22 protein-coding genes (1 of these 22 running past the window's edge) are annotated in these 57,671 nt (G+C 45.9%); 3 read left to right on the forward strand and 19 right to left on the reverse strand.

Annotated elements, in window-relative coordinates:
* Positions 1-1,461 precede the first annotated feature (1,461 nt).
* Positions 1,462-2,352, forward strand: a complete 891-nt coding sequence (locus AAC147_RS17140; RefSeq protein ID WP_052189351.1) for a lipase family protein — start codon at positions 1,462-1,464, stop codon at positions 2,350-2,352.
* A gap of 853 nt (positions 2,353-3,205) precedes the next feature.
* On the opposite strand, the gene AAC147_RS17145 is transcribed toward AAC147_RS17140, so the two are convergent.
* From AAC147_RS17145 to yfcD, 14 genes are all read right to left on the reverse strand, one after another.
* A complete protein-coding gene (locus AAC147_RS17145) occupies positions 3,206-4,303 on the reverse strand; it encodes an ABC transporter permease (RefSeq protein ID WP_047678433.1) in 1,098 nt (365 codons plus the stop codon).
* A complete protein-coding gene (locus AAC147_RS17150; RefSeq protein ID WP_047678436.1) occupies positions 4,296-5,243 on the reverse strand; it encodes an ABC transporter ATP-binding protein in 948 nt (315 codons plus the stop codon). Before AAC147_RS17150 ends, AAC147_RS17145 begins: the two co-directional genes overlap by 8 nt.
* 10 nt (positions 5,244-5,253) lie before the next feature.
* Positions 5,254-6,840, reverse strand: a complete 1,587-nt coding sequence (locus AAC147_RS17155; protein WP_052189352.1) for a condensation domain-containing protein — start codon at positions 6,838-6,840, stop codon at positions 5,254-5,256.
* Positions 6,837-11,870 carry a type I polyketide synthase gene (locus tag AAC147_RS17160; RefSeq protein WP_072032474.1) on the reverse strand — a complete coding sequence of 1,678 codons (5,034 nt, stop codon included), beginning with the start codon at positions 11,868-11,870 and terminating at the stop codon, positions 6,837-6,839. The genes AAC147_RS17155 and AAC147_RS17160 overlap by 4 nt, the downstream gene beginning before the upstream one ends.
* 29 nt (positions 11,871-11,899) lie before the next feature.
* On the reverse strand, positions 11,900-18,847 hold the full coding sequence (locus tag AAC147_RS17165) for a non-ribosomal peptide synthetase (protein WP_072032475.1): 6,948 nt from the start codon (positions 18,845-18,847) through the stop codon (positions 11,900-11,902).
* Positions 18,848-18,860: 13 nt separating this feature from the next.
* The gene (locus AAC147_RS17170; RefSeq protein ID WP_072032476.1) at positions 18,861-32,006 is read right to left on the reverse strand and encodes a non-ribosomal peptide synthetase; all 13,146 of its coding nucleotides are present in this window, start codon (positions 32,004-32,006) and stop codon (positions 18,861-18,863) included.
* A 156-nt stretch (positions 32,007-32,162) separates the two neighbouring features.
* Positions 32,163-32,960: an amidohydrolase gene (locus tag AAC147_RS17175; protein WP_047678439.1), complete on the reverse strand. Its 798-nt coding sequence runs from the start codon at positions 32,958-32,960 to the stop codon at positions 32,163-32,165.
* A gap of 52 nt (positions 32,961-33,012) precedes the next feature.
* A complete protein-coding gene (locus AAC147_RS17180; RefSeq protein ID WP_047678442.1) occupies positions 33,013-34,245 on the reverse strand; it encodes an SDR family oxidoreductase in 1,233 nt (410 codons plus the stop codon).
* Positions 34,246-34,377: 132 nt separating this feature from the next.
* Entirely contained in the window at positions 34,378-35,145 is a 768-nt protein-coding gene (locus AAC147_RS17185) for an SDR family NAD(P)-dependent oxidoreductase (RefSeq protein ID WP_047678446.1), read from the reverse strand.
* Complete coding sequence (locus tag AAC147_RS17190; protein ID WP_047678448.1) at positions 35,142-38,195, reverse strand: PfaD family polyunsaturated fatty acid/polyketide biosynthesis protein; 3,054 nt, start codon at positions 38,193-38,195, stop codon at positions 35,142-35,144. The genes AAC147_RS17185 and AAC147_RS17190 overlap by 4 nt, the downstream gene beginning before the upstream one ends.
* Positions 38,192-42,664 carry a polyketide synthase family protein gene (locus AAC147_RS17195; protein ID WP_047678451.1) on the reverse strand — a complete coding sequence of 1,491 codons (4,473 nt, stop codon included), beginning with the start codon at positions 42,662-42,664 and terminating at the stop codon, positions 38,192-38,194. Before AAC147_RS17195 ends, AAC147_RS17190 begins: the two co-directional genes overlap by 4 nt.
* A 203-nt stretch (positions 42,665-42,867) precedes the next feature.
* On the reverse strand, positions 42,868-48,924 hold the full coding sequence (locus AAC147_RS17200; RefSeq protein WP_081988926.1) for a type I polyketide synthase: 6,057 nt from the start codon (positions 48,922-48,924) through the stop codon (positions 42,868-42,870).
* Between the two features lie 191 nt (positions 48,925-49,115).
* Positions 49,116-50,126, reverse strand: coding sequence for a DUF6347 domain-containing protein (locus AAC147_RS17205; RefSeq protein ID WP_047678454.1), 1,011 nt, complete (start codon positions 50,124-50,126; stop codon positions 49,116-49,118).
* A gap of 464 nt (positions 50,127-50,590) precedes the next feature.
* Positions 50,591-51,112 carry an NUDIX hydrolase YfcD gene (gene yfcD / locus AAC147_RS17210; protein ID WP_047678456.1) on the reverse strand — a complete coding sequence of 174 codons (522 nt, stop codon included), beginning with the start codon at positions 51,110-51,112 and terminating at the stop codon, positions 50,591-50,593.
* Positions 51,113-51,324: 212 nt separating this feature from the next.
* On the opposite strand from yfcD, the gene AAC147_RS17215 reads away from it, so the two are divergent.
* Both AAC147_RS17215 and AAC147_RS17220 read left to right on the forward strand, forming a co-directional pair.
* Positions 51,325-51,939: a glutathione binding-like protein gene (locus tag AAC147_RS17215; protein ID WP_047678459.1), complete on the forward strand. Its 615-nt coding sequence runs from the start codon at positions 51,325-51,327 to the stop codon at positions 51,937-51,939.
* A 197-nt stretch (positions 51,940-52,136) separates the two neighbouring features.
* A complete protein-coding gene (locus tag AAC147_RS17220; RefSeq protein ID WP_047678466.1) occupies positions 52,137-53,051 on the forward strand; it encodes a TIGR01777 family oxidoreductase in 915 nt (304 codons plus the stop codon).
* Here the strand turns inward: AAC147_RS17220 and AAC147_RS17225 are convergent.
* From AAC147_RS17225 to folC, 5 genes are all read right to left on the reverse strand, one after another.
* Complete coding sequence (locus AAC147_RS17225; protein WP_047678469.1) at positions 53,048-53,632, reverse strand: UbiX family flavin prenyltransferase; 585 nt, start codon at positions 53,630-53,632, stop codon at positions 53,048-53,050. The genes AAC147_RS17220 and AAC147_RS17225 overlap by 4 nt on opposite strands.
* Positions 53,633-53,680: 48 nt before the next feature.
* Positions 53,681-55,198 (reverse strand): amidophosphoribosyltransferase, encoded by a 1,518-nt coding sequence (purF, locus tag AAC147_RS17230; protein WP_047678471.1) that lies wholly within the window; start codon positions 55,196-55,198, stop codon positions 53,681-53,683.
* A gap of 32 nt (positions 55,199-55,230) precedes the next feature.
* Entirely contained in the window at positions 55,231-55,719 is a 489-nt protein-coding gene (cvpA, locus tag AAC147_RS17235) for a colicin V production protein (protein WP_047678476.1), read from the reverse strand.
* Between the two features lie 191 nt (positions 55,720-55,910).
* Entirely contained in the window at positions 55,911-56,606 is a 696-nt protein-coding gene (dedD, locus tag AAC147_RS17240) for a cell division protein DedD (protein ID WP_047678479.1), read from the reverse strand.
* Positions 56,596-57,671 carry the 3' portion of a bifunctional tetrahydrofolate synthase/dihydrofolate synthase gene (folC, locus tag AAC147_RS17245; RefSeq protein ID WP_047678482.1) on the reverse strand. The gene runs 223 nt beyond the window's last position, so the window shows 1,076 of its 1,299 coding nt (coding positions 224-1,299); the start codon falls outside the window, past its right edge; its stop codon occupies positions 56,596-56,598. The genes dedD and folC overlap by 11 nt, the downstream gene beginning before the upstream one ends.

The raw sequence follows: 57,671 nt of genomic DNA on the forward strand, positions 1-57,671 counted from the left end.
GAATTAACCGATATGCGCAAACGCAACATATCAATATGTTGATGCAATACATTCCACACTTTTTGCAAAAGGGCTATATCAATCTGTTTTTCTATAAAAGTATACCAACCGAGATTGTGTATTGGACTATTTTCATAAAGTGCCTGTTCGTAAAACACATCCTCCTGAGAAGGATGAAGGCTATATACATTCGAATTCAACGCACTTTCAGGTATTCTCATAATAAATTATACGAATGCATTCCGTTCGCAAGTCACTTTCACTCTATGACACAAACGAGTAGATTGCAGCTCTATACCCAACCTAAATCAATTCATGCTTTGGTATTCATGTAATCCACTATTCGAAACCTAACGCTTTTTCACCTGTTCCGGCCTATATTATTACTTAATCTAGTAAGTCTCGTTATTATCTATCGTTGCATCACTACAGAGATTCTCGCAATCTTTCAGCATTCTCCTTTATACAAAAATAGTTGATATTTACCAGTGTTAATGGTTAATGTTCTCCATTACTGATATGAGTTACTTTATATTTCAGTTACTCTGAATAACTATTTATACCCTTCATCTCTTATTTTAATTATAACCATGATTTATTACTCACTATTAAATCAGCACAGTTATTTATCTGTATAATTTTGATTGTCATTTAGATTCAAGTCTACATTATTTTTTATTTAACACAGGGTGTTTTTTAATTATTACGGAGAGAGAAATAAAACAAATTATATAGTTCATAAATTACATACTAACATTTGATTTATTATTCAGAAGGTATAACAGTCAGGTGAATACTGAGAGAAGGTATAATTTTCAATTAAGGAATAACTAAGATATCCATTTTAAATAAGGGAATATTTAGTGAATGTTTATTTATTCTTGAGGTAAAAAAAATTAATTTTGGAGAAAAAACTTATACTCCATGGTTTTCAAGGTACGTCATAACGGCAAGGGAGCAAATCCCCGGAAGTGATCGATTACAAAGGTGCAATGCTGAATTGGTAGTTCAGTTCCAGTAACACAGCATTGTTAATCAGTTCAAAAATTGAATGTAGTGCTGACATATCCGCCTCTTTATAATCATTTATCTTAATGTATTTATTATCTTCCAGGCTGACAAATCATTAACATAATCTTATAACTATTTAGTACATTAATATGTTTAAAATAATAGACAACCATCCTAATTTCATTATATTTAAAAAATAAAATATAAAAAAAACATCAAGTTAATTAATTATATATTAATATGGGAAATTGATTTTTCAATCCCACCTGTCAATTCAACAACTATGTTAATTAATTAGGATTAACTTGTTGGCTTTCGTTAAGATAACTAAAAAAAGCCAACAAAGAAAATACAAAATATTCACCAAAATTCCAGGCAAGTTCTACAAATCTAAATATACTTTAGTTAGCCATTTAGTTTTTTATAAAACCGATATGAAGGAGATATACTATGTATTCTGTAAATGCCGCTGATAAATTCGCATCGTTAGTTCTATATGCAGCAAGTATGTATGAACAATATCCAAATGACCCGAAACCTCCCCCAGATCCACGCATAGAAAGAGATGGGTGGAAATTGACAGGTTATATTTTGGGTAACAACTTTCATTTCAAAAAAAATGCCAAAACAAATAAAAATGAATTAATGATTACCGCAACTAAAGTTATTAATGGATATATTGCTGAGAGAATAACTAACCCCGGAGAATATTTTATTGCCCTCCGAGGAACTAAAACCCTGACAGAATTTATAGAAGAGTTACATATAAATTATATATATCCTTGGTCTGATACACCGGATCAAGCTGTTTTTGATGGCTTTTATAAACTATATAAATCTCTGAAACTTATTATTCCTTACGATACGGAGATTGGTTACACCCAATTCAAACTAGCAGACGCCATCGCACAATTTATCGGGACATATGGTCAATATACGATATCAGGTCACAGTCTTGGTGCTGCAATGGCAACTTACCTTATAAGAGATATCTATGATAAAGCACCTAATGGCAGGACATGCTTATTTGCCAGTCCAAAAACAGGGAATCGAGAATTTGTTACATATATTGATCAGCATTTTAGAGATAATGTCGTTATTAATTATGTAAATGATATAGTTCCTCGTCTTCCCTATTTTCTCGGTGAACAACTACCACATGTTAAGGAGCTTATTTCGATGGACAAAGTGACAATCCATGATTCAATCATTTGCAACCATGCCTTACTCAGTTATATTGCTTTATTAAATAGATTTCAATTTTTTAATGTCCTTGATAAATATGGTACTCCAGAAGAGAATGAAACATGGAATGATTGTCTGCAAGTTATATTCGGTTAAATAAATCATCACAGATTATTATTCATAACCCGATATATGGACACCGACTTAATTCTGGTTGTCCATATATCGGGTTAATTATCACTTTGCTGAGACTCAGGTTCTAAGGTATTTGTTTCTAATCATGGGATACTGTCACGCAGTGTAGAACACTGCCAACATGAGGAGCAGATAATAAATTATCTACCGTGCCTGATGGCTGAAATACTAACTTCATCCCTTTATCCCCTTCACAAATATCCGCTCACCAATGAAATATCCCTTTGATACATCCCATCAGCAACGAATACAGAAAATAAAAATGATTATCATTATCTAATGATATTAATAATGATTATTCCTTGCAATATCATCAAATTTATTTTATTAATCGTAACCACTGGCTAACAGAATTAATGGAGTATTATCAGGAGTAACGTGGCAGGAGGCCTTCACTATTCAGCTTAGTCATAATGATGTCGTCTTAATTATCAATTTGATTTTTAAAAAATTATCTTAAAACATCTATATTGCTATATTGAGAGATGAAATCCATGGTACTGCCTATCAAGAATAAGACATTGAAAACCACAAAAGAACAAATATAAAGAACAGGAAGTGGTATTGGTTATCACATTGCCAGCCGATTTAGTCAGGCTGGAACGGAAGGGAAGAAATTGCCGATGTAATTCTTTTTCTTGCCTCAGGTTTCGCCAGTCATATTACCTTGCAGGATATTGATAACCGTAGAAACCGCCATGAAAGCAACCACCAACAGCAATACCTTTGGACATCTCACTGACCGTACAACGTACAAGCGGCTGCCAAAGCAGCCACTTATTTTTAAGTATACCTACAACTTAATACCATCCAATTAATACCAACGAAAAATCCGCATTCCTAATATAAAGGCGATAATCCCAATCACAACTAACGCCATTGAAGCGGGCACAACTTGTAATAGATCCCCACCTTCAATAAATACCTTGCGCATATTATCTGCCAGAATGGTTAACGGCAGGTATTCAACGATACTCACCATCCATTGTGGAAAGTGTTTGTAACTGAAAAAGATCCCTGATACCAAAACCTGTACCAGAATCGAAACTTCCAGCAATCCATTCGCCGTCTGGGCTTTGCGGGCACGGGATGCTACCAAAACCGCTACACCAGAGAAACAGATGTTTCCCGTGAACAACAAAAGCAAAAAGGCGTAAAACGATCCCTGTATTTCTATGCCGAAGTAAATTTCGGCAAACAGGTAAATAATCAATATTTCAACGAAGTTGATGATCAGACAAGCCAGAATGTGTGCCATCAGAAAGGTGGATTTACGCATTGGTGTGATGCACATTTGACGTGTTACCCGTGCAATGCGTTTCTCTGCCAGTGCCCAACCGACTGCGATCAGACAGGTTTCCATAATTGCCATCGCCAACAATCCCGGCACCAGGAAATCCAGATAACGTAACCCCGGTGTTTCCAATATGAAGAGGTTTTCGTCTGCCTGTTTTCCCTCCTGTTGATTGAGCAGGTAGTAAGTCAACAGTGCATTACTGTCCTGTGGATCAAGGTAGTGAACCCGCTTACCTTCTGCATTCTGTTCAATAAACATCTGGATATCACCACGTTTCAACCCCAGAACCACAGCATCGTGATCAGGATAATATTTAATGCGATATTTCACCTTCACCAATTTATCACGTTTGATTCCATCCTGATTGATAATGCCGGAGATCATGTGCTCATGTGCTGCAAGCTGCTCTCCCCATTGTTTGATCTTCTGCTGTTCTACAATTTCTGTAGGCAGGACGATACCGATATCCCTTTCCGGGATATCCTGAGATGAGAATGAAACGCCTAATAACCAAACCAGCAACAGCGGAAAACCAAATGACCAGAACAGTATTTCCGGTTCACGGAGATATTGCCGGAATTGCGTTTTCATCAGATTGATCAGTGCGCTATTCATGGAATCTTCTCCCTGCCAGAATCATGAACAAATCATCCAATGTTTTTCTCCTGACCATAAACTCATTAATATCTGCATTGACTTTTTTAGCAAACTCAAAAAGATAGGCTACAAAACTGGCAGAATCGTTAATCATCATACGAACCTTGTGTTTTTTCTCATCGTACTCATAGCTCAGTACCTGGCTGTGTTGACTCAATCCCTGTAAACGTTCAGGAGATGAGGTGCTCAGTTCAATCAGGTCGCCATTACAGTGCTTTTTCAACAATTCATCCATACTGCCCTGAGCAATGATTTCCCCTTTGTTCATGATACAAATACGGTCACATAAGTATTCAGCCTCTTCCATGTAATGGGTTGTCAGAAGCATTGTTGACTGTTTTTCCCGGTTAAGTTTGCGCAGAATATCCCAGGTATCATGGCGGAAACGTGGATCAAGCCCGGTTGTAGGCTCATCCAGTATCAGGATTTCCGGCTCATTCATAATGGCAACACCCAGTGCCAGTCGCTGACGCTGTCCCCCCGATAACCCCTCCACATAGGTTTTGTGTTTTTCCGTCAACTCAACCAACTCCATAACATCCTGTACCCGTTTACGTGAACAGCCATAGAAGCTACCGAACAGGGTCAGAACTTCTTCCACTTTCAGTTTATTGATAAACAATGTTTCCTGTAAGACACCACTGAGACGCTGACGCAGGTAATGCGCGTCATGCTGCCATGTTTTTCCCAATACCCGTACAGAGCCTGAGTCCGGTTTTTTCAGGCCTTCCAGTATTTCAACCAGTGTCGTTTTTCCCGCACCATTCGGACCAAGCAGGCCAATAAACTCCCCACGATACACATCCAGAGAAATACCTTTCAGTGCCTGATAATCTTTGAAGTGTTTTTTGACTTGGTTAAACTCAATCACTTTCTCTTCTTGATTCTGAATACCCATTCTCTGTATCTCATATGGTGATAAATTGGGAAAGGGAGGATAGTTTCGCTTTCAGTAACCCGGTAAAACGTGTGATCCCATTTTGATTGAAACAGCAGCAATTGATTTGCATGATTGGTTTCCCATCTTCAGAGAGTGTGACGTAAATATTGATGGAATCATTTTCCCATCCGGTGGATATTGATTGACTGGATAAGGTTTGTTGTTCCCGATGTTCACTTTTCCAATAGCCACTCAGATGCAATCCACCCGGTTTGTTATCAGCTACCGTAGATTTGAATGCATCCTGCAATATATTGATGTTAATCGTTGGTTGCGAAATTTCCACACTGTGTTTGTTTCGGCGGATGATGGACTGCGGCGGTCTCGGCTCCATAAACAGAAAATCAGCCAAAAAGCTTGGGTAAAGTTGAGCACGCCGGAATATTTTGCTGTAGAGCCAGCTACCTGTTCGGATTGCCAGAGAATACAGCCGGGGACTGTTGTGCCAACGCTGCTTAGCCATAACACCAACAGGCAGGCTCCACGGGCATTCTATATGATCATAAGCACACAAAATATTTTCCCTGACTTGTTCCAGCAAGGCGACGGTTGCCGCCCCCTGTTCTGTTGCTTTAGCGATGATCCTGTCCATGTTGATAGGCACCGGCATGACACGCAACATGGGTGCCATCAGCGTCTCACTTCCGGGCTGTTCCCGGCCTTCCAGCACCGAATTGAGAGAGAAACGTGACTGCCCTGTCATTTCATGGACAACCTCAGCAACCAATGTCAGAAAGGCCATCTGTAACGTTGCCTTGTGCTGTTTCGCCAGAATATTCAACAATGCGTAACTATCATCGGGAAACGGCAGGTAGAACTCGTGATCGATAAAGTTCTCCTGATTGAGGTCACGGGCGGGGAAACGCGCATAGGAATATCCCATCAAATGACGCCGCCAGAAAGCCAGATCCTGTAGCCCCTGACGCTGATGGATTTCCCGCTCATAGCGTACCCATTCATCAATCTGCATCTGATTTGCCATGCTTTTATCTGTACGTAACGGATTTTTCTTCCCCTGACACCCTTGTGCATAAAACCGCCATAGTTGTTGTTCAAACAGGTGCATGGCGCCTCCATCTGCCACAATGTGAGGAAAACATAAAAACAGCAGATGTTTTGATTCCTCCAGCCGGAAAAGCTGTGCCCGTAGATGAGGGGGGGATTTCAGGTCAAATGGTGTATTCAGGAATTGCCGGGCATTTTTGATAATGAACTGTTCCTGCTCATCGACATCATACCCTGACAGATCCTGTAGAGGTAAGTCGAACTCCCGGACATGGCAAGTCCGCTGCATCGGTGCATAGTCCAGAATTTCCGTACGCAGGGAGATATGCGACTGAATCAGGTTATTGATGGCTTGCTCCAGCAAGTTTGTTCGCAAGTCCCCTTCAATCAAAATACCTACCTGATTGTTGGCGGTATCCCCAAGTGCAGTGGAGACAAACCAGAAGCAGAGCTGAGCATACCCCAACGGGAACCAATTCCCCTTCCCTTTATTTTTTCCAGAATGATGCGCAGTCAGAGCTGTCTCACGCTTCTGAGTATAGGCGGTCATTTCCTTCCCTCCGGGTTATCTGCCAGATTTTCCGTTTTCTGCCGGCTGCGCAGATTGACCTGTTCAGCTAATTGCTCAATGGTGGAGTGTTCATAAATAAAACCTACGGGAAACGTTACTTGCAGCCGTTGTTTAATTTTTGCGATGATCTGCACAGCCATGAGCGAATGACCATTGAGTTCAAAGAAATCATCAAATACGCCTAATGGACCAATACCCATTTTTTCCTGCCAGATATCAGCAATAATCTCTTCTGTTTGATTACGGGGCGGTTGATAATCGACACTCAATACCGGGCGGGGATACAATTTCTGTTCATTTGTTTTCTGGGTAACGCTCTTCTGAGTAGAAGACTTCTGTGTGGAAGCCGCGTCACTTTGCCATGAGCTTGTCTTCACCACATTTGGATCTTGCCCTGCCGCAGTATTCTCTTCTGAGCCGTGGTCAATATCCGGCAACGGTAAGCCACGGGTAGAAATGGCGTAAACACTATCACCATGTGCCAATAGTGACTCCAGTAATTGGCAACCCTCTTCCGGCAGGATACCGTGTTTAATGCTTTCCTGTTCCTCATCATCCTGATACCACTGGCGCAAGCTATCTACCGCCATTCCGACTTCACGCCATGAATCCCAACCAATGGCAAGGTAACGGGTATGATTTTTCTTGCCTGAGTTTTCCTTGCTTAAACAGCGTTGATGGCGTGACAAGGCATAAGCATCTTCAAAGGCATTCGCGGCACAATAAGCGACTTGTCCCATTGATCCCACGGTAGAGGCCAACGATGAGCACAGGACGAAGAAGTCCAACGGTTGACGTTTAAACCAGTTATCCAATACTTGTGTTCCCACTACTTTTGATTGGAAAACCTGAAGCGAATCTTCGAGTCGGCGGTTTTGAATCAGTCCACCGTCTGCGATACCGGCACAGTGGAAAATGCCGTGGATCTGTCCATGCTGGAGTACAACATCTGTTAGTGCTTTACCAACTCTGGCCGCATCCGCTAAATCGGCTGCAATGACAGAAACAGAAGCCCCCATCTGTTGTAACTGCTGCAATAAACGGATATGACGTGACCGTTTATTGTCGGCATCATGATTTTTCAGCCAATCTGACCACGCATTTTCGGGTGGCAATTCACTGCGGCTAATGAAAATTAAATGAGGCTGATAACGGCTCGCCAGATGAGTCGCTATCGTGGCGCCAATACCACCAAATCCCCCAGTGATCAGGTAATGGCCTCCCTGTCTGAATAATGGTGGCGACGCAACCGGCAGTGTGACAGTTTCAATCAACGGGACATAACGATGTCTGCCACGGAGTGCTACGATATTGTCTTGTTCGTTCTGCTGCTCTGTATTCTGCCCTTCCGGTTGTCTAAGGATCTCCGCCAGTAATGTTGACATTATCGCGTTGGAGTGAATGGGATTGAGTAAAGGCAGTGACCATCGGGTAGCGGGCAGTGCAATGTCAATACTCTTACACTGTACCTGCTCAAATTCTTTTGGGATCACACGACAAGGGCCAATGAGCAACGCTTTGGCAGGATCATTACAATCATGTTCGGTAATAACATGCAGCCGATTAGAGAGAATGTTTATTCTTAATGGGCTGGATGGGCTGGTTCTTAAAGCATCTGTTTTTAAGACATCTGTTTCTAAGATATCGGCTTGCAGTCCATCCTTTGTTTCCATTCCATCGGTTGAGAAGCTATCGGTTAAGAAGCTATCCGATGAAACGCTATCCACCGCAAATTGCCGGGCAATATGCAGTAAGGATTCATAATTTGTGAACGCTGTTTTCAATGCAATGGAGGGCGAACGGGTTATCGACCAGGCATGAATAATGTTATTCACCCGTACTTTCTGCTGCTTAAGCAAATCTGCCAGAGCCTGATAGTCTTCACTGTGCTGCGGATTAATCGTTACCTGACGGGAAGTGGTATCGGTATGGAAATGCTTGCCCTGTATCACCCGCCAGACTTCACCCCCCAATTGTGTCAGTGCCGTCGTTAACCGCTTTCCTATCCCGGCCCGATCCATAAAAATCAGGAAAACCTGACCGTTCAAACTGACATGATCCAGCACTGGTACGGTCATCTGTTTCCAGCGAACCTGATGGCTCCACTGTTCCAGTGGTAGTCGTCCATTAGCCGGTACAGATTGGCCGGCATGAAGAGGGTTACGATATGAATCATCATCAACCAATGTATCCAGACTGTAACGCTGATGCTGGAATACGTATCCGGGCAGAGGAAGGCGATGCCGCTTCTGTTGCCGATAAAACGCGGCCCAATCTACAGATATCCCCTGCTGCCACAACTGTCCCAATATATTCAATAAATACTGCCGATCCTGAATATCTTGTTTGATCCCACGTGTACTGCTGAGCACTCGTTGATATGCCGATATCCCCGTACTCTGTATTTTTGCCAGTCCGGCCAAAGTGCTGCCCGGCCCGACTTCTAATAAGACCGGTGTTTTTGGCGATGAAGATTTTTGAGACTGAACTTTTGCAGATGCCATTTGTTGGGACAACAAGCACGCAATACCTTGACTGAATGAGACCGGCTCACGTAACTGACGAACCCAATAATCGGGAGATGTTGCTTGTTCAGCCGTGATCCATGTTCCTGTTACACAAGAGATAAATGGCAATCTGGGCGCTGATAATGATACGCCATCAAATGCCTGCCTGAACGGCTCCAGACAACCATCCATCATGGCACTGTGGAAAGCATGGGAAGTATGCAGCGCCCTGACTTCAATGCTATTTTCAGTTTCTTCCGCAAGACGGCCTTCCAGCGCTAATATGGCGTCAGTTTCACCGGATACGACACAAAGCTCAGGGGCATTATAAGCGGACAGTGTTACGCCTTCACTGAGATAGCCTTGTAATGTTTTTGCATCAAGCCCCACCGCTAACATTTTACCGGCAGGCATCTGATTCATTAATCCTGCTCGCCTGACCACAATCTTCAATGCATCCTCTAAGGTAAATACGCCAGCAAGGCAAGCTGCCACATATTCACCTATACTGTGACCAATACACGCTGTCGGGCGGAGCCCCCATTCCATCAGTAACTGGCTCAACGCATATTCAACAACGAATAAGGCAGGTTGGGTATAGCGCGTTTGATACAGCGCCGATGTTTCATCACGCTCAGCGGAGTCGAAGATCAGTGTACGGATATCTCGTCCCAATAAGGGAAGCAAGATCACCGCGCATTTATCAACCGTTGTTTTAAATTGCGGCTCCTGCTCATAGTATCCCTTCATCATGCCGGAATACTGGGCCCCCTGTCCGCTGAACATAAAGACAACTGATGAAGAAACTGTACGTACTGTATCCTGTACCGCATTTTCCTGTGCTGTCTGGGATAAATAATTGTCCAGTGCCGCAACAGCGCTTTTGTGATCATGGCATACCAGACTATGTCGGTAATCCATTTCGTGACGACCGATATGCAAGGTGTATGCGATATCAGCCAATGGCAATTGAGGCGATTTTTCCAGCCACTGACGAAATTTCAGCATATTTGCCCGTAATGCTGCCGGCGTTTTAGCTGAGAAGCAGAGTAGCTGTTGCGAATGAGCAGGACCTGATGAGGGAACACAAGGAGCTTCTTGTAAAATCATGTGGGCATTGGTTCCTCCGATACCAAAGGAGCTGACCCCTGCGCGACGAACGCTCCGACTCTGCCATTCCTCCCCTTTTATCGGAATATAAAATCTTGAGCCAGTCAGATTAATTTCCGGATTCAAGCGGGTAAAGTTGACCGCAGGTGGCAGATAACGGTGTGTCAGCATCTGTGCAACTTTCATGACTCCCGTTACACCCGCAGCGGAATCTACATGCCCCAGATTGGCCTTTACCGAAGCAACGGCACAACGTATCTGGTCGGTTAATAGCTCGTTGGTCAATTGCTCCTGAGCCAGTTGCTCCTGGATCCTGACAGCCTGCTGATCATAAGCATTAAGCAGGGCTTTCATCTCCATAGGATCACCAAGATGAGTGGCTGTGCCATGTGCTTCTATATAACTGATACTCTCTGCCGGAACATCTGCCGCCAATAATGCGCGCCGAAGTACCGCAGTCTGGCCTGCTACTGAGGGTGCGGTAAAACCGATTTTCTCCGCCCCATCATTATTTACCGCAGAACCTTTGATAATCGCATAAATATGATCACCGCTGTCCAGTGCATCCTGTAACCGTTTCAGCACCAGAACACCGACACCATCGCCACCCAATGTACCGGATGCCTCAGCATCGAAAGTACGACAATGTCCATCATGGGATAGAATGCCACTACCATCAAAATGATAGCCGCTGTGGGATGGAAAACCGATATGAACACCGCCACCTAACGCAATGTCACATTCTCCCGCCAGCAAAGACTGACAGGCATAGTGCAAAGCTACCATTGAACTTGAACAGGCAGAGCCGATGGTAAAACTCGGCCCGCGCAAATTGAGCTTATAAGATACCCTGGTCGAAAGCAGGTCGTTATTATTACCGAATAACAACATATCCGACAAAAAGCGCCGCATTACCGTGGGGTAATTCAACAAATAGTGCAGTAAATAGCTGCTGCCGGAACTGCTGGCATAGACACCGATTACTCCGGGGAATTTCTCCGGTGTATAGCCGGCATTTTCCAAAGCCAGCCATGAGGTTTCCAGAAACAGACGCTGTTGTGGATCAATAGCCTGTGCTTCCCGTGGCGAATAACCAAAAAATTCCGCATCAAAATCTTCCGGATGGTCTAATACGGAAGCATTGCGAATAAAGTCGGCTCGCGAACGAGCCTCCATTGATATTCCTTCTGCATCCAGTTCAGCATCGCTCAGTGGTCTGATGGATTCAACGCCGGCAGCAATATTCTGCCAGAATTGTTCAATATCATTAGCACCGGGAAATTGCCCGGCCATACCAATAATGGCAATTTCAAAACCATGCAACATTGGTTCCATTGATTGTGTCATCTGAGAGTGATCCACCTGAACTTTATTAACTTCGGTGTTATTCATAATCCGCTATTCCTCTTCCCGTTTGCCCGCTATTCCTTTGCCTGTTGCTGTTTCTGCTGCATTTTTTTCTGCATTTCAGCCAGACGTTGACGGCCACCAGCGATATTGCTCTGACTCATCTCGTTATTTTTCTGCCCTGTGTTCATGGCTGATGACGATACGCTGTGATCATCCTGTCCACGCCTGCCGTTAATATACTGAGCAAGCTGGTGAATAGTGGAGTAATTCAGCAAATCGATAATGGACAGGCGGTTATAACCCAACGCATGCAGTTTCAGATGGACACGAGCCAGTAGCAGTGAATCTCCCCCCAGATCGAAAAAGTTTTCATCACAATCAGGGTATTCCATATCCAGTACTTCAGCCCAGACTTGCTGAATGGCCTGTACAGTCGGATCGGATGATAATTCCCATTGTGTGCTTTCTTCTTCGACAGTCTCCGTTGCAACAGCGTTTGCTTCTGTAGCCGTGGCATCTGTAGTAGCAATATCTGTAGTAGCAATATCTGTAGTAGCAATAGTTGTCGCGGCAATAGTTGTCGCGACAATAGTTGTAGTTGTCGCAGTAAACGGAATTCCCCCATTATTCAAAGCCTCATGATTCGAGACATCATGATGCGGCAGCCGCGCAATATCGATCTTGCCGTTGGCATTCAGTGGCAGAGAAGACAGTGCCCTGAAATAGGCCGGGATCATGTAGCGTGGTAATCTTTCCGCCAGATAACTGCGCAATTCCATCGTATTCAGTGTTTGTCCGGCACTCAGAACAACATAAGCAGCGATCCGTTTGCCCCGGTTTTCCTCAATCACACGAACAACAGCACGTTCAACATCAGGATGTTTACACAACACAGCTTCAATTTCCCCGGTCTCTACCCGATAGCCTCTGATTTTGTTCTGGTTATCAATGCGTCCCAGATATTCAATATCGCCATTAGGAAGATAACGCCCACGATCTCCGGTTTTATATAACCGCGCGGAAAGGGATTTATCGAATGGATTTTCAATAAACAGGTCTTGATAAAGGCTTTCCTGATTCAGATATGTCATTGCCAGACCATCACCACCAATGTACAACTCACCCGCGGTGCCGATAGGGACTGGTTGATGGAAGGTATCAAGAACATAGACCAGATTGCCTTCATTCGGTTTGCCGATTGGTACACTGTTACCTTCTGTACCACGGTAACAATGGCTGGTGGTGAAAGTCGTATTTTCTGTCGGACCGTAGCCGTTGATCAGAAGCAGTTCAGGGTAGCGTTCCTTAATACGGGCTGCATGCCATGATGACATTGCCTCCCCACCGGAAATAAGCTGTTTTACTGTTTGCAGTGTCTGTGGCCGCTCATCAACAATCAGATTAAACAACGAAGATGTCAGGAACAGACTTTCTACTCCCGACTCCTTAATGATTTTTTCCAACAGGAGTACAGAAATGGCACCCTGTGGGTAGATCACTATAGAGCCGCCATTCAGCAACGGCCCCCAGATTTCCCATGTTGAGGCATCAAAACTGACAGATGCCAATTGCAGACAACGACCAAAGGTCTGGAAGTCAATATAATTGACATCTTTGACCAGACGAATAATGCCTTTCTGCCCGATCAATACCCCTTTAGGTTTACCGGTAGAACCTGAGGTATACATGACATAGGCCGGTATATTGGCTTGGTTTTCCGCGTGATAGCTAAGATTGTCCGGCAGGTCCGTGACCGGCATCTGAGCCAGTGCGGACTGCTCTTCATCCAGCCACAAAATGGGAGGAAAATGAGATGCAATCGAAGGCAACAACCTGTCTGTTATCCGCCTGTCAATAATCAGCAGATCACATTGTGTATCTTCGATCTGCTCAATCAGACGGATATCCGGATCTTCGGTATTAAGTGGCAGGTAAACCGCACCGAGTTTTACCAGCGCCAGCACCGAAATAACTAACTCAATACTGCGTCCCAATAACAGAGCAACATACTGCCCCTGTTTTACCCCTTTTTGTGCCAGTAAATGAGCCAATTGGTTAGATTGCTGATGCAGTTCCAGATAACTGAGTTGCCGCTCTCCGTATTCAACTGCGCAGGCTGAAGGAGTACGGGCTGCCTGTTCAGCAAACAACGCTGCCAGTGTTTCTTGCCCTTGATAGCCCGGTGCTCCCTGATTGAAACTTTCAATCTTCCGTTGTTGGATTATCGGCAGGAAGTGGCTGTCACAGTGCAATGCCTGCGGTTCTGCCACCATAGCAGCAAATACAGCGGCATAGCATTCAGCCATGTTCGCCGCTAATCCACGGCTGATTTTATTTTCGTCATAATCAAGCTGGACAGAGATTTGATCACTCGCCAAGGCAGACGAGAGAGTCAGATGCTGAAAATGGACATCTAATGTAAAGTGAGTGCCCTCATAAACATCCTGAGTATGCAGCCTGTCCACAACTTCCAGTCCTACTTCCGGCACCATCTGGTCGTAAATGTGGAAATCAATGTAGTTAAACAGGACTTCATCCAACAACGGTTGCTGACCAAATTGACGCTGAATTTCTGCTAGCGGGTAACGACGATAAGGGATCGCTTCAATTTCGTTGGCAAAGACTTGTCGGATCAGTTCATGCCAGGAAACGGGGGTCAAAATCTGGCGGAACGGCAGGATATTAAGGAACAGTCCATACAGATGATCACCGCCCTGAGCTTCCGGGCGACCATTGGCAGTGATCCCGGTCAGGATGTCATGCTCTCCGCTGAAAATACTCATGACTTTGATATGTCCGGTCAGCAGGATACTTTTCAGTGGCACACCCAGTTGCTGCATCAGGTGGCGCAATCCCTGATAAACAGTACTGTCCAGTATCAGCGAAAAAGATTTCAATTTCGGACTGGTTGCAGATGCGGCGGTATCATTAATCCCGTCTGTATGCTGTTTACGGGGCAATTCAAGGATAGTGCAATCATCCAGTTTCTGCGCCCAATAATCTTTTTGTTTTTCATCAGCAATAGCGGCTTGTTCCAGTGCAATAAAATCACGGTATTCCAGCGATTTTTTATCCGGTGCCTGCCAGTTGGCTTGTCCTGTTAACGTGGCGTAGCGATTGAACACTTCCACGATCATGGTGTTATAACTCCAGCCATCAAAGACCGGGTGACATTCGGTCATCGTAAACTGGAATGAGTTATCCGTACGTAATTGAATGAAGAAACGCAACAGTGTCGGATTCAGCAGATCAAATGGATTGACCCTTTCCGCTTCCAGTAACGCTTTTGCCCGCTCATCCTGCTCTTTTTCTGACAAATGACGCAAGTCTTCAACAACAATGGGTAATTCAGCAAACTGATAAACTAACTGAAGAGGTTCGCTGTAATTTTCCATATCAAACGCAGTGCGCAGTACATCGTGAGCAGCCACGGTCTGGGCTGTCGCTTCCCTGAATGCCTGTTCATCAAATCGTCCATTCACACGCAGATGGGAAGTGCCGGTACAGTGATACACATTGGCATCAGGAGACATGTTCATGTGATAGAACATACCCGCCTGCATCCGGCTGAGCGGATAGGCATCAATGATTTTTTCCCGCTTTTCCTCTAAGCGCTGGCGATCTTTCTCTGAAATCTGACTGAACGGGGCAATGCTTTGTGCCGGCTGTTGATACGCTTTATTCGGTTCATTCGCCCCGCGTTCATCAATCAGGGCGGCCAGTTCTGCTATAGTCTGGTGCTGGAACAGATCCACCAGCGTCAAGGGCCAGCCACGATCCTGTGCTTTACCGGTTAATTGCACACCCCGCAGAGAGTCCCCCCCTAAGGCAAAAAAGTTATCATGAATACCAATCTGGGATACTGGCAATGTTTCCTGCCATAACATCAGCAGTGCTGCCTCGGTTTCACTGCGTGCTTCCTGATATTCACTGGCTAGCTGCGGCCGTACTTGCTGTGGTGCAGGGAGGGCCTTGCGATCAATCTTGCCATTATTGGTCAATGGCAGGGCATCAAGGAAAATAAAGGCCGATGGCAACATATAGTCCGGCAGTGTACGTTTTAACTCAGTTCTTATTGTTTCAACTGATAATGTTTCAACTGATAACGTTTCAGCGGATGATATAGGACTGGAGTGAGAAGCCGGTACGATATAAGCCACCAGATGAGAAGCCTGATTACCTTCATATTGGTGAGCCATCACGACAGCCTGTTCTATGGCGTCAATACGTTTCAGGGCAGTTTCAATTTCGCCCAGTTCAATACGGAATCCGCGGATCTTCACCTGATGGTCGGCACGTCCGAGGTATTCCAGAGAACCATCGCGCCGTAAACGGGCCAAATCCCCACTCCGGTATAACCGCTGTCCGGCCTCCGCCTGTGGGAAAATCTGCCGTTTATCGATAAAACGTTGGGCGGTGAGTTCAGGACGATTCAGATAGCCCCGTGCTACACCCGCTCCACCAATGTACATTTCTCCCACTGCGCCCAACAGGGACAATTTACCCTGTTTATCCAGCAGGAAAATTTCCAGATCATCCAGCGCCTCACCAATCGGGCTTTTGCCACCTTGCAAGGCATCAGCCTGCCTAATTCTGCGGTAAGTCACATGCACCGTAGTTTCGGTGATGCCGTACATGTTGATGATTTCAGGCTGTTCATCCCCGTGTTTTTTGAACCAGCCCAGTAAATTAGCCGGCTCCAGCGCTTCACCGCCCAAAATCACATAGCGCAGTGACAACGAAGGATCCATTTCGTTCTTTTGCGCTTCACTCCATTGATCATCTGCCGTAATAAAGAGCAGGAAAGCAGACGGTGTCTGATTCAACACCGTGACTTTTTCTTGTTGCACCCATTGATAGAAATGCTCCGGTGTCCGGCTGACCCAATAAGGCACAATACTCAAACGACCACCGTACAATAGCGCGCCCCATATTTCCCATACGGAAAAGTCGAAAGCACAGGAGTGGAAGAGTGTCCAGACATCATTTTCTGTAAATGTAAAATGGCGTTCACTGGCGCTGAACAACCGCATGACATTGGCATGGGGTATTTCCACCCCTTTCGGTACACCGGTGGAGCCTGAGGTATAAATGACATAAGCCAGTGCATCCGGCTGACAAGGTATATCAGGGTTAGCCAGAGACATGGTCTGAATAAAGGTTTTTTCTGTGTCGATGCAGAGATAATCCACTTTTTCGTGGTCAAACAGGGTTCGATATTGGGGGATACCAATCACCAACTGAACATTGGCATCTTCAACGTAGAAACGCACCCGTTCCGGCGCGTGGCTGCCATCAATCGGCAAATAGGCTAGTCCGGCTTTCAGTACAGCCAGAATAGCCACCAGCATCTCCTCATCACGCTCCAGGCAAAGCCCAACCCGCGGTGTAAGCACTGTGGTTGTTTCTATTTGTCGCCGGATTTGCAGAATGTAGTGTGCCAGTTGGTTGGCACGCTGATTAAGCTGGTTATAAGTCAGCATCCGTCCATGATCAGTACTCAGGGCAATCGCCTGCGGACGACGCAAGACCTGTTGTTCAAACGCCTGATGCAGGGTCTGTGTCACCGGATGCTGACTCAGTTGGCGCGGCCATTCATGCACAAGCCAATGTTTTTCAGCCTCATTGATACACTGGTAATCCGTCAGCGCGGTTTGGGCATTCTGGGCGATTTCCTGCAACAGGAAGTGGAAATTCGCCTCAAACTGTCTGATAGTCGCTTCACTAAACAAATCACTGCTGTATTCCAATGCTCCCCGCAATTGTTCTGCGCCATCGGCCAATGACACTTTTTCCATGGATAAGGTCAAATCGAATTTGGCGTGCTCCCCCAATAATGTGAATGGCGTCGCTTTCATTCCATCAAACTGCCATCCGGCAGAGTCAGAACCATCGAAAGCGAACATCACCTGAAATAACGGAGAGTAGCTCAGGTCGCGTTTGGGATTGATCGCTTCCACCAGTTGTTCAAAACTCACCTGTTGATGCGACAGGCCGTCAAGGACCGTATCAAAAACCTGCTGCTGCAATTCGGCAAACGTGGCATGGGGTTCCAGTTCAATACGGTAAGCCAATGTATTCACAAAGAAACCGACAACGCCTTCCAGTTCCAGTTGTCCACGTCCTGAGACCGGAGAACCCACAACCAGATCCGTCTGGCCGCTATAACGATAAAGTAACAGGTAAAACGCACTTAACAGGGTAGAGAATAGCGTCTTATTCTGTTGCTGCGCCTGTTGTGACAAGGCCTTAGTCAATTCAGGGGATAAAGTGAAGCAATGCGTTTTACCACGCAGACTCAAACGATTAGGGCGTGGGTAATCAAAAGGCAGAGCGATGGGTTCAACACCGGACAGTTTTTCTTTCCACCATGCCAGCGATGTCTCAAATTCAGTATTTTCATGCTGTTGGTGCTGCCATTCCGAGTAATCAATGTACTGAATAGGTAACGATGGCAATTCAGGAACATTGCCCTGCCGACGAGCGTTATAACACGCGGTCAGTTCACGACTGATAATACCGGCAGACCAGCCATCAGAAATAATATGGTGTAATACCATCACCAGATAATGGCGATCTTCTCCGTGTTCATCTCCACAACGATACAGGGTAAAACGCAGCAGAGGCGCCTGTTGTAAATTAAATGGCCGCTGGCTGTCCCGCTGTAAACGTTGTTTTTGCTGTTCTTCACTCAGCATAGACAAATCAACCGTCACCAGCGGTAAAGAAACCGATTCATGACAACGCTGATAAAGCGTGCCATCTTGATAAACAAAATCTGTACGGAAAGATTCGTGCCTGTCCACCATGTCGCTGATAGCCTGCTGAAGTGCCGGTATATCCAATTTTCCCTCAAGCACCAGCGCAGTGGTGATGTGATAAATAGCCGATTGTTGTTCGAGTTGTTCATGCAACCACAAACGTTTTTGCGCTAGGGATGCCTTAAATTGAAATGTATTTTCCTGCATAAAACCTCCGGCAAAATACCCTTCACTTTGCAAGTGTCGGGCATATTTCATTGTTATCGTTTCTTTATTTCCGTTCCCGTACGACACGTTTTATGGTGTTTTGAGGGCCTGTGTTATGAGAGCTCGTGTTGTGACGAACACTATCTCCCCCGGTCATACGAGACTCCAGTAAATGAGCAAGCTGTTTAATTGTCTGGCACTGCAAAAGTTCAGCCAGAGAGATCCTGACTGCCAATTGCTGTTCAATACGGGCAGCAATGCGTAAGGCGTGCAATGAGTGCCCTCCCAAAGCAAAGAAATTCTGGTCACATCCTATCTGTTGTTGTTGCAGTACCTCACTCCAGATATCCCTGAGACGGCTTTCCAGCGGTGTTTGCGGGATATGTAAAACGCGGCCCTCCTGTTTTTTCTGCTGTAATTCTTTCTGCTGCCACTCAGATAAATATTCCGGCAAACGCGCCAACAAAGCCTGATAATCAATCTTGCCATTCGTGGTTTGAGGCATCTCATCCAACAGAACAATGGTGCCCGGCAGCATATGTGCGGGTAATTGTCTGCTGAGAAAATCAAGCAGTTGTCCTGACATTTGTTCTAAAAGTGACTCTGGAGATATCACATTGGCTTTCGCTGCTGATTTAAGGGATACACAAGCTATCAGCCGTATCTCGCCCTGTTTATCGCTATTAGCAAGCCCGGAATAGGAAAGCACAGCACTTTGCTGCACATAGGGATGCTGCATCAGTTGGGCTTCAATTTCTCCCGGTTCAATACGATAGCCCCGCAGTTTGATTTGTCGGTCACAACGACCAAGATAGAGCAATTCACCATCCGGCAAGGCGCAGACGCGATCTCCGGTGCGATAAATCCGCACTTTTTCTTGTGCTATTTCCTCTTGTGAAATGCCTTCTTGTGACATGCCTTCTTGTGGAATTGATATCGTGATGAATTTTTCTGCGGTTAATTCAGGGCGATTCCAATAACCTCTTGCCACACCCAAACCACCGATATACAACTCTCCTGCCATGCCGAATGGGGTTGGAGACAAATCGTCATTCAGTACAAACAGGCGAGTATTAGCGATTGGCAGACCAATCGGCATCGTGCCCTGTAAATCCTGATGTTTATCTGCACGATGAACACAACACCCGACAACCGTCTCTGTGGGGCCATATTCGTTGAACACGCCAATATCGGCTACATCAGTCAGCCATTCCTGTACGGTTTCACAACTCAGCGCATCTCCCCCTATTACCAATGAATGAACACGGGATTTTGCGGCAGCATCCAGATATTCCCCCAAAATACCAAGATGGGCCGGCGTGATTTTCAACAGATGACCACCCTGTTTTTGTGGTAATGAATACGCTGGTAATGGTTGCCGTAATATCTCCGCCATTGAAGCAATATCCGCATCATCTTGTATCACGGTAATGGTGCCACCATGCAACAGCGGCAGATAGAGACTGGTTAATGTGGCATCAAAACTGACGGATGAATGGAACAGGCTTTGGGTATTCTCAGTGACCTGATAACGCCAGCAGGTATCGGTCAGGTAGTTAATCAGACTGCGATGTTCAATCATGACGCCTTTCGGCATTCCTGTAGAGCCGGAGGTGTAAATCAGATAGACCAGTGCATTTTCATCATCAGCCACGGGGGGTAACGATTGTTGCGATAAAGAATATGTCGGAACAGACTCTGGTTCCTGATCCAGTGCCAGTACAGCAATTTCAGGCATAAGAGATGCAGCCAACGCCTGATGGGTCAACACCAGACAACTTTGGCTGTCAGACAATAAATAAGTGACCCGCTCTGTGGGGTAAGAGATATCAATTGGCACATAACAAGCCCCCATTCTGCTGACCGCCAGCATGGCAGCGATATAATCCAGACTGCGTGGCAAATAGAGCGCAACTCTGTCACCCGCATGAATCTGATTGTGATGCAGGCGGAGGCTGATCTGTTCAACCTGCTGCTCCAATTCCGCATAACTGACCTGCCGCTGTCCATCTATTACAGCGATTTGTTGGGAAGAACGTTGTACCTGACGGGCAAACAGGCTATACACATTGCCCGCAAAAACCGGCAATACTGGCCCCTGCCATTGGGTCAGCAATTGCCGTTTTTCCTGATCATCCAGCAATGCAACGTCTGTCAACACGCCCGTCATATTATTCATTAACTGGGTCAGAATGCGGATAAAGTGCTCTGCCAGACGGGCCACAGTAGTTGCATCATACAGGCCCGTGTCATAGACCAACTCGCCATGTAAGCTGTCAGAGAAAGCCGTGACCAATACTAATGGGTAATTTGTGCTTTCCGTGGCCTGTGTAAATTTAAACAGGTTTTCCCGTGCGCCGGATTGCGGATAATTTTCAAACACCAGCAAGGTATCAAATGCTGGCAGACCACAAGTGGATTTCAGATCCGCCAGCGAGATATCACTGAATTTTTCGTGTTCCCGCTGTTGCTGTTGAATGGCGCTCAGCCAATCGGCAACGGGTTGATTCATATGGCTGGTGATATGAATAGGCAGTGTACTGATTAACAGTCCCACCATTTTATCGATACCGGCTAATTCTGCCTGTCGGCCGGATACTGTCATGCCAAACAGACATTCGTCCTGCTGGCTGTAACGTTGTAACAGTAATGCCCATGCCCCCTGAATCAGGGTACTGATGGTTAAACGGTGACGACGTCCGGTTTCTGCCAACTGACCAGAAAGTTCTGTAGACAGATGAAATGAATATCGCTGTTTCAACTGACTGGCTGTCCTGATCGGATGAGCCGCAGGCAGCGGTGTCGCTGCCCCGACATCAGCTAATTGCGCCTGCCAATAATCCTGACACGCTTTACGGCTCTGCTGTTGCCAGCGAATAAAGGATTTAAATGCCGGTGCAGGGGGCAAGGTATCAGCCGGACGATAATAGAAGGATTCAACCGTTGTTAATAATAGCCTGACTGACCATCCATCAAGAATGGCATGATGATGGCTGAACAAAAGTTGTATCTGCTCATCTGGGAGTTGCAGCACGGTAATACGGAATAACGCACCATGTTCCGGTATAAACTCTTCCGCCAGATCTGCCGCCAGCAAGTTTTGGCGATACTGTTCTGCATCAGCCGGGTTATGCAGCCGCAGATCATGTTGCCGCCAATCCAGTTCCTGCTGAGGCATCACGATTTGCAATGGCTCACCAGCAAGGCTCATTTCAAAATGGCTGCGCAGGATAGGATAGTAAGCCACCGCCTGCTGCCATGCCTGCTGTAGACGGGTAATATCCACGCCATCAAACGGGCTCTTATACAATAAAGTAAAACACAACTGTTCGTGATACAGCCCGCTGCCTTGTCCGGCCATAGAGTGGAACAGCATTCCTTCTTGGGTATAGGTCAGCGGGTAGATATCTTCCATCACGCCATACCGTTGCTGCAATTGGCGCAGTGTTTCAGCATTCAAACGGGCAAGCGGGAAATCAGACGGCGTGTAAGTGGTCTGAGTCTGTGCCATACAATGTTCAGTCAGCCGGATAATCTGCTCTTTCATCGCCATTGCCAACTTATCAATGGTTTCATGCTGATAACACTGGTGGTTATACGTCCACTCTATCTGCAATTGTCCCTCATCAATGTAGCAATCTACTTCCAGTGCATATGACCTTGAGTTATCTGCCGCATGACGATGCACCAGCCCGATATCCGCAACACCCTGTAATGGCGCCTGATGGAAGGTACGGGTAAATTGTCCGAGATAGTTGAAGCAGATATCTGCCGCAGGGATAACAGGCAGTTGATTATTGGTAGATGTCTGGGTGTAGCGGGAATAGCGCAGTGCACCATAACCTGTTCCGCTATAAGGCACCTGACGTACCACTTCTTTAACCAACTGGAGCAGTTGATCCGGCGGACAAGATGCAGGTAGTGACAACAACAGAGGATAAATGACCGTAAACCAGCCAACTGTCCGGCTGACATCCACATTTTCATGCAGGCTTTCCCGTCCATGCCCTTCCATGTCCACATGCAGTAATTCGGAACCACTCCAGTGTTGCAGTGTTGCTGCCAACGCTGCCAGTAACAAATCACCAACATGGGTACGGTAGGCGTGTCCGGTGTGCTGAACCAGATTTGTGGTGACCGTCAGATCCAGTGCTAGCCGATATTTAGCCGACTCTTTAACGAAACCTGGGAAAGGTTTTTCTCCCCAGTCACAGGGCAACGGAGCTACAGTTTGCTTCAGTTTTTGCTGCCAGAAATGATATTCGTCCTGTGACTGTTCAGATTGAGCATAATCTGCAAGGTGGGATGACCACTCAATCAAAGAAGCACTTTTTACCATCAGACGTGGGTTTTCCCCTGCCAGTAATGTTCGATAGTAATAACTTAAATCTTCCGTAAAAATGCGCCATGAAACGCCATCTATCACCAGATGATGAACTGCCAGCAACAGATAATTTCCTTCTGCGGTAATAAAATGGGTCGCAGTCAATAACGGGCCATGTTCAATATTCAATTGTGCCTGATGTTCAGCAACGGCCTGCACCAGTGCTTCTCTTGCCGGGGTTTCTGTGATCTGACATTGTTCTATCTGCCACTCTGTAACAGGTTCTCCTATCTGCCCATAATCCGGCCTATAACCATTTGCCAATGAGAAACGAGAGCGCAAACCATCATGTTGATTGACCACCAGAGCCAGTGCCTGCGCTAAAAGCGATATGTCTGTTCCTTCCTCCAGTGCATACAGATAAGACTGGTTATAGTGGTGCGGATTAGCATGATGGTGTGCAAAGAACCAATGCTGAATTGGCAGTAAAGCGTATTCTCCCTGCACGGGTTGAGTGTTGTTCTCAGCGTTGCCATCAATGTTATTTACCTGTGTCACCACGGCGGCTAATCCCGCAATAGTCGGATAATCAAACAGCATTTTTGGTGTGATCCGCAGCCCGATCTCCCGTACTCTGAACACTATTTGCAGGCTGAGAATGGAATCTCCCCCCAGAACAAAGAAATCATCATCAATCCCCAGATTTTCCTGATCCAACACTTGTTGCCAGATTTCTGTCAGTTGTTTTTCCAGTGCCGTCACCGGCATCCGGCGCACAGTGTGACGGGGTTGCTCAGTTAAAGGGATTTGTGCCAGCGCCTTACGATCAATTTTGCCGTTAGCTGTGAGTGGTAATGTTTCCTGCAAGATCCATTGGGTAGGACACATATGTACCGGCAGTCGTTGACTCAGTTCCTGCCGCACATTTTTCAGATCTGCCGCAGCAGATGTGTTCATCACCAGATAGGCCACCAGATGCTGGCGTCCATAAATGTCCCGCATACCCGCTGCCGCCTGAGCAACACCCTGACAAGCCGCAAGCTGAGCTTCTACCTCTTCCAGTTCAATCCGGTAGCCGTGCAGTTTAATTTGCTGGTCTTTGCGGCCGAGGAACAGTAAATTTCCGTCCGGCAGGTAACGCGCCAAATCTCCTGTCCGATAGAGTTTTTCCTGTGATAACGGTTTTTCCTGTGATAACGGAAAGAAAGGATCGGTAATAAATCGGCTTTCAGTCAGATCAAGACGATTGAAATAGCCCAGACCCACTCCAGCCCCACCAATGTACAGTTCACCAACTGAACCGAACGGCACCAGTTGCTGACACTCATCCAACAGATACAGCCGGGTATTGGCTATCGGACGACCAATTGGCAGTACACCATCCCCTTTTACGTCTCCGGCCAGTATGTCGTAAATACAGCAGCCCACGGTGGCTTCCGTCGGGCCGTATTCATTGATAATTCTGACCTGCGGTGCATGTTGCCGCCAGAAACGCAATGCGCTGGCAGAAAGACTTTCTCCGCCAATCACTAGCAACGGTATCCGGCCTGCGTGTTCTGGTAATAATTGCTGGCTTAAGAGCTCCAGGTGAGCGGGCGTGATTTTCGCCATTGCCAGATCCGGCAATTGTTGCCATGCCTGCACCAGTGCCGGAATATCATCCTCTTCAGGCAGGATAAACAAGGTTTGCCCCTGTAATAACGGCAAGAACAGGCTGGTAATCGTCGCATCAAAGGAAATAGAGGCATGAAGAGTATTTCCCCGTTTAGTCAGATCACCATAATGTTTACAGGCATGTTGCAGATAGTTCCCCAATCCCCGATGTGGAATGATGACCCCTTTTGGCCTGCCGGTAGAACCAGAGGTATAGAGAATATAAGCAGGCTGTTCCGGTGAAATCGCAATATCAGGATTGGGAATAGCAGCCTGATTGTCTGTTACTGGTTTTGAGGTAACTGGCTCTGAGGTAACTGGTTCTAAGGTAAACGGCTCCGGCGTCAACCGTACAATATGATGCGATGGCAACGCTAATCTGGTGGCTTGTTCGTGAGTCGTAATCACCTGTGCCACTTGTGCATCTTCCAGCATAAAACGGGCACGTTCTGCCGGATAGGTACTATCAATTGGTACATATGCAGCACCGGTTTTCAATACCGCCAGAATCGCTACGACAAGCATGGCTGAACGTGGCAGGCAGATCCCAATCTGTGAACCCTTACCAATCCCCTGTGTCAGTAAATCATTCGCCAGCCGATTAGCGTGTTGGTTAAGCTGGTCATAACTCAATGCTAACCCTGCTTCATACTGCTCACACAGGGCAATCGCTTGGGGTGTTCTGCACACCTGCTGTTCGAACCATTGATGCACCACCGGGTGCAACAGGGGCTGTACTGTGGCATTGAGATCGCTTAACTGCTGCTGTCGTTCCTGTGGTGACAACATTGCCAACTGATAGACAGGCTGGTCTGGCGCACGACACAGGCTATCCAACAAACAGGCATAATGTGTCACTAATTGCGCCACAATTTCGGGTGCAAAACACGCTTCACGATATTCAACCGACAATAGCAGGCTATCCGCTGTTTCCTGTACAAACAGGGTTAAATCGAATTTGGCTTCTGGATTGTCTATTGGCTGACTGTCTATAACGTAATTACGAGCATCAGTACGAAGTTGTTCATTGAGCTGTTGCTGGTGCGCATTAAACACAAACATGATCCGGAACAGAGGAGAAAGCGAACGTTTTTCTGCTGGCAGAACAGCATCCACCACTTGTTCAAACGGAACGTCTTTGTTAGCCATTGCCTGATTGAGTGTCTGAGCACTATCAAACAGAAATTCAGTAAACGGACGGCTGATATCGACATTCTGACGTACCGCTAAGGTATTCAGCAGAAGCCCGATAACCGATTGCAGTTCCGGCCTGTCACGCAGAGAAACAGGTATACCAATAACGATATCTCCTGTTGTGTCACCTTCACTGCTGTAACGCTGTAACAAGATCTGGAAAGCCGCCAATAACAGGGTAAACAGTGTCGTATCCTGCTGCTGTGCCAACCAGCGCAATGCTTTGGTCTGCTCAATGGACAGCGGCAGGCGATGGTAAGCTGCTTTCGATTCTTCAACAGGTGCATGATGTTGCTGAGGTAATGTCACCACTGGCGGTAATTGCTGATATACCTGATGCCAATACGCTAATTGGCTATGCCAGACTTGTTGCGCTTCAGGGCTGCGTTCCCATGCAGCGAATTGCAGGTAATCAGACACAGGTGCCTGCTGGATGCCCTCTTCTGACAGATTATTTTCTTCTGGAAGACCATTCGCTTCTGACTGGTATAGCGACAGCAATTCATCATCAAGCTGTGCCAGTGCCTGTTCATCCACCAGAATATGATGCAGACAGACAATCAGGGCACTTCCCTGCCATGCATCGGTCACCAGTAACAGGCGATATAATGGTTGTCCAATTAGCTGGAACGGTGTCTGCATCATACCGGCGGCTCGCTGCTGTAACTGCTGCTGCCACTCCTGTTCATTCTGTACTTCAATAATTTCATGCGGACAGTCCGGTGACTGCTCACTGTAATATTGCCGGGGCGTGGTTCCCTCCATCCGCAGACGCAGATTGAGTGATGGATAACGACGGAACAGCAAGTTTACGCTTTTCTGTATCCGTTCAACCTCCACGTTATTTTCAACTACATTGCCATCATTCTCCTTGCCGACAAGTGTTTTTATACTGGCAAAGGTTTTGATACTGGTGATGTGGTAACGACAGCTATCAGGATACAGTTGGTCAAGGAACCACATCCGTTGTTGAGCAAAGCTCAATGGTGCATCGTGGATCACAGACAGATTTAATGAACCTGCACTGGCCGTTGAATCCACTCTCTCTGCCAACCGCATTGGCGTTCGGCAGATAAAAACATCGCTGACTTTGAAATGCAGCCGGAATTGGCTGGCAAGTATTGCTACCATTTTGGCCGCTAAGAGAGAGTGTCCACCCGCAGCAAAAAATGAGGTATTACGGCCAATCGCCTGATGCCCCAATAAAGTCTGCCAGACCTGGATAATCGCCTGTTCTGTTTCATTCCGGGCTGGTTCAGCGATGGCTTCTCCCGTCTGCCGCATCGGTGTGGGGAAGCGTTTTCTGTCCACTTTATTATTCGGCAATCGGGGGAATTCGTGCAGGAAGACGTAGCAGGAAGGGCGCATAAATTCCGGCAAAGATCCCCCCAGATGTGATTCAATCTGTGATTGATCAAGTGCGGTATCAGGTTGGGTAAGTATATAGGCAACGATAGCGCTGGCATTCAGGTAATCTTCCCGCACCATCGCCACCGCATCAGAAATAGCGGGATGCTGACGCAAAGCGCTTTCGATTTCTCCCAGCTCTACACGATAACCCCGGATTTTTATTTGTTGGTCAATTCGTCCCAGATAGTCAATGTTGCCGTCTGCCCGATAACGAGCCAGATCGCCGGTACGATAAAGGCGGGCATCAGGCAGGGAGCTGAACGGATCAGGAATAAAACTGCGTTCAGTCAGTTCTGGTCGGTGCAGATAGCCTGTAGCGACCCCAACACCGCCAATACAAAGTTCACCCGCAACGCCAATCGGTAATGGTGCGCCATACTCATCTAAGATCCAGACCTGTGAATTGGGGATCGGGCGGCCAATGTGAACACTGTCATCGTCCAGCGTCAACTCAGCATTGGTTGTACCTACTGTTGCTTCTGTCGGGCCATAGGAGTTAATAAAGCGGCGGTTTTTGCCCCATTTATGCAGCAGATCCACACCACAGGCTTCCCCGGCGACTAACAGTACCTGTAAATCAGGTAACTCAGCTTCAGGCAGTGCGGCCAGCGCCGAAGCAGGCAATGTGACATGAGTAACACGTCGCGTAATAAGCTGTTCCAGCAAATCCGGGCCAGGCATGATGGCAAGACGGGGAGCCATTAATAATGTGCTGCCAGTACAGAACGCCATCAGAATTTCCCAGATGGAAGTATCAAAACTGAAAGAGGCGAACTGGAGGACCCGGCTGTTCGGTGGTACAGCCAGAAATTCAACTTCTGTTTCTGCCAGATTGCACACACTGCGGTGTCGGATGGGTACACCTTTCGGTCTGCCGCTGGAGCCTGAGGTATAGATGATATAGGCCGTATTTTCTGCCCGGACATCTACCCGTGGATTTTCCACACTGAATGCCGACAGTTGAGGCATCAAGGTTTCAAGGGAGAATAAAGGAAGGTTACAATCCTGATAACGTGCCATAAATTGATCTTGTGTCACCAGCAGATGCAAGCCAGCATCTTCAATGACATAACGACTACGATCCAGCGGATAATCAGGATCAATCGGTACATAAACTCCACCCGCTTTCAGGATAGCGAGAAAACAGATCACCAGTTCCAGTGAGCGTTCGACACTTAATCCGACACAAACTTCTGGCCCTACCCCTTGCTGGATCAGAAAATAAGCCAGTTGGTTGGCACGCTGATCCAATTCAGCATAAGTCAGCGATTGCTGACCGAATTCAACCGCAATGGCTTCTGGTACACGCTGCACCTGACGTTCGATAAGCTGATGAATGCCGACATTATCGCTGAATGGGTGTTCAGTCCGGTTCCACTCAGCCAGTTGTTGTTGCTGTGCAGGACTGAGCAGAGAAACCCGACCGATAGCCTGTTTCGGTTGCTCGAACAACTGCGGCAGAAAATGGCAGAAGTTTTCCACCATACGGGAAATCGTCTCTGGCAGAAAACGATCACTGGCATATTCAAATATCCCCTGTAATTCCCCTTCTTCACGCCACATCTCCAGTGTCAGCTCATATTTGGCGATTTGCATATCCCACTGGCGTAATGGAGAAAGCTGAACAGCCCCCATGCGTTTACCCGTGAGCGGTATATTCTGGTAGGTAAACAGAGTCTGGAACAGTGGGGAAAGCCCCGGTTGATGATTATCTTCCCCATTGTTTTGTAATAAATTGTCTTTTAGCAGAGGGAGTAATTGGCTAAACGGCATATCCTGATGCGCAACGGCATCAATAAAGGTGGATTTAACTTGGGCCAACAGTTGTTCGAATGATTGGTGGATATCAACCTGATTACGCATCACCAATACGTTGAATAAAAGACCAACCGGCTGTTGCTCCTCACTGTAGTGACGGTTGGAAACGGGGGTTCCCAACAGAATGTCACTCTGACGTGAATAGCGCGCCAGAAATGCAATAAATCCGGCTTGTAAGATCAGATAAGGAGTGACGCCATACTGATAGGCTAATGTATCAATCTGTTCATGGAATGCAGTGGGCAGGCTGAATGGCAAACGCCCTCCCTGATAACTGCGTATGGCAGGTGTCGGAAAGTCATAAGGTAGTTGGATCAGGGGGAGTGTTCCGGCCAACTGACGCTGCCAGTATTGACGGGCGGCTATGCCCGAAGCCCCATTGATCCGTTGATACTGGAGGCGTGCATGTTCCCGTTGACCATAACCAGCGTGCCGGATCTCAAGTGTTTTCCCTGCTTGCAGCAGGCTGTAATTTTCCAGCAACTCATCCCACAGCCGTTTCACTGATTCGTCATCCACAATTAAGTGGTGGAAAGCCAGTACAATCAGATGACTATGTGGCCGGAGTGTCAGCCCTGCCATACGTAGCAATGGTGGATCGATTAATTCAAATGGCAAGGTCGCAAATTGACTGATAATGTTTTCTGCCTGCGCTTGAGCCTGTGGGCCATACTGGCTCAGATCCTGCCAGATGATCTTTGCAGTCACCGGTCTGGCAGAGAGATGCTCTGCTACCTGCGCAATAATATCCCCTTCTTGTATCAGAAAACGGGTTCTCAATACGTCATAACGGGCAATCAAAGCGTCAAGGGATTGTTGTAACCGCTGATGATCCAGTGCTCCCTGCCACTGGGCAACGTAGGCCATGTTGTAAATTGGGCTGGAAGAAGCAGTTTGTTGGATCAGGTAAATACCCTGCTGTTCATAGCTGGCAGTATGCGGGGTTACCGTTATCTCCTCCGCTATCCCTTCTGACAGCTCATCAACACGCAATATCGCTGCACACTGGGCAAGCGTGGGTTGCTGGAACAGTTCACCAAAACGCAAACTCAGTCCCATTTTTTCCCGCACTTGTGCAATCATGCGAATTGCCTGTAGAGAATCTCCTCCCAGTGCAAAAAAACTATCGTCACGTCCGATTTGTTTGATATGCAACAGCGATTGCCAGATAGCGGCCAGTTTTATTTCCCGTTCCCCCTGTGGGATAACAATATCCTGCCGGTTTTGATATGTCTGGCGGACAGCCGGTGCTTGCAGTGCCTTGCGGTCAATTTTGCCATTGGATAACAGCGGGAACAGTGACAAGAACTGATAATCAGCAGGGCGCATAGCGGCTGCCAGATTGGGGGCCAGATAGGCATCTAATGTTTCTGCTGTTACTGTCATTTCCGGTGCCAGACGGATAAATGCCACCAGCCGCACACTATGTGACGGTTTCTGTGACTGTTCAAACGCCTGTACAATCGCTTGTTGTACCGCAGGATGTTGTTCAAGCAGACTCTCTATCTCTGCCGTTTCAAGGCGCTGACCATTGATTTTGATCTGAAAATCATTACGGCCAAGCAGGATCAGATCTCCCTGCTCATCAATACGTCCCAGATCACCCGTCCGGTAAACCGGCTGACCAGCCAGTTTCCCTTTTTCCGGTGTGATAAAACGTAAGTTATTTTCAGACTCGGCTGACAAGTAACCCGCACTCATAAAGGGAGTGCTGATCCACACTTCCCCTTCGGCACCAACCGGAACTGTTTCACCCTGCTCATCAACAACGACAATAGTGGTATCGTCTATCGGTTTACCGGCAGGGATCAACGCACGTTGAACATCTTTCTCTGTGACACGATAGTAGACTCTCGCCAGTGTGGTTTCTGTTGTTCCATACAGGTTGATTAATTGGGTTTGTCGCAACTGACGCTGGTAAAACAGCTCTACCAGTGATCCTTTCAGCATTTCACCCGACAGAACGGCATACCTCAAAGATTGCAGGTCATCACTGGATTGTGGACACTCCAGCAAAACCTGAAATAAAGAGGGAATAAGGTGGGTAATACTGATCCGCTGTTCGCGTATCCAACTCAACAGTTCCTGCGGCGAATAACGGATATCGTGGGCAGGAGGAATACACAATGTTGCCCCGTTGAGCAAAGGTAACAACATATCACGCAGGAAGGGATCGAACATCTGGTTTATCAATTGGCTGACTTTGTCAGCGGGCGTCAGATTCAGTTCACGGCTTTCCCAACGGATAAAATGCAATAAGCTGTCTTCGCGCCCTAATATGGCTTTAGGTTGCCCAGTAGAACCCGATGTAAAGTAGACGTATGCTGGTTTGTTATGACGGATGCCACTGTTGTTATGTGTGCTGGCAGTGTTACCGGCAGACAGTGAACTCTCTGTCTCTCCCGCAAATAACGAAGGAATTGAATGAATTTCCTGCACTTCATCAGCCAGCACCAGCGAATAATCTTCTGACAGATGCTCCAGCAGGGGCAACCATTGACGGCAAGTGATAATAGTCGCACCACGGAATTGTGCCAGTAATGTGGCAAGGCGTTGCTCCGGTAATTTAGGGGATAATGGAACAAACACTTTGCCGGCTTTCATGATGGCTAATGCTGCCGTTATCAGAGAAATACTCTCTTCCATCAACGTCATGACGTACTGACTTTCAGCCTGATGATGTAACATATGACTAAGTCCAGTAACGCGCTCTGACAAGGTACGATAGGTCAAGCTTTCGTTTCCCTGTGTCACCGCAATATTTTCCGGGAAACGTACAACGATTTGCTCAAATTTGGTTGAAATCACCATTAGCCATCTTCCTTCAATAAAACACGATTACATGACAAAACAGCTTTGATACGTGACAAAACAGCCCTGGGCGTCATGCCAGAAAAGGCATATTCCCCAAATCCATTCTTTCAACACTTATTTCTGCGATTTCCTGCAAAATCTAAATTTGGAGCGTTACTCCCTCAAAATGCTCTCTTTTAAAACAAAAGGATCCGCATCTTTCAGGAAAGGGAAGCGTTCTCTGACATCCCGTACATGAGCAAGAGAGATGGTCATGGTGTTTACTGCCTCGTTATCCCGCTCGTGCAGTAAGATTTCACCCAACGGATCGATCAACATGGAATCACCTGCATAGTCGAGTTGATTGCCATCCTGCCCCACACGATTGACCCCGATGACATAGCTCTGGTTTTCAATTGCACGTGCCTGCAACAGAGTGCACCAGTGCAGGGAGCGTTTGGCAGGCCAGCTAGCGATATAAAGTGCTGCATCGTAGTGGCCATTGATATTGCGTGACCAAATCGGGAAGCGCAGGTCATAACAAATAAAAGTGGCTATTTTCCAACCTTTGAAATCCACAATCAGCGGGGCATTACCTGCGGTGTATTCATGATCTTCCTGAGCGAAAGAGAAGAGGTGTTTTTTGTCATAGTGGACGATGGAGCCGTCTGCATTAACCCACAACAGACGGTTATAGAAATGCTGGTTTTCAGTAATAATCATGCTGCCAACAATCGCACACCCCTTCGCGGCTGCCTGCTTTTTCATCCACTGAATACTGGGGCCATCCATCGTTTCAGCAATGGCTTGTGGCTTCATACTGAACCCTGTCGTGAACATCTCCGGCAAAATGATCAGATCACTATCAGTCACTTGTGCGATGTGGTGTTCAATATATTCCCGGTTTTTTGTTGCATTTTCCCAAACCAAATCGGTTTGAATCATTGTTACTTTGAGATTCTGAGCAATCATTGCAAACTCCGTTTCAATATATGTTTTGTTATTTATTTTTTATCAACATTCATTACAGGTCAGCATCAAACAGGTGTTCCAGATAACCACTCTGTGCTGACATTTTGCGGATTTCGCCCTTTTCTCCCTGCCGTTGAGGAGGTGGAATGAAGTCGGAAGCAATTAAGTAGTTGAAATAACGGAAAAGCAGTGTCTTATCTGATGGTGGGCATTGAATGCCGCTGCCATTGAGTAAATCCATTGTCATCTCTGTGGCATACTTGGCTTTTTCGTTCATTTCTATGCCATTATGAGCGAGTGCCAATATGTCAGTAAAAACTGAACGGTAAGGTTTCCCATTGAGATACAAACAGTTTTGTGCCAACGCTTCCATGTAGTCATCGTTGTCAACGGTCTGGATGCGATAACCGAATTCCCTCAGAAAGAAAACAATATCGTTGAAAGTGATCGGGTCGGGAGCCGTCAGATGGAGGGTTTTTCCATTAAATTTTTCGATATCTAAAATGGCATACAATGATGCTTTCGCGACATAATCCACTGGAGAAATATCAAAATCTTCCTGTGAATTGAACGTGAGCCCCGTCTCCACCAATGCCCTGATCATTTCATAATAAATGCCTTTGACTTTAGTTTGCCGCAATGGGTAGCTGCCATCGGTACTATCGCCCCAAATATTGCCCGGACGCACAATGACCCACTTAAGGCCTTTTTCCCCCGCACGATGGATAGCTTGTTCCGATTCAAATTTGGTACGTTCATAATCCATATCATCAAATCTCTGCCCCACATCAAGATCTGTTTCATGCAAAACGAAACCGTCACGATATAGATGTTCTCCCACTACGCTAAAGCTGGAGGTATAAAGCATCGGTATATTGCCCTGTAGACAGAATTCAATGATATTTTGTGTTCCCGACACATTAACAGGTGCAAGCCGGCCATAAGATGCCACTAAACTGGTCCAGGCAGCACAATGAATGACTCTGTCAATTTTGCCGATTAACGCTGAGTAAAGCTCTGCTGTCAGCCCAAGATCTGTTTTCGTAATATCACCCAATACAGGAATAACACGGTGGAGTTGGTCTCGGATCCGTTTTTCCTGATCGTAGGTGAACAAAAAATCTTCCAAACGCGCCAGTGCCTGTGAATTATTTTCAGCTCTTATCAGGCAATATACACTGGCATCAGTTGTAGTCAGTATTTCAAGTAAGACCCTGCCCCCCATGACACCTGTTGCGCCGGTAATTAAGATGTGTTTGGTCTCTTTTTTGGTATGGTTGAGCATGTTTATCCCCTACACCTAATGATTAAATGTGTTACTTGCTGTTTTTTCATACCTTTATCTATTACTCAGGTAGCAGCTTTACTGGCTGCCCCCTGAGATCTATCGAAATACGTTCTTATCTCTTCTTATCTCTCATATAGTGCCAACACGCATTCCACCATCCAGTGAGATCACTGCAGTATTGAGATAATTGGTTTTACAACTCGCCAAAAATCCCACAACTTCAGCCACATCATCTGACGTTCCCCAACGCCCGACAGGCACAATCGAACGCACAATCTTATCTTCTGCCGCAGATTCCATCGGGCCAGAACTGACGAACTGCTCCAGCATGTCAGTTTTGCAAATCCCCGGCGCAACGGCAGTGACACTGATATTCAACGGTCCCAGTTCACGCCCCCAGGATTCTGTAGCAGAAATTAATCCCGCTTTTGATGCGCCATAAGCAGCACTTCCCGCAGCTCCCCAAATGCCAGCAACGGAAGCGATATTGATAATGCGTCCATATTTCTGCTGCGCCATATGGCGAACAAAAATCGTTGTACAGTTGAAAGCACCGACCAGATTGACATCGATCACTTTGGCGGACTCCGGCAACCCTTTGCCCGACAGGCAGAAAGCCCGGTGGATAATGCCTGCATTGTTCACCAGAACGGTGATCGTCTTGCCTAATGTTTCCGTGATCTGTTGCTCCGCCCGTTCGACGGAGGCAACATCAGTCACATCCATTTCAAAAATTGTCAGGGATTCAGGGTGCCCAAGGCGCTCCTTCAGGAGCGCCAGTTTTTGTATGCTGATATCCGTTGCAGCCACCAGATAACCAATATCCAACAGTGTCTTGGTGATCGCGGTGCCAAATCCCCCTGCCGCGCCGGTTACAACAGCAATTTGCCGACTCATCCAGCCAGCCCTTCTTTAAATGTGATATCAATCACCTTGCGGGCATTTGCCATTGCATCAAAGATCCGCTCTTCGAAGAAACGGACATCATCCTGTGACATCAACAGGTTGGGGTACATGCGAGACAATGGAGAGAACTGAATGCCATAGCGTTTGGAAATTTCACGAATAATGATGTCGCAGAATTTAACCTTATCGCTGTAACCTTCAGAAGAGGTGACAGGCGTATTCTGAGAGTGATAAACCAATGCGGTCGGCATTCCCTGTACAACCAGTGGCAGGTCAACAGCTTCTGCGGCTTTCACAAAGACATTGGAAATCTGGCGCATAACGTCACCCATGCGCTCATAGCAGCCGGGATCTTCCTCAATCAACCTGAAAGTTGTCTGGATAGCAGCCAGCCCAAGCGGATAACCATTGAAAGTCCCTGCGTGGATGACTTTCCCACGGGTGTACAAATTCATAATGTCACGGCGACCAGCAATAGCGGAGATTGGCATAGCACCACCACCCAATGCCTTACCGAAAGTGGCCAGATGAGGGGTTACCCCCAGTATTTTCTGTGCGCCTCCCAACCCCAAACGAACACCGGTGATGATTTCGTCGAAAATCAGCACAATATTATATTTCTCACACAGTGCTTTGGTTTTTTCCAGATAGTCTTCAACAGGGAAAATACCCCCGCCGTTAATGCAAATCGGCTCCATCAGAACAGCAGCGATTTCATTGTGGTAGCGCTCTACGGTGGCCGTTAATATATCAATGTCATTCCACGGCAGCATGAAAGACTGATCAGTAATGACTTTAGGATCGCGTCCTAATGTATCTAACAAGTCACCTTTAAACTGCTCTGGCACCGGGTAAGTCAGATCCTGCTTCTTGCGCCAGCCCATAATGTTGTCAGCATTGCCATGATAGTGACCGTGGAAACGAATAAAACGGTTTTTGCCGGTAAAAGCACGAGCAAGGCGCAACGCATTTTGTACCGCCTCTGTTCCGCTCAGGCAAAAACGGACCATTTCGGCACAAGGGATGTGTTTGACCATCGTTTCACAAACACCGACTTCCAAATCACAGGTGTCAACGGAAGTCACTTTATTCATGTATTCGATCAACGAACTGTTGTAAGCCTCATTGTGATGCCCAACCAGTAATGCCCCAAATTTGCAGAACATATCCAGATGTTCATTGCCATCCAGATCCCACACACGGGATCTTTCCCCACGGTTAAACGGGATCACCAACGGACGCTCAGGATCACCAAAGTTATAGTGTGATCCGCCGGGCATCAGATCCCAACATCTTTTATAAAAGCCTTTTGAATTGTCCAGACATAATTTTGTTGAAGCATCCATAGATTCTTTACTCCTCACCTTTGATTCTTGCTCATATTTTTGGTCGGATTGTTCGTGATCGGATTGTTTTTGATCAGACAGTTCGTGATTAAGCAACATATGCCGTTTCACTTGTTCAGGTACAACAACATTGAGTAATTCGAGTAATGCGATACGGGTCAGATAAGCCGCCCCATTCATCAACAGCTTAGCAATCTTACTGACATGTCTGTTTTCAACCGCTTCAAATGGCGTGCCTTTCAGCCATTCGTTCATGGCACCCATGGCCGCACCGCACCAGATTTGGTAATCCATATTGCGTACAGAATCACCGCTAATCGCCCAACGGGACGATTGACCGAGATACCATTGGAAGACCAGCGCCATTTTTTTCTTCGGCTGTTTTTCTGCTTTGGCAATGGTGTCGGGTTGGTTGATGGTATGAAAATAGTGGATAGTTTCCTGCCAGATGTCTGACAGAGGTTTATGAAATACCTGTTTTTCCAGCAGGGTTATTTCTTGTTCCGGTATGTCATCCAGACTGTCATATTGTTTATATAAGTTATACAGTTTCTGCGCCCGCACAGCGTACATACTACCCTGTTTCAATACCTGTACTTTGGCGCCCAGCTCAAACATATCCGCTGATGGTGCAGTGGTAACATCATTGATACGGGCTTGTGCCAGCATTTTTTTCACAGCATCAGATGTTCCCGCTTCCACACAGCTCTGGTTAATTGAACCAGTGACAACATAAGCGGCTCCCAGTGCAAAAGCCGCCAGAATGGCATGAGGTGTTCCCAAACCACCCGCAGCGCCAATCCGTACTTGGTAACAATTATGGGCTCCGTTTTGGGTTTCATCTGCGATTTCATTCCGTAGCTGTACTTCATCCCGTAGCTGTACAATGGAACGGAAAATACAGGCCAGCACACCCTGATCGGTATGCCCGCCGGAATCGCCTTCTACGGTAATGTCATCTGCCATTGAAACCTGTCGTGCCAGCTTTGCCTGTTCCGGGGTGATAAGCCCGTCTGTCAGTAGTTTTTGCAGTATGTTTTCGGGAGCCGGATGCAAGAAGTGCTGTGCTACTTCCCGACGGGAAACTTTGGCAATCAGGCGATGGTGACGCAGGATTGTGCTATCAGGCTGTTGGGCCAGACCACTGACACGGTAATAGACCAGCGCCGGACTGAGATTAATATAGGCCGATGCTTCAATTACCCGCACCTGATTTTCTATACACAGACGCACACAAGCCATTTCCCATTCAGGATTGCCGGGGTTGTGCAGCAAATTGACGCCGAATGGCCCTCCCGGCAATGCCTGCCGGATACGTGCAATGGCTTCTGCGATCCGCTGGATACGTAATCCACCGGAACCAAAGATCCCTAAAATGCGCTGTTTGCCTAATGCGATAACCATCTCTTCAGAGTGGATACCGTTAGCCATAGCACCAGCATAATAGGCGTAATCCACACCATAATCCGCCATGAAGCCGGCATCGCCTAAACTGCTTGCCGTTATTGCCGGCAGGCTACCCAGAACGGAAGCCTCTTCTGTCACCGGCTCATCTGCTGATAACAGTGAAACGGATGTGCCGGATTTTATAACCCGCAGTTCGGCAGCCAAATCTTGCAAACGGGAGAGGCTTTCCATCAACAGATGTGTCTTTGGTTGGTGACCCGATAAATTGACCGATAAGTGCTGATTCATTTTGTGGTGTCCTGTTCCATTTCTGCTACACCTGTTCCGGTCATTTGCTGTGACTGACGACGGACATACCGCACTCCCATATTGTCACTTATCCCCACCACACTACCGCGGTACAACGTTTCTGCAATGAAAAACAGGGTGACAGATTCCAATTTGTCGTTTATGTCCGTATAGCGGGCTTCAATAGATTTACAGGTCAACCGGTATTGCAGCACATTCCGCTCACATTGCACTTCACCACGGAATTTGGCATTGGTTGTATGATCGGTCAGCGTCTGCACTTCCAGATCAGGCAGGGAATTTAATCCAAGATAGAATAGGTAGAATTTCATCAATTGTTCCGAGCCTTCCACCAGCAATGTTCCCGGCATAACAGGATCATTTTTGAAATGTGCCTTAAATGCCCAGTGTTCAGGATCGATATCAAACTCACCCACTATCTGCCCCAGACCAAACATTCCCCCCATTGTGTCAACGCTGAGGATCCTGCTTAACATACGGGTATCAGGTGTACACAGGTTTTCGCCATAGATACGGCCATATTGGGGACCGAAACAGGCAGTCAGATCACCCTTCATCACGTAGGTGATGTCCTGCTCAGTGAATGTTGTCCGGCCACAATGCAGCAATTCCTTATGTAAGAATTCGGCATATGACGGCTCATGTTGTGATTGTCTGTTTTTTGATAACAGCGTGAACGGTTTTGCCGCTCCGTCTGGTTTGGCTCTGGTAAGATAGGCCCTGGTATCAAATTCTCCCGCTTTCTCAATTTCTTTACGGCTGAAGAAACCAGAAGCCGCTACCAGTCTGAATACCAGGCGTTCCCCCACATAGCAGAAGTACTCATAGTTCGCCAGAAAACGACCACCTATCCGTATGACTGAGGTGATATTGACACGTCCACGCAATACTTCGCCTGCCTTTGGCATTTCGCTGTAAATTGTCGTGCTGCAATCCACCGCCCGGTAACAAAGCTGTCCTTTGAACATCATGTCACAGCCTATAACTGTAAACGCTACGATCATCGCATGAGATGATTCCAGCGCGACAAAGGAAGGAACACGGCCATTCACGACATACCATGCCTCTTCAGGAATATCGTATTCCCATTCAATGTAGCAGGGTTCCAGTTTGTCTTTTACAGCAGAAAGCGCCGTAATGCGGGAAACAAACATAAACGGTGGCGATGGCATACGGGTACGTATCGGATAGCTGTCCACTTCCGCATAATCAGCCCCCAGAATCTTCTCCACGCTGCCGTCGGTTAATTCCAGTAATTGTTGTTCGTCAAAAATGACCGGCAAAGTTATCTCTGATTTTTTCGGCATAGCCGATTTGGGCATAACCTTTGTAACAGCAGGTTCGGTAACTGTCATGGGTTGCGAATTTATTGACGGTGTGCCCGGCATGTCTGCCAAATGTTGTTTTATCAATTGATAAAATGTCTGTTCCAATTGCAGATAACGCAGTTGGGTATTGGCATTGCGGATGAAATGGTTAACTTCCATCGACAGTGGCATTTCCTGAATTGTTTCTGCCTTGCTTAGGTCTGCCGTGCTTGGCTCATTTGACGGTACAGCCGCCGCCAGCGCTGCGAAACGATCCACGGCCTGAGCGTTAAGAATGAATTCCTCTACTGTTTTTTCTCTCGCAACATAGACTGTCACTTTCAGGCCAGGCTGATCTGACGCCGGTAACCTGGTTGGACGAGCACGTTTTCCACTCTGGGGTTCACTTAAGATCACATGATTGTAGGCGCGGTCAATACCCAAGTGACTGATTACAGCACGACGAGGCACTTTGACTGGCGCTGGCCACGCCTGAGTTTGTACTGGTAAGTGGAATTTTCCCTCTGCATAATGTGCCAACTCCTGACGATGAGGATAATCCGGCAATACCGGTAAGTATCGTTGTGTCAGTTGCAGGGCCGATTTAATAATGCCGAACAGACCAGCAGATGCAGACAGATGTCCGTAATTGGCTTTCAGAGTGCCGATAGCCGTCTTTGGTTGCCCGTCTGTCGCACCATAGACCCGCCCCAACGCAGACAGTTCAGTTGCAATCTCTCCAGATTTGCCGCCCGCATACAACTCAACATAACCGACCTGCTCTGCGCGACAACCGGCTGCGGTCAAGCTTGATTGCGCGGCTGCCACAATGGCATCTTCATTTACTGTGAAATCAAGGGAGTGATCAGGCAAATAGCAAGTACCAATCCCCTCCAACACGGCATAAATCGGTGTATTGTCACTAATGGCATCCTGTTCGCGTTTGAGAACAATCACTCCACCACCATCCCCGACTATCTGATTTCCGTGCTCAGACTGGTGATCCCACAACACATTTTCCAGAGTGCCGCCGAAACTGCTACAGGCAACCATCACCGCATCTACGTGTTGTCTGCTCAGCATAAACTGAGCTAACTCTAATGCTTTAAACGGAGAATTTTCTTCACCATAGAGCGTAAATGCCGGGCCATTCAGCTTCAAATGTGCCGCCAGACGGCTCGCCACAATATTACCAATCCCCCCGGTAATACCTTCGGGATAAGGTTTCGGGAACAGACTATCTTTTACGATCTCCTGCAAAGCGAGGGTATCTTCTGCCGATAATTGAATACCGTGACGACTCAGGCTCTGTTTCAATTGCCAGCTAATTTCATTGCGTACCTGATAACGCAGACAGCTATAATCGATTCCTCCTGCCACAATTACGGCAATATTGCGCTTATTGCCATCCAATTGATAACCAGCATCAAGAAATGCGCGTTCCGCGATAGGCAACAGGAACAGGTGACAACTTAAATGTGCTCCGACAACATTCGGAGGTAATTTGAATTTCTTACAGTCAAATTCAAATGTTTCGATATAGGAGCCTAACGGTGGCTGGCTCACTCCACGCATTGCCAACACATCAGAGCGTTTCTCCATGCCAATCCAACGGGTTTTCGGCAGTGGATAGAAGTGCTGAGTGCCTTGCTGTAAGGCCTGATCCAGCGTCTGATTATCCTCAGTTTTCGCCATATGTACGCCAATACCAACAATGGCCAGCGGATCAATTTTCTGCGTTTTTTCTGACTGGAATGGTATACAGGCCGCTCGTCGTTCAGGGGTATCTTCACTGACGACCATATGCCCGTTGACACCACCGAAACCAAAGGCATTAATACCCGCACGTTTAGGTCGCTGACTTTCAGGCCAGGGTCTGGCTTTCCGCACAATATGATCGATATTGAGCTTCCCTTTGGGTGTTGAAACCAGTTGATTGACCCGTGGCGTGGCAGGGATCAGATTATGCTGCATCGCTAACAAGACTTTCAGCAGACTGCCCATACCTGAGGCAGTAAGCATATGACCATTGATAGCTTTATTAGCACCAATTAATGGAATTTTTCCCTGTCCATCAAGATCATGTTCACCAAAAAAAGTTTCGATAGTCGATAGCTCGATTTGATCCCCGATATTAGTACCGGTTGCATGGCACTCAATGTAATCGATGTTCCGCGAACTATTCCGATAGGCGCGTTCTAATGCAACGCTCTGCCCTTGCTGATCGGGTACTAACAAATGCTTAGTACCCGCATCGTTGGACAAGCCAATAGATTCAACTATGCCATAGATTTTATCGTTATCACGGATAGCATCGGCGTAACGCTTGATAGCAACAATGCCAACACCTTCACCGGCTTTTACGCCTTTGGATGCTTTATCAAAAGGAATAGACTCACCCTTTTCAGGGAAAACCTGCAAAATATTAAATCCGTGGTCGATATAGATATGATCTACATGGCAAATTGACCCAACCAGCATCATGTCTGCCTTGTGGCTGAGAAGATAATCAGCACCCAGTTTGATGGCATACAGCGCTGACGCACATGCAGCATCAAGGCAATAACGGGGACCTGCCAGTCCAAGTGCCAATGCAGCAATTGTGGCATTGTGTCCGCCGGTTATTAAATTCTGGTCAGAATGATTAGCCTGTGGCCAGAATTGATTGAATTGAAAATCCGGTCGCCCAATTAATTTTTGAATATAGGGTTGTAATATTTTGTGATAGAACGGACTCATTAATCTTTTAGTTGAATGAGTCGGCATACCGATACTACCAAGAATGAGTCCCGTTTTTTGCAATACATTTTTATGCTGGCGATAGCCACTGTCGTTTAATGCCTGATCTGCCGCATAAATTGTCCATTTAAATAGATCATCCAGTGTATTTAATTCTTCTTCCGGCAAGTTATATCCTTTACCATCAAAATGAAAATCACGGACGTGCCCATTATTGACATAATTGATAGTGTCAGGTGTACCGGCAACCGGAGAATAATAACAAGCCGGATCAACCCCCAATTCCAGAGCCGATAAAGGTGTGGAACAATCCTTTTCGTGTAACAGGTTATCCCAATATTTTTCAGGGGTATCTGCTCCGGGAAATAAACACCCGACCCCAACAATTGCAACATGTTCCATAAAGGAGAGACTCCTTAATATGATAGCGTTCCCCTGAGCGAATATTTTCACTCAGGTATATTAGCAACCTGACTTTTATTATTTATAACTCATGATTATTTTTCGTTATTCAGCATAATTTTTTCACTATTTAATTTCTTCATTATTTAATGACTCCATTAAATAATGGAGTCATTCTTTTATGATTTTTACACTTTCATTTTTCAAATTGCAGCGTTATTACTTACATTCCGTAGTTGATTAGGTATCGTTTTTTTCGGAGCCATATAAGTTTTCCCTCCAATGGTAATTTGACGCGAACGGGGATCACTAAACTCACGTACAAAACGTTTTGTTCCTTCGTCAAGGGGAATAATCACCATGTTCTGAGCCTCATAAGCCCGTTTGAGAACATCACTGACCATACCGCCATCCCACGGCCCCCAATTCACTGAACGGATTATCTGACTGTTTTTGCCACCGAAAGGCAGGTAGGCAAATTTATTCAGCGTCTCGTTTGCCAGTGAATAATCGGTTTGCCCCGCATTACCAAAGAAGCCGGAAACTGATGAAAACAGCATGATATGACGCAGAGATGTGCAATCCAGTCCACGACATACGTTTTCAAGCCCTTTGACTTTGGCATGAAAGACCGAATGTAAATCCGCCAGCGTTTTCTTTTCGATCCGCTTATCCGCCAGATTTCCGGCACCATGAATTAAGCCTGTTATCGGCCCAAACTGCTGCCGGGCTTGCTCCAATGCCCTCTTCACCTGTTCTTGAACAGTGATATCGCAATGCAGATATATAACCCGCGCCCCCGCTTGCCTGATCGCTTGTAATGTGACGTTGATTTCGTCGATATGGATCAGGCGGTTTAACATACTATTAACCTTAACCGGTGTCGGCTGAATCCCTTGTGCTTGCAAATGGGCAATAGCTGCCGTTTTGCGTTCAGCCAAGGTTGTTTTGCCTACAGACCATTCCGGCAACGGTGCAGTTATATCGGTGCGTCCGAGCAGAATAAAAGCCGCCTGACTCTGTTTTGCCAGTTCAATAACACAGTGTGCTGTAATGCCACGGGCTCCCCCAGTCACAACCAGTACATCATGGGAGCTGACTTGCATGGCCGATGCCGCTGATAATACTTTCTCTTCCTTCAACGCCAATGTCATGCGTTCACCGTTGACACTGCGTCCAATTTCTGCCACATCAGTCCGGCTATCCTGGAGCTCTTCTATCACTATCTTGGCTACGTCGCTGTCTTTCATTCTGGCATCAATGTCTATGGTGCGGCAGAAGACATTCCCCCATTCAATATTCAGCGATTTGGTCAATCCAGTGATGCCCGCAGAAACAATCGGTAAGTATTCACGCCCGGAAGTCAGCAGTTCACCATCCCCCCGCATAATTACCATGAAGTATCCCGGCTGTTTTCCGTCACGGGTAAGGCTGCTTTGCAGGCGTTTTGCCAACAGGAAAGTGGTTTCAACTGAGTGGTAATCCTGCTCATTGAATACATCAGCCAATGCCTTAACCCCCTGTTTCAGAGCCTGCAAATAGATGACTCCTTCAATAGTGCCATGTTGCTGTTCAATATCTGTCAGTACAGCATCCAGCACAGATTCGTCACCCATTGCGGCCTGATTTTGCTTCAGTGACAGAACGACCACTTGCTGTCCCCGCTGTTCCAGTGCTTCCACGATGTTCTCTACAACCGTCTTATCTGCGACTAGGTTATCCACACTGGTTGTTCCCTCATCCACCACCATCCAGCGTTTGGAAGATGAAAAAACATCCTGCAAACAATCCGGCATTGGCAGAAGTTGTTTCACCACCGCAAAACGAGAAACGGGCGAATCTGCAAAGCGTTTTTCTTCATCTTCATTATTTAGTGCAATTTTATGATTCAGTTCAGGCTGAACCGCAGAGGACACCATCCGTTGCGATTCAGCTAGTGGCTTTTTTACGCTGTAGCCCTCAGATGAAGCCGTTGTCGAGGTGACAAATCCCAACGACCGCAATTTCTCGGATGCCCCGTTATTGCTTTCTGCAACAACAAATTGCTCTTTTTTATGGTGTTCTACAGGTGGCTGCACCTGTTCTGGCTCAGATCCGAGTCCTTTGTTATACAAAGCACTCACTGCTTCATCAATCATTTGTTTGAAGAAGTCACTCATCTTAGCAATAGTGCTCAACGAATCGACTTCGAAGTTTTCCATATCTTTATTTCTTGCTGTCTCACTATGAAGCCCCATGTTCGCAGAGAATGCATCAAACATCGCTCCGAAGATTTCCAGTCGCTTAATGGAGTCAATACCCAGATCCGCTTCCAGATCCATCTCTGAGCTGATCATATCCTGCGGATAACCCGTTCTTTCACTGACAATGTTGATCAATTGACTGATGATGCTTTCTTCAGTGATCCGCTCAAGATGTTTAATCAGTTTTTCTACTTCAGGATCAAGTACTTTTGTCTGTACTTTGGCGACCGCTTTTTCCGGTTCTGGCTCAGGCTTAATAGACTCATTAGCAGATTCAGAAGAAGCCATTGATACCACGGGTGTAACTGGAACTTCCTCAGTCTTAAGTATTTCCGTCATTTCTGGCATTTCTGGCATCATTGGACGCACTGCCTCAATTTTTTCCACCATTTCTACTGGCTGTATATTAGATACAGGGGCAGAAATAGATTCAGCCGCTTTTACCGGGGCGGAATATCCGACAACCGATTGAGTCAGACGGCTAACCGATGCCATAACCGGTGTTACCTGCCCGGACTGGAACAGGCTCTGTTGCGTCATAAAATAGCGTTCATGATTGGTATGGTATAATTCGAGGTTTTTGTCCAACAGTTGAACGCTTTGACTCAAACTAGAGAGCATCGTTGGCAGGTTCTGGTGATCTTTGCAACTTTCCAGCAAACTGTATTGCTTCTCCAGTAACATACTCAACAACTGGATGTACTCTTTCTGATTTGTCTGAAATTGCTGGTGTAGTTGACTCATTACCTGTTGGGCCTGCAACAGTCCATTTAATGTGTCAGCATTTTGGCTTTCGCTCAATTTATTATTCTGTTCCATGGGGTTATCTCGTCTTTGAATAATTGTCAGAACGTTCTGTTGGAGAAATTCGGCTGAAACAGGTTGCTTGTGTTCAACCACCTTTTCAGTCTTCTTTTCAATCTTGCTTTTAACCTTGTTTTCAATATAACTTTCAACGGCATCTTCGACGTTATCGATGACTCCGCTTTCAACTTCATGTTCAGGGTAACTTTCAATTTCTTCTGCCAATACTGCCTTTTCTCGCTGTGGCAATGATCCCGCGATAAACCGCTCAACAACAGCATGATCACCATCACGCAAGGCATGTTGACGCCGAGCTTTATTTTTCTCGGATAAGAAGAAACCGCCGCTTAGCCTGAATGTCAGACGCTTACCTTTGTCTTCTTCCACCGGCTGGATGCGGACATGCTGGTTTATATCCCACAGCCTGACACCTTCTGCCAGTAATTTGGCCTGAGCACGGGCTAGCTGTAATCTCTCTTCCCCTTTATCACTGGGATTGGTTGAAATCACGGTATGTTCCCGGTTTTTCAAAATATCGGACACTAATTTGCCTAAGACACCTTTCGGCCCGAACTCAACAAATAAGCGCCCTCCCTGCTGGTAAATTGCCTCTATGGTCTGACGGAACTTAACTGGTTTTATCAGTTGTTCTGCCAACAATTCCCGAATTGCCCGTGGTGAATTGTCATAGGGTTCTGCTGTTGCGCTGGAGAATAATGTGCACTCTGGTGACTGGAAATGGATATCAGTCAAGCACTCACGGTAAGGCTGATAGGCCGGCTGAATAAATTTCGTATGGAAGGCGGCAGAGACAGGCAGAATACGGCAATGAATATTCTGTTTTTTCAACTCACCATATAGCTGATTAATCTGGTCAGTTTCTCCTCCAAAAACTACCTGCTGTTCAGAGTTATCATTAGCAATGACAATCCCTGTATAACGTTGCAGAATTTCTTCACGTTGTGCATGGGTCAACGAAGCTGCCAGCATCGCACCAGCATCCGAATCAGGACCACAGAGCTGGCTAGCTGATGCGGCAGCCCATCCTCTTGCCAGAGAAACGCGGTGGAAATCTTTCTCGGAAAGTACTCCCGCAGCCCAAAGTGCGGTGACTTCGCCATAGCTGTGACCCGCGACAAAATCAGGCCTGAAGCCTATATTTTTTAATATATTAAAATAACCCGCACTGATTGCTCCCAATGCAGGCTGGGCATTGGCAGTGTCTGTCAGCCGTTGTTGCTGTTTCGTATGCTCTTCTTCTGAAAAGGCAGGTACGGGATAAATAACAGGGGATAATTCATGACCCGACTGACTGATAGCGACATCATCCAGTGCTTCCAGAGATTGACGCATTTCAGGATAGTCATTGGCAATATCCCGCGCCATATTGACATACTGCGAACCCTGACCAGGGAACAGAGCAACAATCTTACCATCCAGTGCTTTTCCTCTAGGCTGATAATAGATCCCGCGAGGATGTTCCCAACCACTGGTGTTATTTTGTTGTAATGGGTTTTGTTGTAACTGACTGACAGCGAGAGAGAGTAATTCCACGGTTTGTGCGACAGATTGAGAAACGAACACAATTCTGGCCTGATGCAGCTGTAAGTTATCAATATCTTGTTGCTCCAGATGCCGACGAATAGCATTTTCCGGTAAATCACCAGTAAAGCCGGATAGAGCTGCCTCACAGTGTGAAAGCAATTCTGCGGGATTTTCACCTTTAAACAACATGATCCAAGGTGATTCATTCAACCGATAACGGCCGTGTGTCTGTTTTTCATACTCTTCCAGAATAGCGTGGAAGTTAGTACCACCAAAACCAAAGGCGCTTAATGCTGCCCGGCGTGGCGCATTGCTGAATGAACGTAGCCATGGTCTGGCTTCACTGTTGACATAGAAAGGGCTGTTTTCTGACATCAACAAATTGGTAGGCTTTTTCACATTAATAGTGGGTGGTAATACCTTATGGTGTAACGCCAGTGCAACTTTGATCATAGAAGCAGCGCCGGCTGCACAACGGGTATGTCCAATCTGGGATTTGATACTACCAATCGCCACTGATTTCGGGGGGATCTGAAACTCGCCAAACACAGCATGCAGACTTTTAAGTTCCGTATCATCACCTGATGCTGTCCCTGTACCGTGTGCTTCAACCAACTGAATATCACCCGGCACAATCCCCGCGCAAGCATAGGCTCGTTTCAGCGCTTTTACCTGCCCTTCCAGACGGGGGGCAAAAATACTTTTAGCACGACCATCACTGGAGGCTTCAACAGATTTTATGATTGCATAGATCTTATCACCATCCAGTTCAGCATCTTCAAGACGCTTCAAAACCAACATGCCTACACCATCCCCCAACATCATGCCATCAGCACTCTGATCGAAGGGGCGGGAGACATTATTTCGCGATAATGCAGGGGTTTTGCTGAAACACAGGAAAGAAAAAATGGAGTTTTCCAGATTGATACCACCTGTCAAGACCGCATCACAGCTACCAGAGTGTAACTCACCAATTGCGGCTTTGATTGCAGCAAGGCTGCTGGCACAGGCAGCATCCACCATATAAGATGTGCCACCAAGGTCAAAATAACTGGCAATTCTTCCGCAGGCAACATTGCCTAAAAACCCAGGGAAGCTATCTTCATTCCACTCAAGGTACATTCCGTGCGCGCGTTCAATAATATCGCTTGCCACTTCTTCAGAAAGACCTGACTTCATCATAATTTCGCGCAGGTAAGGAGCCTGCTGACGGGCAGCCAGCGAGAATGATGTATTACCATTACCGCCTCCCCCCAAAATTACACCAATACGCTCACGATCAACTTTACTGTTTTTCTGATCCAGCAAACCGGCATCCTGCATCGCCTGCTTAGCAACATACAGCGCAAATAACTGGGCTGTACTAAGCGAATCGAGAATTGCGGGTGGAATTTTGAACTCCACAGGGTCAAAATCAATAGCAGGCACAAAGCCAGCACGATGACCATAAGTTTTATCAGCGGCTGTTGGGTCTGGATGGTAAAAGTGTTCTTTTTTCCAATATTCTTCCTTTGACATCTCAGTGATATCGATCAGCGAATCCTTTTTGCCTATGATATTTTCCCAAAACTTATATAAATTCGGTGCATCTGGGAAATGAGTTGCCATCCCAACGATCGCAATATCCCCACTAATTTTCCTATCATGCAAAAAATACGTCTTGGACATACATTCCTCGCGTTTTGAACAAAACAGCCTCGTATCCAGCACATATTTAATGCACTGCATTGAGTGTTTTCACTGTCATTCACTGTCATCCGCTGTCAGGAACATCATTATTAACCTATTAAATACGCTTTCGAAATCTATTCGAATACACATAAATCAAGGTAGATTAGTAAGATATGCTGACAAGAATGTTACTTATATTTTTTGGATAAAACTTTTGTTCTCCCTCTCAATAACCCGGCTAATGAACCTGCCACAGCGGATGTGGCTCCAACCACAGTTTCAATAACTGTTATTTGTATTGGAGAAAGATGATCAATAGATAAAAAATGCGTCACAATAAAGATTAATGCTATGACACATGCACTAAAAGCATGAATTAAAAAATACATTGCGCTTTCATCAAGCTTATCATCTTTTTCAAAGTGTAATAAATTTGCTTTGATATCAAGGATAGTTTGTTTCTGTGTCACATAAGCTATCCATAAAGAAATAATATAGGATGTTCCTCCTGCACTAAAAGCCGCCACTGAAACGGTAATTACCTCTGTAAAATTACCACTTTCTTCTCGAAAATAACCATACGCCAGTAAGCCTGCAATCGCACCGGCAATAATTGCCCAAGGTAAAAAATAATTAAATATTATATGTGTATCACTGTCTTCTTTTCTTACCTCAACTTTTTTAATAGAAAATAGTTTCCCATATAATTCAACAGCGTAATGCTTAAGTCTGGAGACAATAAAACAACTTGAAAACACTACCAATAAAAAACTTATAATTAATGCTAACCAAATATTTAATTGTGATGAAAATGAAGTATTCTGTAATAAAAAATAAAAAGGAAGTAGTAATATAATATAAAATATTAAGGCATAAAGAGTAATCATCCCCCATAACTGATAAGTACTTCCACGCCCACTCATCAGAACATTTGATTCTCCAACTTTATTTAACAAAGTCCGATAAGTATATTTATCAGAATTAGCTTTGACATTATCATAAATAATTTCAAAAGAAACTGTAATGATAGAAATTAATGGATAAATAATAAGGTAAACACCTACTGAAGGCGGCTCTCCCCATATACCACAGAGAAAAAAGTAGATCCCACCAATAATAGTAATATCAATAAAAGCACGCACAATAGCATTGGAGAAATCAGCCATTGTCAGACTTTGTTTGAGGTTTAATACAACCATAACACTCTCCTTGTAAATCTGACTTACTATAGATAATTATCACTGATACCTTTTATATTTCACATTAACGCCTTACCGGCTATTTTTTCACTCTAATTGTAACTTGAAACCTATTGAGTGTATTTATTTTTTCTATGTTATAAATTTTATAATTCTTACCACTATAAATATATGCGACTGATATTTTCCGTAATAGCGTCTTTGTATACATCTAATTGACTATAGTTTCAATTTAAAAAAATTGACCCAATTTAAGAAAGAAAGTTAATTAATCATTTAAAAACAAATAATTAATACAACTTTACCTATATTAAAAGATTAATTATTGAGTGGTATATAAAAAAAATAATATACATCCTATAAATTTCAAATTGCAGTCAATAAAGCGGCAATTGAAAGATGAAAAGTATAAAAGGCTCTTCAGAATGAGGAGCCTGTAAACGTTATCTTTTCAATTGTGGATTTCAGCTAACATCTTTTTTGTTGCGGTCCAACCATAGAGAAAGCGCCTTCAAAGAGTCAGGCGTAAATTGATCACAACGGGCAGTAATTTCTTCAGGTGACAACCAGTAAACCGCAGAAACCTCTTCTTCCTGTAACGCAAATGGCCCGTGGCTGACACAGCTAAATAACCCTCCCCATGTACGGCAGATATCTTCCTCATAATAGAAAAGCCCATGTTCCGCAAAAGGAACTCCGGCAATCCCCAACTCTTCTTCGGCTTCACGACGGGCAGATTCAAGCATACTTTCCCCCATCACCACCACACCACCAGCAGTTGCATCCAATTTACCTGGGTAAAAATCTTTTGTTTCTGTGCGATGCTGAACCAATATTTTCCCCATTCCATCATGTACAACAATGTAAGTTGCCCGATGCCTCAAGTTTTGGCTACGCATTTGCTGGCGAGTTGCCTGCGCGATGACTTCATTCTCTTCATTAACAATATCAACCCACTCAATATTTACTGATTTTTCTTGAGTCATCCTGGAACCTTTACTAAATAATCTATGAGCCAATTCCTGCTGTGACAGCCTCTCTATCAACCAATTTTCAAATATGTATACAGGCACCTAACCGGAAAAATAAATCCACTCACACAGCTATGAAGGATCGATGGCATTTTACAGACAAACAAAACCAATGCTAATGTAATAAATCTAACATTTATCCTAACGTTACTATTACTGGAGGTTATATGATAGATCTATACTACGCTCCTACACCTAATGGCTATAAAATTTCACTGTTCCTTGAAGAAACCGGGCTCCCTTATACCATTCATCCGATCGATATCGGTGCTGGCGAACAATTTACCCCGGAATTTTTAGCTATCTCACCTAATAACAAGATCCCCGCAATTGTCGATCATGAACCTGCTGATGGAGGGGAACCAATATCTATCTTCGAATCAGGTGCTATCTTGCTCTATCTGGCAGAAAAAACCGGGAAATTTCTGAGCCAGAATGAACGGGAACGCATTCAACAACAACAATGGCTCTTCTGGCAAGTCGCGGGATTCGGCCCGATGCTTGGGCAAAATCACCATTTCCATCGTTATGCGCCAGAAGTCATACCCTATGCGATAAACCGCTATGTGGCAGAAACTCAGCGTTTATACAAGGTACTGAATACCCAATTGGAAAAAACACCGTATCTTGGCGGCAATGAATACAGTATCGCTGATATCGCCACCTATCCGTGGGCGCTGTGTTATGAACATCAAAAAATCAATTTGCAGGATTACCCTGCTGTTGAAAAATGGCTCGAAAATATCAGTCAACGGCCAGCAACAAAAGCAGCATACAAATAATGATGGAAGTTCGTTTAGTCACGAAACTTTTCACTAAAACTTGATGTTGATAACAGATAACAGCATATTTCGCTGCTGTATAAGCCATCACTTGCTATAGTCAATCAATGATTATACCGATGGATTTCAAGTTATAGCTAACAAAGCTGTAACTTGAAAGACGAGAGAATATCCACTTTTGGTCACAGGGGGTGGTTATGTATATTTTAGTTACGGGAGGAACAGGACTGATAGGTCGCAAGTTAATCTATCAATTGCTTTCACTCTCCCACTCTATTACCATTTTGAGCCGTTCTCCACAGAAGGTTTACTCTTTGTTCAGCGATAAGGTGAAATGCTGGACGACATTGAATGAACAGAGCAATCTGGATGATTTTGATGCAGTTATCAATCTTGCTGGTGAGCCTATCGCTGATAAGCGCTGGACACCAGAACAAAAAAATAAACTTTGCCAGAGTCGCTGGCAATTAACGGAAAAACTCAGCGATTTAATTAGGGCTGGTGAGTCCCCCCCTTCTGTTTTTATTTCCGGTTCAGCCGTTGGGTATTATGGTGATCAGGGGCAAGCTGTTATTTCAGAAAATGATCCTCCCCATGATGAATTCTCTCACCAGCTTTGTGAACGCTGGGAAAAACTGGCATTACAAGCTAAAAGCGAAAAGACCAGGGTATGCCTGTTACGGACAGGTATCGTCTTAGCCAATAATGGGGGAGCATTGAAAAAAATGCTGCCTCTGTTCCGTTTGGGGTTTGGAGGTGCGGTAGGAAGTGGCAAACAATATATGCCGTGGATCCATATTGATGATATGGTCAACGCCATCTATTACTTGCTGGTTTCGCCAGAACTGGCTGGCCCTTTCAATATGACTGCGCCCTATCCTGTTCATAATGATCAGTTCAGTGCGATATTGGCAAGGATCCTGCGTCGCCCCACTTTTATTCGTATACCTGCTTTTGTATTAAGAATCGCAATGGGAGAAGCAGCGACACTGGTTTTAGGTGGACAACAAGCTGTGCCCAAGCGATTGGAAGAAGCCGGATTCGGCTTCCGCTATTTTGAATTAGAAGAAGCCTTAAAGAGTTTATTAAAGGAAAATGCTAATCAGCATTAAACATCTGTGAGTTTCGCACCCTGCCAACGATTGAATAAATCCTCTGGCAATTCAATATCAAACTGATCAAGTACACGATTAACTGTCTGGTCAATAATATCCTGAATACACTCAGGGCGGTGATAAAACGCAGGAACTGGCGGCATTATCACTGCCCCTACTTCAGCAGCCTGAGTCATTAACCTCAAGTGTCCCAAATGCAATGGTGTTTCTCTGACTCCCAACACCAATTTACGCCCTTCTTTCAAGACAACATCTGCGGCACGGGTGATTAAGCCATCTGTGTAGCTATGCACAATACCCGATAATGTTTTGATAGAACAAGGTAAAATCACCATCCCTGATGTCTTAAATGATCCCGAAGAGATAGAGGCAGCGATATCACGATTATCGTGCACAACATCGGCAAGAGCCTGAACTTCCCGCAAGGTATAGTCAGTCTCCAGAGCCAATGTCTGTCGGGCTGATTGGCTGATCACTAAATGCGTTTCAATATCTTCTACAGGCTGTAAGACTTGCAGTAATCGGATACCATAAATCGCACCACTTGCTCCTGTCAGCCCGACGATCAGTTTTTTCATGTGTCCCTCTGAGATACCAGAAATAACGCAATGATAATAGGAATATAATTATCCTTCATTATATATTTCTAAGCTCTCAATTTCGCTCTGTCCGCGCAATTTCATGGCATCATCCTTACGCAGATTTTCCAGATAATCGAGATAAATCTGGTCAATGTCTTTTGTGACATAGATACCATCAAAAACTGAACATTCAAATCTTTCAATATCTGGATTTTCTTCACGCACCGCAGCAATCAGATCAGTGAGATCTTGGTATATCAACGCATCAGCGCCAATGAGCTGGCGGATTTCATTGATTTCCCTGCCATGAGCAATTAATTCATTGGCGTTGGGCATGTCAATTCCATATACATTCGGGAAACGAACTTCAGGCGCAGCCGAAGCAAAATAGACTTTCTTAGCACCCGCTTCACGCGCCAACTCCACAATTTGTTCTGATGTCGTACCACGTACAATGGAATCATCCACCAGCAATACATTTTTACCGCGGAATTCCGCACGATTGGCATTCAGTTTACGCCGAACTGACTTCCGGCGCTCCTGCTGTCCAGGCATAATAAAAGTGCGTCCGACATAACGGTTTTTAACAAATCCCTGACGGTAAGGTTTATCCAGAATATGAGCAATCTCCAGTGCCACATCACAAGACGTTTCAGGAACAGGGATCACAACATCTATCTGTAACTCTTCCCATTCACGGGCAATTTTTTCACCCAGTTTCCTACCCATACGTAACCGTGCGTTATAGACAGAAATTTTGTCAATAAAGGAGTCAGGACGGGCAAAATAAACAAATTCAAACAGACAAGGTGTTAATGAAGGATTTTCTGCACACTGGCGCGTAAATAATTGGCCCTGCTCAGTGATATAAATTGCTTCGCCAGAAGCGACATCCCGCAGGAATTCAAACCCTAAGGTATCAAGTGCCACACTCTCTGATGCCACCATATATTCACTGCGTCCATCTGCCAGTGTGCGTTTCCCCAATACCAGAGGCCGGATACCATTTGGATCGCGGAAAGCCACCAGACCATGACCAATAATCATAGCAACACAGGCATAAGCACCACGAATTCTCCGGTGCATTGCCGCTACTGCCGCGAAGATATTATCTGGCTCTAATGGGAAATGCGGGAATTTGGTTAATTCATCAGCAAAAACATTCAGCAGGATTTCAGAATCAGAAGTGGTATTAACATGGCGACGGGCATTTTCAAACAGGATTTTTTTCAATTCATGAGAGTTTGTCAGATTGCCATTATGTGCCAATGTGATACCAAAAGGAGAGTTGACATAGAAAGGTTGTGCTTCAGAAGCGCTGGAACTACCCGCTGTTGGGTAACGGACATGCCCTATTCCGATAGTCCCCTGTAAACGTAACATGTGTCGTGTTTCAAACACATCTTTAACCAAACCATTGGCCTTACGTAAACGGAACTCATTGTTACCATCAATAGTCGCAATACCTGCTGCATCCTGTCCACGGTGCTGAAGCACCGTTAATGCATCATAAATCGACTGGTTAACCGATGTAAAACCAACGATACCAACAATACCGCACATGTAGTCTTTCCTCATCAGTCAGGCGGAGAGGATTATTTCTCCGGTAGGAAACTCGACGCATTTTGCAGGTAGTCAAAAAACCACCTGATAATTTGACTGAACTGTGGGATCAGTTGTGACTGCTGCCAGTCTGCACTTTGGGGAAGTGGTGTAAAAGAATCCGCAATAAATAGAATGGCAGAAACAATTAACACACCACGCAATGCCCCAAAACAGATCCCCAGAACCCGATCTGTACCTGATAAGCCTGTTCGCTGAACAAGTGAACCAATGACATAGTTTACTACTGCGCCAACGATCAGTGTTGCAATGAATAAGATAGCAATCGCTACTCCATTACGCACCAACTCATCTTCAAGGCGAGCGAAATAAACCGCCAGATAAGTATAAAAGTGACTTGCAACAAAGAAAGCACATCCCCAAGTCATCAGAGAAAGTGCTTCACGAACAAAACCGCGAATCAAGCTAACCAGTGCAGAGAAACCAATAATGGCAATAATCGTATAATCAATCCAGACCATATTTTAATCCAAAATAGGCTCCCGACACTCAGGCCGGGCGCATTCTAACAGAAAACGAAAACGTTTGCGTAGCAGATTTATCACTGTACTAAAAATAATTAAGGAATCTGTCATCCTAACCTTTATCAGCTCTAAAATCAGGCTTTTGATCTTTCACGGGAGATTCCATCTCCGCATGAAAGATCAATTTTTTATGGTTTGTAATTTTTAATTTGCCCCTGCAAACCCGTTAACTCTTTCAATTCAGGTAAAACAAATGCCAAAGCCTGCCTTGAGGCGTTAGGCCCAACATAAATCCGGGTCAATTGCCCCTGTACCGGAGAAGAAGGGATGGTATAAACCTGATGCCCGGACAAACGCAGCCTGGACACTATCTCATTTACCTTATCTGCATTTTTTAACGCACCAAGCTGGACAACATAGGCGACTGCTTGTGGTGCCTGCTCTACTGGTTGAGGCTTGACTTCTGGCCGGCTGGCAGGTTTAACCTGTGGCCTGGCTTCTGGCTTAGTTTCCACTTTCTGCATAGAAGGAGATTCAGGCCTTGTCAGCTTGGGATCTTGAGTGATTGCAACAGGAGGTGGAACCCGCGGCGCAGGTTCCGACGATGATAAACCAGACAACATGTCTGTTTCTGGCTGTTGCTCCTGAGTTTGTGTCTGCATCGCCTCAGCCGCACCTTCCGGTGGTGTAGATGGCATACTTTGAGTCAGTGGCGGAATAGAATCAATATTCTCTTCATCACCAGGCTTAGGCACTAATGGAATAGAAGCGAATTTTTCTTCATTGTATTTCTTGTCGCCGTCAAACAGCATCGGCAGCACGATGACACTCAGTGCCACAAGAACGATGGTTCCGACTAAACGATTTTGAAACCTACTTGCCACGTCCCTTCATCTCCTCCAATGATTCCATAACATGAGCGACAGTATGGAAAGAGCCACAAACCACAATGATATCTTGTTCTGATGCGTCTTCCATGGCCTGATCCCATGCCTGCTCTACTTCCGTGAATGTCCGGGCTCCAGAAAGATGTTCAGCCAGCATCTGTGCTTCTGCCCCCCGGAGTTCATGTAATGATGCACAATACCATTCGTCAATTTGCCGGGAAAGACAGGCAAGCGTCCCCGCAATGTCTTTGTCTTGCAGCATACCGACAACACCCCGTATTTTGCTGTCCGGTGAACGGGGTAATTCAGCCAGTTTTTGTGTCAGATAATCGGCCGCATGAGGATTGTGCGCCACATCCAGAATAACCAGTGGATTTTCTCTGATGATTTGAAAACGCCCCGCCAACTGGGCACGTTTTAAGCCTTCATGCAGTGCCCGCTCATCAATAGCCTGACTGATTTTATCATTCTGCTGCAACAAGCAGTGAACCACGCCCATTGCCGTTGCGGCGTTAGCCAATGGCAGATTAGGAATAGGTAACGAATTAAATTGTTGGGCCGCTGTTCGCCAATGCCAGCTTTCTTTGTCTTGTGAAAAGTCCCAATCGGCACCACGGCGGAACAAATTCGCACCCAGTTCATCGGCCACTGCCGCAATGGAGTGAGGCATATCAGGTTCACCGACGACAGCAAAATGATCACGACGGAAAATACCAGCTTTCTCACGCCCGATATGCTCGCGATCTGCTCCGAGCCAGTCCGTATGATCCAACGCAATACTGGTGATCGCCGCAACATCAGCATCCACAATATTAGTGGCATCCAAACGGCCACCTAAGCCTACTTCAAGGATCACAATATCGAGGTTAGCTTCTTTGAAAAGCTGCAATGCTGCCAATGTACCGTATTCAAAATAGGTTAAGGAAATATCACCACGCTGAGATTCAATATCCGCAAAAACACGGCAAAAATCCTGCTCTGTCGGTTCATTACCCTGAATACGAACCCGTTCGGTATAACGCACCAAATGCGGCGAGCTATACACCCCCACTTTCAGACCAG

The organism is Xenorhabdus sp. NBAII XenSa04, assembly GCF_963866145.1.
Lineage (GTDB): Bacteria > Pseudomonadota > Gammaproteobacteria > Enterobacterales > Enterobacteriaceae > Xenorhabdus > Xenorhabdus indica.

Coding starts and splice junctions, on each gene's coding strand:
- AAC147_RS17140 (WP_052189351.1), top strand. CDS start 1,462: ATGTATTCTGTAAATGCCGCTGATAAATTCGCATCGTTAGTTCTATAT.
- AAC147_RS17145 (WP_047678433.1), bottom strand. CDS start 4,303: ATGAATAGCGCACTGATCAATCTGATGAAAACGCAATTCCGGCAATAT.
- AAC147_RS17150 (WP_047678436.1), bottom strand. CDS start 5,243: ATGGGTATTCAGAATCAAGAAGAGAAAGTGATTGAGTTTAACCAAGTC.
- AAC147_RS17155 (WP_052189352.1), bottom strand. CDS start 6,840: ATGACCGCCTATACTCAGAAGCGTGAGACAGCTCTGACTGCGCATCAT.
- AAC147_RS17160 (WP_072032474.1), bottom strand. CDS start 11,870: ATGAATAACACCGAAGTTAATAAAGTTCAGGTGGATCACTCTCAGATG.
- AAC147_RS17165 (WP_072032475.1), bottom strand. CDS start 18,847: ATGAAATATGCCCGACACTTGCAAAGTGAAGGGTATTTTGCCGGAGGT.
- AAC147_RS17170 (WP_072032476.1), bottom strand. CDS start 32,006: ATGGTGATTTCAACCAAATTTGAGCAAATCGTTGTACGTTTCCCGGAA.
- AAC147_RS17175 (WP_047678439.1), bottom strand. CDS start 32,960: ATGATTGCTCAGAATCTCAAAGTAACAATGATTCAAACCGATTTGGTT.
- AAC147_RS17180 (WP_047678442.1), bottom strand. CDS start 34,245: ATGCTCAACCATACCAAAAAAGAGACCAAACACATCTTAATTACCGGC.
- AAC147_RS17185 (WP_047678446.1), bottom strand. CDS start 35,145: ATGAGTCGGCAAATTGCTGTTGTAACCGGCGCGGCAGGGGGATTTGGC.
- AAC147_RS17190 (WP_047678448.1), bottom strand. CDS start 38,195: ATGAATCAGCACTTATCGGTCAATTTATCGGGTCACCAACCAAAGACA.
- AAC147_RS17195 (WP_047678451.1), bottom strand. CDS start 42,664: ATGGAACATGTTGCAATTGTTGGGGTCGGGTGTTTATTTCCCGGAGCA.
- AAC147_RS17200 (WP_081988926.1), bottom strand. CDS start 48,924: ATGTCCAAGACGTATTTTTTGCATGATAGGAAAATTAGTGGGGATATT.
- AAC147_RS17205 (WP_047678454.1), bottom strand. CDS start 50,126: ATGGTTGTATTAAACCTCAAACAAAGTCTGACAATGGCTGATTTCTCC.
- yfcD (WP_047678456.1), bottom strand. CDS start 51,112: ATGACTCAAGAAAAATCAGTAAATATTGAGTGGGTTGATATTGTTAAT.
- AAC147_RS17215 (WP_047678459.1), top strand. CDS start 51,325: ATGATAGATCTATACTACGCTCCTACACCTAATGGCTATAAAATTTCA.
- AAC147_RS17220 (WP_047678466.1), top strand. CDS start 52,137: ATGTATATTTTAGTTACGGGAGGAACAGGACTGATAGGTCGCAAGTTA.
- AAC147_RS17225 (WP_047678469.1), bottom strand. CDS start 53,632: ATGAAAAAACTGATCGTCGGGCTGACAGGAGCAAGTGGTGCGATTTAT.
- purF (WP_047678471.1), bottom strand. CDS start 55,198: ATGTGCGGTATTGTTGGTATCGTTGGTTTTACATCGGTTAACCAGTCG.
- cvpA (WP_047678476.1), bottom strand. CDS start 55,719: ATGGTCTGGATTGATTATACGATTATTGCCATTATTGGTTTCTCTGCA.